This window comes from Megasphaera indica, from assembly GCF_046614755.1.
Taxonomy (GTDB): Bacteria; Bacillota; Negativicutes; order Veillonellales; family Megasphaeraceae; genus Megasphaera; species Megasphaera intestinihominis.
The window spans coordinates 113464-171134 of the sequence record NZ_JBKKJR010000002.1; the positions used below are offsets into that span (position 1 = coordinate 113464).

General features: G+C 55.8%; 49 protein-coding genes, 4 tRNA genes and 1 pseudogene (2 of these 54 only partly in view). 7 read left to right on the forward strand and 47 right to left on the reverse strand.

The features are described from left to right. From ACFCTO_RS02070 to ACFCTO_RS02110, 9 genes are all read right to left on the reverse strand, one after another. Positions 1-76 carry the 5' end (the start) of an S-layer homology domain-containing protein gene (locus ACFCTO_RS02070; RefSeq protein WP_292262474.1) on the reverse strand. The gene continues 461 nt to the left of window position 1, outside the view, so 76 of the gene's 537 nt are visible here — the first part of the coding sequence; it begins with the start codon at positions 74-76; the stop codon falls past the left edge of the window. 92 nt (positions 77-168) lie between these two features. Continuing rightward, positions 169-1146: a hypothetical protein gene (locus ACFCTO_RS02075; RefSeq protein WP_499876303.1), complete on the reverse strand. Its 978-nt coding sequence runs from the start codon at positions 1144-1146 to the stop codon at positions 169-171. 50 nt (positions 1147-1196) lie between these two features. After that, on the reverse strand, positions 1197-2798 hold the full coding sequence (locus ACFCTO_RS02080) for a bifunctional metallophosphatase/5'-nucleotidase (protein WP_499876304.1): 1602 nt from the start codon (positions 2796-2798) through the stop codon (positions 1197-1199). Positions 2799-2878: 80 nt separating this feature from the next. Next, positions 2879-3349, reverse strand: coding sequence for a hypothetical protein (locus tag ACFCTO_RS02085; RefSeq protein WP_499876305.1), 471 nt, complete (start codon positions 3347-3349; stop codon positions 2879-2881). A 24-nt stretch (positions 3350-3373) separates the two neighbouring features. After that, positions 3374-4138, reverse strand: coding sequence for a TPM domain-containing protein (locus ACFCTO_RS02090; protein ID WP_292262606.1), 765 nt, complete (start codon positions 4136-4138; stop codon positions 3374-3376). 12 nt (positions 4139-4150) lie between these two features. Continuing rightward, entirely contained in the window at positions 4151-5251 is a 1101-nt protein-coding gene (locus tag ACFCTO_RS02095; RefSeq protein WP_014016676.1) for a TFIIB-type zinc ribbon-containing protein, read from the reverse strand. Between the two features lie 21 nt (positions 5252-5272). Continuing rightward, positions 5273-6553, reverse strand: coding sequence for an SPFH domain-containing protein (locus tag ACFCTO_RS02100; RefSeq protein ID WP_499876306.1), 1281 nt, complete (start codon positions 6551-6553; stop codon positions 5273-5275). Continuing rightward, entirely contained in the window at positions 6550-6762 is a 213-nt protein-coding gene (locus tag ACFCTO_RS02105) for a hypothetical protein (protein WP_499876307.1), read from the reverse strand. The genes ACFCTO_RS02100 and ACFCTO_RS02105 overlap by 4 nt, the downstream gene beginning before the upstream one ends. Before the next feature lie 157 nt (positions 6763-6919). Further along, positions 6920-8011: a M48 family metallopeptidase gene (locus ACFCTO_RS02110; protein ID WP_499876308.1), complete on the reverse strand. Its 1092-nt coding sequence runs from the start codon at positions 8009-8011 to the stop codon at positions 6920-6922. A 466-nt stretch (positions 8012-8477) separates the two neighbouring features. On the opposite strand from ACFCTO_RS02110, the pseudogene ACFCTO_RS02115 reads away from it, so the two are divergent. Further along, positions 8478-8873, forward strand: a pseudogene (locus ACFCTO_RS02115) (helix-turn-helix domain-containing protein); the annotation flags it as partial. A gap of 101 nt (positions 8874-8974) precedes the next feature. Next, positions 8975-9535, forward strand: coding sequence for an RNA-guided endonuclease TnpB family protein (locus ACFCTO_RS02120; RefSeq protein ID WP_499876309.1), 561 nt, complete (start codon positions 8975-8977; stop codon positions 9533-9535). 136 nt (positions 9536-9671) lie between these two features. On the opposite strand, the gene ACFCTO_RS02125 is transcribed toward ACFCTO_RS02120, so the two are convergent. The 10 genes from ACFCTO_RS02125 to ACFCTO_RS02170 all read right to left on the reverse strand — a co-directional run bounded on the left by ACFCTO_RS02125 (position 9672) and on the right by ACFCTO_RS02170 (position 18682). Further along, positions 9672-10475: a right-handed parallel beta-helix repeat-containing protein gene (locus ACFCTO_RS02125; RefSeq protein WP_302485298.1), complete on the reverse strand. Its 804-nt coding sequence runs from the start codon at positions 10473-10475 to the stop codon at positions 9672-9674. 34 nt (positions 10476-10509) lie between these two features. After that, on the reverse strand, positions 10510-11244 hold the full coding sequence (locus ACFCTO_RS02130; RefSeq protein WP_499876310.1) for a hypothetical protein: 735 nt from the start codon (positions 11242-11244) through the stop codon (positions 10510-10512). A 355-nt stretch (positions 11245-11599) separates the two neighbouring features. Continuing rightward, positions 11600-12880: an amidohydrolase gene (locus tag ACFCTO_RS02135; protein ID WP_499876311.1), complete on the reverse strand. Its 1281-nt coding sequence runs from the start codon at positions 12878-12880 to the stop codon at positions 11600-11602. Positions 12881-12898: 18 nt separating this feature from the next. Beyond that, complete coding sequence (locus tag ACFCTO_RS02140) at positions 12899-14140, reverse strand: adenosylhomocysteinase (RefSeq protein WP_014016682.1); 1242 nt, start codon at positions 14138-14140, stop codon at positions 12899-12901. A gap of 27 nt (positions 14141-14167) precedes the next feature. Continuing rightward, positions 14168-15214 (reverse strand): S-methyl-5-thioribose-1-phosphate isomerase, encoded by a 1047-nt coding sequence (gene mtnA / locus ACFCTO_RS02145; RefSeq protein ID WP_020310938.1) that lies wholly within the window; start codon positions 15212-15214, stop codon positions 14168-14170. Next, positions 15214-16008, reverse strand: coding sequence for an S-methyl-5'-thioadenosine phosphorylase (mtnP, locus tag ACFCTO_RS02150; protein ID WP_292261973.1), 795 nt, complete (start codon positions 16006-16008; stop codon positions 15214-15216). Before mtnP ends, mtnA begins: the two co-directional genes overlap by 1 nt. Positions 16009-16029: 21 nt before the next feature. Further along, positions 16030-16926, reverse strand: a complete 897-nt coding sequence (gene hslO / locus ACFCTO_RS02155; RefSeq protein ID WP_499876312.1) for an Hsp33 family molecular chaperone HslO — start codon at positions 16924-16926, stop codon at positions 16030-16032. Between the two features lie 601 nt (positions 16927-17527). Further along, positions 17528-17872 (reverse strand): hypothetical protein, encoded by a 345-nt coding sequence (locus ACFCTO_RS02160; protein ID WP_370841807.1) that lies wholly within the window; start codon positions 17870-17872, stop codon positions 17528-17530. 197 nt (positions 17873-18069) lie between these two features. Continuing rightward, on the reverse strand, positions 18070-18489 hold the full coding sequence (locus tag ACFCTO_RS02165; RefSeq protein ID WP_020311628.1) for a DUF2335 domain-containing protein: 420 nt from the start codon (positions 18487-18489) through the stop codon (positions 18070-18072). After that, a complete protein-coding gene (locus ACFCTO_RS02170; protein WP_020311629.1) occupies positions 18473-18682 on the reverse strand; it encodes a hypothetical protein in 210 nt (69 codons plus the stop codon). The genes ACFCTO_RS02165 and ACFCTO_RS02170 overlap by 17 nt, the downstream gene beginning before the upstream one ends. Before the next feature lie 1222 nt (positions 18683-19904). On the opposite strand from ACFCTO_RS02170, the gene ACFCTO_RS02175 reads away from it, so the two are divergent. Beyond that, a complete protein-coding gene (locus ACFCTO_RS02175) occupies positions 19905-20540 on the forward strand; it encodes an SIMPL domain-containing protein (RefSeq protein ID WP_499876313.1) in 636 nt (211 codons plus the stop codon). A 1248-nt stretch (positions 20541-21788) separates the two neighbouring features. On the opposite strand, the gene ACFCTO_RS02180 is transcribed toward ACFCTO_RS02175, so the two are convergent. Continuing rightward, entirely contained in the window at positions 21789-23039 is a 1251-nt protein-coding gene (locus ACFCTO_RS02180; RefSeq protein ID WP_499876314.1) for an aromatic amino acid transport family protein, read from the reverse strand. 197 nt (positions 23040-23236) lie between these two features. Here ACFCTO_RS02180 and ACFCTO_RS02185 point away from each other — a divergent pair, with 197 nt between their 5' ends. Continuing rightward, entirely contained in the window at positions 23237-23692 is a 456-nt protein-coding gene (locus ACFCTO_RS02185) for a DUF6173 family protein (RefSeq protein ID WP_292301404.1), read from the forward strand. 244 nt (positions 23693-23936) lie between these two features. Here the strand turns inward: ACFCTO_RS02185 and ACFCTO_RS02190 are convergent, their stop codons facing one another. The 7 genes from ACFCTO_RS02190 to ACFCTO_RS02220 form a co-directional block, all read right to left on the reverse strand. Continuing rightward, on the reverse strand, positions 23937-26981 hold the full coding sequence (locus tag ACFCTO_RS02190; protein ID WP_499876315.1) for an efflux RND transporter permease subunit: 3045 nt from the start codon (positions 26979-26981) through the stop codon (positions 23937-23939). Beyond that, entirely contained in the window at positions 26978-28069 is a 1092-nt protein-coding gene (locus ACFCTO_RS02195; RefSeq protein WP_499876316.1) for an efflux RND transporter periplasmic adaptor subunit, read from the reverse strand. Before ACFCTO_RS02195 ends, ACFCTO_RS02190 begins: the two co-directional genes overlap by 4 nt. Beyond that, positions 28066-28527 (reverse strand): MarR family winged helix-turn-helix transcriptional regulator, encoded by a 462-nt coding sequence (locus tag ACFCTO_RS02200; protein ID WP_499876317.1) that lies wholly within the window; start codon positions 28525-28527, stop codon positions 28066-28068. Before ACFCTO_RS02200 ends, ACFCTO_RS02195 begins: the two co-directional genes overlap by 4 nt. 462 nt (positions 28528-28989) lie before the next feature. Continuing rightward, positions 28990-30564: a putative polysaccharide biosynthesis protein gene (locus tag ACFCTO_RS02205; RefSeq protein ID WP_292301174.1), complete on the reverse strand. Its 1575-nt coding sequence runs from the start codon at positions 30562-30564 to the stop codon at positions 28990-28992. After that, positions 30557-33841, reverse strand: coding sequence for a transcription-repair coupling factor (gene mfd / locus ACFCTO_RS02210; protein WP_499876318.1), 3285 nt, complete (start codon positions 33839-33841; stop codon positions 30557-30559). The genes ACFCTO_RS02205 and mfd overlap by 8 nt, the downstream gene beginning before the upstream one ends. 136 nt (positions 33842-33977) lie before the next feature. Beyond that, on the reverse strand, positions 33978-34931 hold the full coding sequence (locus ACFCTO_RS02215) for a peptidoglycan recognition protein family protein (protein ID WP_020311542.1): 954 nt from the start codon (positions 34929-34931) through the stop codon (positions 33978-33980). After that, positions 34928-35839: a PHP domain-containing protein gene (locus ACFCTO_RS02220; RefSeq protein WP_292302093.1), complete on the reverse strand. Its 912-nt coding sequence runs from the start codon at positions 35837-35839 to the stop codon at positions 34928-34930. The genes ACFCTO_RS02215 and ACFCTO_RS02220 overlap by 4 nt, the downstream gene beginning before the upstream one ends. Positions 35840-36090: 251 nt before the next feature. Here ACFCTO_RS02220 and gdhA point away from each other — a divergent pair, with 251 nt between their 5' ends. Both gdhA and ACFCTO_RS02230 read left to right on the forward strand, forming a co-directional pair. Then, entirely contained in the window at positions 36091-37440 is a 1350-nt protein-coding gene (gdhA, locus tag ACFCTO_RS02225) for an NADP-specific glutamate dehydrogenase (protein WP_298677120.1), read from the forward strand. Positions 37441-37921: 481 nt separating this feature from the next. Then, complete coding sequence (locus tag ACFCTO_RS02230; protein WP_499876319.1) at positions 37922-38362, forward strand: transposase; 441 nt, start codon at positions 37922-37924, stop codon at positions 38360-38362. Between the two features lie 390 nt (positions 38363-38752). Here the strand turns inward: ACFCTO_RS02230 and ACFCTO_RS02235 are convergent, their stop codons facing one another. The 5 genes from ACFCTO_RS02235 to ACFCTO_RS02255 all read right to left on the reverse strand — a co-directional run bounded on the left by ACFCTO_RS02235 (position 38753) and on the right by ACFCTO_RS02255 (position 40833). Next, entirely contained in the window at positions 38753-40060 is a 1308-nt protein-coding gene (locus ACFCTO_RS02235; protein ID WP_499876320.1) for a hypothetical protein, read from the reverse strand. Between the two features lie 443 nt (positions 40061-40503). Continuing rightward, positions 40504-40578: transfer RNA gene (locus ACFCTO_RS02240), tRNA-Arg, on the reverse strand. 7 nt (positions 40579-40585) lie between these two features. Further along, positions 40586-40662 (reverse strand) — tRNA-Arg (locus ACFCTO_RS02245). 8 nt (positions 40663-40670) lie between these two features. After that, positions 40671-40744, reverse strand: a tRNA-Gly gene (locus tag ACFCTO_RS02250). Positions 40745-40756: 12 nt separating this feature from the next. After that, positions 40757-40833: transfer RNA gene (locus tag ACFCTO_RS02255), tRNA-Pro, on the reverse strand. 117 nt (positions 40834-40950) lie between these two features. Between ACFCTO_RS02255 and ACFCTO_RS02260 the strand changes: the two genes are divergently transcribed. Then, positions 40951-41688 carry a type I 3-dehydroquinate dehydratase gene (locus ACFCTO_RS02260; RefSeq protein WP_499876321.1) on the forward strand — a complete coding sequence of 246 codons (738 nt, stop codon included), beginning with the start codon at positions 40951-40953 and terminating at the stop codon, positions 41686-41688. 178 nt (positions 41689-41866) lie between these two features. On the opposite strand, the gene gatB is transcribed toward ACFCTO_RS02260, so the two are convergent. From gatB to ACFCTO_RS02335, 15 genes are all read right to left on the reverse strand, one after another. Next, positions 41867-43306 (reverse strand): Asp-tRNA(Asn)/Glu-tRNA(Gln) amidotransferase subunit GatB, encoded by a 1440-nt coding sequence (gatB, locus tag ACFCTO_RS02265; protein ID WP_020309846.1) that lies wholly within the window; start codon positions 43304-43306, stop codon positions 41867-41869. Continuing rightward, positions 43306-44763: an Asp-tRNA(Asn)/Glu-tRNA(Gln) amidotransferase subunit GatA gene (gatA, locus tag ACFCTO_RS02270; protein WP_292262579.1), complete on the reverse strand. Its 1458-nt coding sequence runs from the start codon at positions 44761-44763 to the stop codon at positions 43306-43308. The genes gatB and gatA overlap by 1 nt, the downstream gene beginning before the upstream one ends. Positions 44764-44778: 15 nt before the next feature. After that, positions 44779-45069, reverse strand: a complete 291-nt coding sequence (gene gatC, locus ACFCTO_RS02275) for an Asp-tRNA(Asn)/Glu-tRNA(Gln) amidotransferase subunit GatC (protein ID WP_014016522.1) — start codon at positions 45067-45069, stop codon at positions 44779-44781. 380 nt (positions 45070-45449) lie between these two features. Beyond that, positions 45450-46079, reverse strand: coding sequence for a precorrin-8X methylmutase (locus ACFCTO_RS02280; RefSeq protein ID WP_292301976.1), 630 nt, complete (start codon positions 46077-46079; stop codon positions 45450-45452). Then, complete coding sequence (locus ACFCTO_RS02285) at positions 46069-47475, reverse strand: cobyrinic acid a,c-diamide synthase CobB (RefSeq protein ID WP_418519119.1); 1407 nt, start codon at positions 47473-47475, stop codon at positions 46069-46071. The genes ACFCTO_RS02280 and ACFCTO_RS02285 overlap by 11 nt, the downstream gene beginning before the upstream one ends. 325 nt (positions 47476-47800) lie before the next feature. After that, positions 47801-49021, reverse strand: a complete 1221-nt coding sequence (gene cbiE / locus ACFCTO_RS02290) for a precorrin-6y C5,15-methyltransferase (decarboxylating) subunit CbiE (protein ID WP_481324888.1) — start codon at positions 49019-49021, stop codon at positions 47801-47803. A 169-nt stretch (positions 49022-49190) separates the two neighbouring features. Continuing rightward, positions 49191-49895: a precorrin-6A reductase gene (cobK, locus tag ACFCTO_RS02295; RefSeq protein WP_499876322.1), complete on the reverse strand. Its 705-nt coding sequence runs from the start codon at positions 49893-49895 to the stop codon at positions 49191-49193. Then, positions 49892-50620 (reverse strand): precorrin-3B C(17)-methyltransferase, encoded by a 729-nt coding sequence (cobJ, locus tag ACFCTO_RS02300; protein WP_020723783.1) that lies wholly within the window; start codon positions 50618-50620, stop codon positions 49892-49894. Before cobJ ends, cobK begins: the two co-directional genes overlap by 4 nt. A gap of 13 nt (positions 50621-50633) precedes the next feature. Further along, entirely contained in the window at positions 50634-51680 is a 1047-nt protein-coding gene (locus ACFCTO_RS02305) for a cobalt-precorrin 5A hydrolase (RefSeq protein ID WP_302485320.1), read from the reverse strand. Then, positions 51677-52477, reverse strand: a complete 801-nt coding sequence (gene cobM / locus ACFCTO_RS02310; RefSeq protein WP_020309854.1) for a precorrin-4 C(11)-methyltransferase — start codon at positions 52475-52477, stop codon at positions 51677-51679. The genes ACFCTO_RS02305 and cobM overlap by 4 nt, the downstream gene beginning before the upstream one ends. Continuing rightward, positions 52474-53610 (reverse strand): cobalt-precorrin-5B (C(1))-methyltransferase CbiD, encoded by a 1137-nt coding sequence (cbiD, locus tag ACFCTO_RS02315; protein WP_303147262.1) that lies wholly within the window; start codon positions 53608-53610, stop codon positions 52474-52476. Before cbiD ends, cobM begins: the two co-directional genes overlap by 4 nt. A gap of 118 nt (positions 53611-53728) precedes the next feature. Then, a complete protein-coding gene (locus tag ACFCTO_RS02320) occupies positions 53729-54505 on the reverse strand; it encodes an ABC transporter ATP-binding protein (protein ID WP_292260240.1) in 777 nt (258 codons plus the stop codon). A 3-nt stretch (positions 54506-54508) separates the two neighbouring features. Next, complete coding sequence (locus ACFCTO_RS02325; RefSeq protein WP_292260243.1) at positions 54509-55504, reverse strand: FecCD family ABC transporter permease; 996 nt, start codon at positions 55502-55504, stop codon at positions 54509-54511. Next, a complete protein-coding gene (locus ACFCTO_RS02330) occupies positions 55497-56453 on the reverse strand; it encodes an ABC transporter substrate-binding protein (RefSeq protein ID WP_499876323.1) in 957 nt (318 codons plus the stop codon). The genes ACFCTO_RS02325 and ACFCTO_RS02330 overlap by 8 nt, the downstream gene beginning before the upstream one ends. A gap of 14 nt (positions 56454-56467) precedes the next feature. Then, on the reverse strand, positions 56468-57671 hold the 3' portion of the coding sequence (locus tag ACFCTO_RS02335) for a TonB-dependent receptor plug domain-containing protein (protein ID WP_499876324.1). The gene runs 1154 nt beyond the window's last position; the window shows 1204 of its 2358 coding nt (coding positions 1155-2358); its start codon lies beyond the right edge, outside the window; it ends in the stop codon at positions 56468-56470.

A 57671-nucleotide genomic window follows, 5' to 3' on the forward strand; every position in this document is an offset into this window, starting at 1 on the left:
TGTTTTCACCGCCGCCGAAACTGCCGCCGATGCTGAACATAGTGTCTTCATTAGGCCGATAGATGACACATGACATAATTCAACAACGCAACTGTCATGACAGATAAAAAGGCAAAAAAAAGACTGCCCCATGATGGGCAGAAGCCTTCATGGGACAGTCCCTTACCGTTAGGGCAGATCCAGGCGATAGAGGTGCTGAACGTTCTGCTGACGATTGTAAATGGTGAAATAGACGTGGTTCGTTCCGTCCGTGGTGATGGCATCGGGCGTGTAGACCTGGTCGTCAATCTGATAGGTGATATCTCCGACAGCGGCACCGGTCTTTTTATTGAAAATGCGGAACAGGCCCCGTCCGGTAAACACGACATAGTCCTGAGTCACTACGATAGGTCCGCTGGCGGAAGCTTTCTGCATTCCTTCAGCCAGGCCTGTATTTACTTCAAAAGAACGCAGTTCCTTGCCATCCGGGTCAAAAGCATAAACCGGTTTCGTCCATCCCGTGCCATTGTTCGAACCATTACGGGCCGTCCACTGCATATAGAAGCCGTCTGTATCAGCTGCAATCAGCTTGGGAGCGACTTCGTCTTTAGCAGCCTTGCGCTGGTCCATATAACCAAAGGTAGCCAGCAGCAGTTTGGGATTCGAAAAGCCGTCTTTCGTGAGCGTGCCCCGCATGATGCCGGCCGTCGCACTGGCCCCTTCGCGATCGAAATAGACCGTATCACTGCCGTGGACAGCCGAACCGTCATAGATGCCCTGGACATGATTGCCCTGGCAAAAATAGACGTTCTGGCCGTTCGTCGTCAGCCAGTACCGTTTCATCAGACCGATTTCCTGTCCGGCCGAGAGCTTGTCGCCTTTCATCGGGAATTTCCAGAGATGAGCATCGTCTTCCCCTTTCTCCTGAGTCGGAGCATAGACCGCATCGACTGTTACGGCCAGAAGGGAATTGACGAAGTGAGGCAGCTCGGTCCCCGTCAATTCATAGAGCGGTACGTCTTTGCCAGCCAGTTTAAGTGTTTGGATGGCTTCCATCTTCACGGCATCCGCTTTCGGTGATTCCGGTGCGTTACTGCCACATCCGGCCAGGAAAGCGGCGAAAACGAGGCCTGCCGCCACTAGTGAAAGAAGCCGTTTGGTCATCATCTGATTTATCGAAAATACCTCCTTTTCTATAGCCGTCACACAGCTGCTGTTTACGGGCCGACGATAATCCGTCCCTGTCCGGCCGGGTTGCCATAGTCAGCAGCCAGGGTGTCTCCCTTATGGGAGAGATACGCTGCCAGAGCCTCGACGTCGGACAGGCCCGTATCTTCCAACAGGATGCCGCCTTGCAGGCTGGTCTGTCCATCGCCGCCATGGCAGAGGACGTAAGCCGTACCGCCGACGCGGTAGTCTTCATCGGCCTCGATGGCCTTGCCGTTGACCTGGACATCTTCGACCCGCCGCGGGCCGGCCACTTTGACAAAACGGCCCTTATCGTCGAGGACGACGGAACTGGGAATCGCCGGATTGATGCGGTAAGTCAGGCCGGACACCTGCAAAAATCCGCCGAATGCCTGAGGATACCGCGAAGCCCCCATTTCCAGGGCATCGAGGAGCTGCTGGCCCGTTACGCTGCAGACGACGAGCTGATTGGAAAAGGGAAAGACCCGGTACAGCGATTCATAGGTCACGACACCGGCTGATAGCGGAGCCCGGAAGGAGCCGCCGTTCAGGAGCGCCACATCGGTATGCAGGCGGTAACGGATGGCATCGACAGCTAAATCGGCCAGATTCGTTTCTCCGTTGCGGACGCGCCGCTGGCCCTCGATGTCGGTCACGAAATCCACCGGTGATGTGGCGACCGGCTGCTGGAGCCGTTCCCGGACGACAGCCATCCCGCGCTGCACGACAGCTTCCGTCGCCGCATCGGACCCATCCAGCCGGGTCACTAATTCGCCCCGCACGTGGCCGTAGTCATCGATGACCAGCTTGCCGACGGACTGGAATTTCGTTCCCGTCTGGGCGATGAGGACAGGCTGGCCTTTGCGGTTCTTGACCAGCCGTTCATAGCGTTCATGGGAATGACCGTCGATGATGGCTGCCACTTTCTGCGTATGTGCAGCCAGGGCCTCGCTGGTCCAGACCGGGAGCGACCCATTCTGGCCCAGGTGAGTGACCAGGATGATGGTCCGGGCTCCTTCGTCCCAGGCCTGGTCGATGGCCTTTTGGACCTGTTCATAGAGTTTCTGTCCTGTCGCATCTTCGGAAAAGCCGTAAATGAACTGCCCCTTATCGTCCTGGAAGTAGCGGGGCGTCGAGGAAATCAGGGTCTGCGGCGTCGTCACGCCGATGAAGGCCGCCTTTTTCCCACCGTCATAAGTCACCATCTTATACGGTGGGAAGACCGGTTTCCCCGTCCGCAGATCAATCAGGTTGCAGCTGTAATAGCCGCCGTTCAGCTGCGGCGCCAGTTCCAGGAAGCGCGCCATGCCGTAGTCGAATTCGTGATTGCCGGGAATGGCGAAATCATAGCCGGCGACATTCATGATGTCGATAATGGCCTGTCCCCGGGTCAGGCTGCCCAGGGGTTCGCCCTGGATGGCATCGCCAGCATCGACGAGCTGCACCGTATCGTCAGGGTTCTTCATCAAGTCCTTCTTATATTGAGCTACCTTGGCATAGCCAAGTTGATTTTCCACACCACAGTGGACGTCGTTGGTATGTAAGACGACGAGGTCGGCGCGGACCTGGCCCGACCCATGCAGAGCCAGGCAGAGAGCCAGGGCCAACCAGTATTTTCTGCCAAAAGCCATCCCATTCCCTCCTTCTCAATAGGCCTTCAATACATAGACAATGATGCCTTTCGTAGAAATTTTCCCCATACCAATCATTCTTAACCAAACGCATTCTTACGTCCCATATAGATGTCATAGCTGTCCTGGAGCATCCATTCGACAGTTTCCGTACGGCCCACCCAGGGACCGGCTGCCGTTTCAGGATGTATGACGAACCAGGCGATGTCATGTTGGAAGACGTGACGATAATACCATTGCTTGCTTTTCAAGGTTATCCCCTGACGCTGTGGGTTCACTTCATAGACAAGGGGAACAGTTCCCTCCTTCTGGGCCCGCGTCAGGATTTCCAGCAGGCCGTTGCCGTCGAGGTCGGTGACGGCAAATTCCTTTAAGGGGTTCCCGTCCATCGGGTAAATGGTATCCCAGCATTGCGTAAAAACGTGAATCTGCTGGGCCTCATCAGACTCCAGGCGCACGGACCGGTAAGGGGCACCTTCACAGGCTGAGGCACTGGTGCCGATCAGGCAGGCTGCCATCAGCATGAGCAGTATTTTCTTCCCATATCTCATAACGAACCCTCCTCATAAGCCGGCTTAGAACTTCCCGCCGCCACCGCCGTGATTCTCGTCGGTACTGTCGTTGCGGCCCGATTTTTTCGCTTTGGCTACGCGGGATACATTCATGAACAGGAACGTATCTTCCTTTTCCGTAAGGTCGAAGCTGTCCTCATCGAGGTAGGCCGACGCCGCCAGGGCCGGTGCGACATTGCTCATGGTGCTGATGAGATAGCGCCGGATGAGGAAGCCGCCGCCGATGCCGAGAGCCAGGGCGATGAGCAGCGCCGTCCAACTGAAGGCGTCATGCGGATCATAGGCCTTGCCATTGGCTTCATAATAGGCCAGCAGTTCACCGGACTCCAAGGCATAGGCTTTGAAAGCCTCGGCATATTTCTTTTCTTTCAGCAAGGGCAGGAATTTCTCTTCCAAGACGGGAAGGCTGCCTTTATCGCTGATGCGCTGGCGCATGGCTTTATCGGTGGCTACGTAATAGTCCCGCGTATCCATCGCCAGGACCAGGACCATATTGCCGTTCTTCCCGTCTGTATAGGTGCTGTCCAGGAGCTGATTGGCATAGTCGCCGATTTTTACTTTATTCGTCGTCTTGACGGTGACGACGGCCAGGCGCACGCCGTATTTCCTTTCAATGTTGCCGAGTTCATTCAGCACGGCAATGCGTTCACTGCCCTTCAGGAGCTGGGCCCCGTCAGCCAGGCTGGACGGATTGGCGGCCAAGACATTCATCGCCAGGAAGAACAGACAGGCCAGGAACAGCAGACTCTTGGTTACATATCCTTTCATGGCTATCCCTCCTTACACGAACCACTTGGCAATGAAGTAGAAAATCGTCGTCAAGATCAAGGCACTGCCGGCCCAGTACAGGTTGGCCCTGGCCTTGTCATAAGGCAGGCTGCCGACCATCTTGCCGGTCTGGCCGTTCATCATGAACGTATACGGCTGGTCCTGGTAACGCGTCGTCAGGATCCACACGGGCGCCATGGCATAGGACACAGCCCCTTCATCTTTGCTGATGACATCTTCTTTGAGTTCTACCCGGTCATAGCCTTCGACGGTATCTTCGAGAACGCCGAGGGCGCTCTGGCGGACCCGTTCGTCCGCCCGGGGCACGGCGGCTTCGGCATCGACGTCGTATTTATCGGCCAGATAACCCGTCAGATAGGCGCTGCTGAAGGGAACCAGGTCGTGATAATCGTAAGGCTCGATGCTTTCCATATAGGTATCGTCCATCTTCTGGCTGCCGTCGACGGGAATACGCTGGAAGCGCATGGTCCCCTGGCGGTCGCAGCGGTAGACGCTGGTCTCGGTCACGGTTTCATCATTCGTTTCATAGACCGTATCGGTCTCAGCCCGGAATTCGGCCGACGCTGTCACATCAGAATCGAAGAGCCAGAAAGGCACGTACATGGCCTGGATGGCTTCGACGCGGTTATTGGCCGTGAAGGCCTTGGGCAGAAGCCGTTTGCCCTTATAAAATTCTTTCAAAGCGGCTACGGCCTCGTCTTTCGTCTTTTTAAAGGGGATGACGAAATCCGGCTTGAGCATCCCCGAAAAACGGCTGGGAATCATGGTCGGGTTGCCGCAGTAGCAACATTCCGTCGCCATCGTATTGCCATCGCTGACCAGCTCAGCGCCACAGGAGGAACAAGTGAAGGTCTGCATCTGGGCTGCTTCGTCTTCGCCCCATTCACTGCCGGCATCGGCCGTATCCCACTTGGCTTCTTTCGCCGCCTGGGCTTCAGCAGCCAATTTTTCCTGTTTGGCAAAGAGTTCTTCGATTTTGGCGACTTCAAATTCCGTATCGCAGTACGGACAGGTCACTTTTTCCGACCCCGGCGCAAAGGCCAGGGGGCCGCCACAGTTCGGGCATTTATAGCCTACGGAAGTATTGGCCATAAGCTCACCTCATTTCTTACGCTATTGTTGATCGTGCTCGTCGAAAGGATCGCCGCACTGCGGGCAGAATTTCGGCGGATGATGCGGATCCGGCGGCTGCCAGCCGCACTTGTCGCACTTGAAGAGCGGGGCGACCGCCGGTTTCTTCGTCCCACATTCCATACAGAACTTGCCCTGGTTGACAGCGCCGCACTGGGGACAGGTCCATCCCGCGTCCGCCTCTGCCCTTTCGGGTCTGGCTTTGCCGCAGTTCATACAGAATTTCCCCGTATTGCCCGTCTGGCCGCAGTCACAGTCCCACGTATCGGCCGGCTTGGGTTCCGGTTTCTTCGTGCCGCAGTTCAGGCAGAATTTGCCCAGGTTTGCCGTGCCGCATTGCGGGCAAGTCCAGCTGCCTGCCTGCGCAGCTACGCCCCGTTCTGCTTCGGCCTTCACTCGGGCCATTTCAGCTTCTAACTGCTGATGGTCCATCAGTCGTTGCCGCCGTTCCATCAGCTCCTGCTGCTGAGCCATCTGCTGATACATGCCGGCACCGGCATTGCCGGCCATATTCATATTCATGAAGCCGAAAGCCGCGCCGCCACCGCCTTCATTCTGGGCCGCCATGCGCAGGGAATCGCTGGTGGCATCGGCCATGGCACCCATGGCCAGCGACGGATCCGACAGGGTCTTGCCCATCTGTACTTTCTGGATCTTCGCTTCATCTTCTTCATTGGCCTTGATGCTGTTGATGCCGAAGGATACGATTTCCAGGCCGCGCAGTTCCCGCCAGCGCTTGGACAGGACTTCATTCAGTGCGTCGGCGATTTCAAAGGTCCGCCCCGGCAGTTCGACGTAGTCGATACGCTGGGCACTGAGCTTGGCGAAGGCCGGCTGCAGGGCGTTGAGCAGTTCCGATTTCAGCTGGCTGTCGATCTGGCTGCGTTCATACCGGTCGGCGACGTTGCTCGCTACGTTGGTATAGAACAGGACCGGGTCGACGATGCGATAGCTATATTCGCCGAAACAGCGCAGGCGGATCAAGAGAATCTGGCCCGTATCGGGGTCTTTCATCTTGAACGGGACTTCCTGCGGCGTGCCGTACTTATTGCCGATGAGCTCTTTCATGTTGAAGTAGTAGACCCGCTGGTCCTTGCCCGTATCGCCGCCAAAGGTAAAGCGTTCCTTCATCTGGCCCCACATATCCCGGAGCCCCTGTTCGAGGTCTCCCGTAAAGATAGATGGTTCTGTCGACATATCGTAGATATCTTCGCCCGGTTCATTGCAGACGTCGACGACCTTGCCCGATTCGACGATCATCATGCACTGGCCATTGTTGACGGCGATTTTCGAGCATTGGAAATGATATTATCTTCGCCGCTCGTATTGGAACTGCGACCGCGCGAACTCGTCTGTTTCTGCCCTTTCATCATGAGGATATCAGGGGACATACTGTCACAATAGAAAAATTCCTTCCACTGGTCAGCCAGGACACCGCCGGCTGCTCCCATTGCCGCTTTGATCAAACCCATAAGACTACCTCCTTTTCGTAACGATTCTTGTAAAATTCTTTTCTTGCTTATAGGATAGCTTATTTCAAAAAAAAATCACCTGTATTTTACTACAGGTGATAGATATAAAATATACATAGCACACGGCCATTTTGCCTTTAGTTATGCTGTTCAATCATTATTTGATTTTATTGAGCTGCGCTGCCAGTTCTTCTGCCGACGGATCGCCGTTGACCGGCGTCATGATGTTCTGCGGCCCTAAGTAGAGCGTACCGCCGGAAGCCGTAGCCGGCTGCTTGCTGTGGCCGTTCTGATACGCGGCAGCCAGATTGCCCAGGACGAAATAGGACCGTTCGGCACTGCTCATGCTGTACGTGGCGGCAGGCTTGATGAATTTCTTGCCATTGACGTAGACCGTGCCGTCTTTGACGCTAGCGTGTTTGCCGCTCATTTCATAGAGCTTGTTGGCATAATTGTCGCGCCGTTCCTGATTCGATGGATGGTCAGAGGGAGAGAAGATTTCACCGACAAAGTTGCTGGCATTATCGCCCTGTTTTTCCATGACCCGCTGCCAGATGGCCGCCGTCGCACCGGGATTATAGCCGGCACGGGTGATATACCCGAAGGACAGGTTGTCCGCTTCCCATTCGGCAGCCCTGTCGATATGGACCGTTTCGATCTGATTGCTGACCGTGTCGAGGATGAGGTTGTTCAGGCCCGAGCCGCCAATCGTATCGGCCAGGACCATCTTGCCGATTTCGACATTGACCTTCTTCTGCGTCGAATTGGCGACGTGGTGTTTCTGGCCGTGGCCCATTTCATGGCCTAAGACGACGGCGATTTCATCATCGTTGCTGACCAGGTCGAACATGCCCTTATTGACGACCATGACATGGCCCATGGTGCAGGCCGCATTGAACGTCGTGTCCGGACTGACGTACCAGCGGTAGGGCAAGGTCTTGATGCTGGGGTCCGTCTGGGCGATGCTGGCGCTGAGACGGTTCATGATAGAAGCCAGCCGTTCATTGTAATAAGAATTATTGAGGACGCCGGTCTGCTTGGTGACGGACTGGTAAATCTCGCTCTGCCCTTCTTTGGTCGTGTCATAGTGCTTGATCTGCTTGCTCAAGGCCGATTTCACCTGGAGGCCGCCGATGACATCGGTAATGAGATCAGCCTGGACCGGCTGGACCGGCACGATGCCCATAGGCAGTGAGAACGCGGCCATGGCTGCCACACAGGCAGCGGCTATTTTTTTCTTCATGTTCATAAAAATCACCCTTCCCCTGTACTGGAAATCTATACTTCCATTATACAAGGAAAGGCTGGACTTGCAAGCCTAATGAGCCGTAATTTCTTCGTAGTCGACTTCTTCGCCCTGTTTTTCGCGGACGACGACTTTTTCTTGGAATTCAAAACATTCTTTGGCAATATCTTTATTCAGCCAAATGAGACAGATGAGGTTAGGAATTGTATCATTTTATATTTAATATGTAAAGTGTCAAACGGTTAATTGATTTAACCTGATTCTGCAAGAAGTCTCCCGCCTCTTTAGGCGGTGAGATGAATTGCAGGTTTTTCTGAGGGCTCGATGCCCTCAGAAAAACAATGGCTTCACATTTTGTTTTGCGGTATAATCAGTAGTAAGAGTGAAAGGATTGCGAAAGTCAAGGCAGGTGATGGTAGTGAATAAGGCATATCGATACAGAATCTATCCGACAACGGAACAGAAAATGATGTTTGCCAAGACCTTCGGCTGTGTCCGATTCATCTACAACAAGATGCTGAGTGACCGCATTGACTATTATAAGGAAACCGGCCAAAAGCTGAATAACACGCCTGCGCAGTACAAGAAAGAATTCCCTTGGCTAAAGGAAGTAGATAGTTTAGCCCTTGCCAATGCCCAAATGAACCTGAATAAGGCCTACAGCCACTTTTTGAATGACAACAAGCATTTCGGCAAGCCGCGCTTCAAGTCCAAGAAGAATAGTCGTGCTTCGTATTCCACGAACAACCAGAAAGGCTCTGTCCGAATCGAGGGCCATAAGGTGAAACTGCCGAAAGTCGGCTGGGTGAAACTATGCCAGCATCGTCCCTTGCCGGAGAACAGTATCATAAAGACCGTTACCATCAGCAAGACGCCATCAGGAAAGTACTATATCAGTATGCTGGTGGAGTATGAAAGCCAATACTCCCGGTCATACCGAAGACCTTCCTTGGCCTGGATTTTGCGATGCACGGTTTGTATGTGGCTTCCGATGAGGAGGATGCTAAGTATCCCAGTTTCCTGCGAACGGCAGAGAAAAGATTGGCTAAGGCACAGCGAAAGCTATCCAACAAGCAAAAAGGAAGTCACAACAGAGAAAAACAAAGGCTGCGCGTAGCTATTCTCCATGAGAAAGTGGCTAATCAACGGCGGGATTTCCTGCATAAGAAGGCTCGCTATCTCGCAGACCGCTATGATGTCATTGGCATTGAGGATATTAGTGTCAAAGCGATGGCCAAGCGGAAAAAGGGTGGCAAGTTCAGCTTTGGCAAATCCATAGCTGACAATGGCTGGAATATGTTCACGAACATGCTGGAATATAAGCTGGCTTGGCAAGGCAAACAGCTTATCAAGATAGACAAGTGGTATCCAAGCAGCCAGCTGTGCCATGTTTGCGGATATCAGAACCACGAAACCAAGGACTTATCTGTAAGGGAATGGGATTGCCCTAAATGTGGCAGTCACCATAACCGCGATAAGAACGCTGCCATAAATATTCGGGAAGAAGCCAGGCGAATATCTGCCTGACGTAATCCATAAAATACCGTGGGTCGCACGGGAATCTACGCCTGTGGAGAGAGTGTAAGCCGCCGCAACTCTTTGGAGTCAGTGGCGCTGTTCTCGTTGAAGCAGGAAGCTCCCGCCTCTATAGGCGGGAGTACGTTCACATCTCGTAAATTTGGATTACCTTTCCCTCTGTCATATCCAGGCTGTTGATCTTTCCCAGTACATTCTGGAAGGTGCAGTCGAGTAGTTCCAACCGGGAATGATTCACTTCAAAAAGTGAGAGATCCGTGCTGGTGTCTTTGAAAGTGGTCCGGACGATCTTTAGATTCTGGCACTCTGCGGCACTGACCAGACCATAGGTACAGCCGCGGATTACGCTGTCCCTAAGGAGGATGTTTTTGCATCTCCGGGCTTCGTACCCATAAGTCCCGCAACCGTACAGATCCAGGTGATCCAGACTAGCATCTTTCACCTGTTCCAGATTCAGCACAGCTCCGGTACAGTGGCCTTCTTGCAGGATATGCCCGAACCGGAGATGAGCCAGCCGGATTTGCTGGCAGTTCAGGAATTTAAACACCGAGGAATAGGGGTCCTCCGTGACGATTTCTGCCGTGATGGCCCCGGTATCCTGTCCCCGGATGGTCAAATCCTGGAATCCGGCCAGTTCCAGTTCATGATAGACCCGGTACAGCCCCGGAGGACTGATGGGATTCCAGGCGAAGTTGTGAATCACCGGGTCCGCAAAGGGTCCCCGCAGCCAGGCAGACAGGTTGTACTGGCCCGGTGCCAGGATGATTTCCGTATGGTCACCCAGAGCCTCCATCATTTCCCTTACATTGTGGACCAGGACAGTTCTCCGGGCCCCCAGCGCCGTTGGGGCCATCATCATGACCAGCAGCAAGGTCAGAAGGGCACATCGCAGCAGCCCCGTCCATTTCGTCTTGCCAAATTGTTTCATCATCTGTCACCTCCGAGAATACCATGCCTATGAATAGCTAACGCTTGACCTTCCCTGCGGCCGTGACCCGTGCCTTCCCTTCTACATCCACACGACCTTTGCCGTAACGGGCCAAGGACTTCCAGGACAGTTTTTTCACCTTGTTCCTCAGCTTCTCTTGGAGTTTACCGAACTGATCCATCGTCATATCTTTTTTCTCCGACAAGGTGATGTCCGGGACTCCAAAGGTATTCCAGTACACTTCCATTTTCTCTACAGCCGGATCCCAATGGGTAAAATAGTAGCTTTCACACACCAGGTTCCCATTCCCGTCCAGATGGTATTCTCCCAGTATGGAAAGGCTGGCACCCCCGGATCCCTGGTTCAGGAACCGTCCGTTTCCCAGATAGTACCAAGCGTTCCGGTAAAAGCCGCTGAACACCTGATGGAGCTGGCCGTCCCGGATGGTGAACAGGTTAGTGAGCCGGTTGTCCTGACCGATCAGCAGTTCCGGCTTCCCATCTCCGTTGCAGTCCAGCAGCTGGTACTTCACCGCTTCCAGCCCCTGTTCCGGGGACAGATCCCGCACGCCTTCCCAGACGGCCATCAGGTCGTCCCGTTCCTCACCGAAGAGAATATAGCTGCTGCCACTTTGGACCATGGTATACAGCGTGTCCAGTTCCCGGTCATAGACCTCTTCTCTGCTGGAAGCTCCAGCCAGTCCGGACAGGCCGATGAGAAAGATCATCAGACACAGACAGGCCCTCTGCGTCCAGCCCTTCTTTCTTTTCATAGCTTCCCTCCTACAAATCCATCCGGTACAGTTTGACTTCCGTGCCGCGGACTTCGCAGCCAGCCAGAAGCACGCACGGGGCCAGTCCTGCCAGAAGTGCCGATTTCCAGTTCTTTTTCACAATGCCCTCCTGCTCATACTCAAAAATACATACGCAGTTTATACTTAATACCATTTTACTAAATCCAAGGAGCAAGCACACTGTAATTTATTACAGGTATAGACAAAAAAAGGCGCTGTCGCATGAAGACAGCGCCTTTTGAGTATTAAGTTGGCAATGAGGAAATTCCAACATAACCTGCGGCGGGCTCGCCACGTGCAAGCCCCTACAGGCATGAGTCACGAACCACTAAAACTAAATCTGTGCAAAGAGTTTCTTCCGGGTCCGTTCGGCTTCGGCTTTGATCTTTTCGATGTCCAGTTTGGTGAATTCTTTATGGCGTAAGAGGACTTCGCCATTGACCAGGACCGTATCGACATCCATGCTGTTGGCACTGTAGGCCATGAGGCTCAGGGTGTCGTTCTTGGGGTACCAGTGCAGGCCTTCGCGGTCGACGAGGGTGATGTCAGCTTTGTAGCCTGTTTCCAATTTGCCGACGTCCGTATAGCCCAGGCACTTGGCGCCGCCTTCGGTCAGCATGTTGATGGCCGTTTCGGCCGGGATGACCAGCGGGTCCAGGGTATTGGCCTTGTGGATGAGCGTAGTCAGGCGCATTTCTTCGACGATGTCCAGGTTGTTGTTGCTCGATGCCCCGTCGGTGCCGAGGCCGACCGTGATGCCTTTGGCCAGCATCTTGGGGACCGGCGCGATGCCGCTGGCCAGCTTGAGGTTGCTGCCTGGATTGTGAGCGACGCGGACGTGCTTTGCCGCCATGATATCCAGGTCATCATCATCGACCCAGACGCAGTGGGCAGCCAGGCAGCCGCAGTCCAATACGCCGATTTCATCCATCAGGGCGATCGGCGATTTGCCGTATTGCTGCTTGATGTTTTCCACTTCCCCTTTGGTTTCGCTGAGGTGGATATGGATTTCGGCGCCCAGTTCCCGTGCCTGGTCGACGAATTTATGGAGATAATCAGGCGGGCACGTATACGGCGCATGCGGCCCCATCATGACCGTGATGCGGCCATCGGCCTTGCCGTGCCAGTCGAGGAAGAGCTGGCGGTTTTCATCGAGGCCGGCCTGGGCATTCGGCCCGATACCGATACTGCCGCGGCACAAGCAGGCGCGGATGCCCGATTCTTCGACGGCGCGGGCTTCCTGGTCCATGTGGTCGTACATATCGGCATAGGCCGTCGTACCGCAGCGGATCATTTCGGCAATGCCCAGCATGGACTGGGCGTAAATGACATCGTCCGTCAATTTGGCTTCAGCCGGCCAGATTTTCTTTTCCAGCCAGTCCATGAGCTGCATGTCGTCGGCATAACTGCGGAAGACCGTCATGGCTACATGGTTATGGGTGTTGACGAAACCCGGCAGGGCCAGCATGCCCTTGCCGTCGATGACTTCATCATAGTCCGATGCCTTCGGCGCTTCGGGAAATCCCGTGATGCGCGAGCCGTCGATGGCGATGTTCTGGCCTTCTAAGACGCCGTGGTCCTGGTAGAGGGCTACGTGCTGAATCAGTTTTTTCATCGTTTCCCCTCCTGGTCCTTAGTCGAGATTCAAATATTTACGCTGTTCTTCGCTGAGCGTGTCGATGGCATAACCCATGGAAGCCAGTTTGATCTTGGCGATTTCCGTGTCGATTTCATGGGGCAGGACATAGACATGATTGCCCAGTTCGGCATGGTGTTCGAGGATGTATTTAGCAGCCAGGGCCTGGACGGCAAAGGACAGGTCCATGATTTCAGCCGGATGACCGTCACCGGCAGCCAGGTTGACCAGGCGGCCTTCAGCCAGGAGGTTGATGACATGGCCGTTCGGGAGTTCATAGCCTTCAATGTTGTGGCGGGCTTCAAAGTGGCGGACTGCCAGGGCTTCCAATTCGGGTTTGTTGATTTCTACGTCGAAGTGACCGGCATTGGCCAGGACGACGCCGTCTTTCATGTTCTTCATGTGTTCGCCGCGGATGACGTCCTTGTCGCCGGTCAGGGTGACGAAGATATCGCCGACTTTAGCGGCTTCAGCCATGGGCATGACTTCAAAACCGTCGAAAACGGCTTCGATGGCTTTGATCGGGTCGACTTCGGTGACGATGACATGAGCGCCCAGGCCTTTGGCACGCATAGCGCAGCCCTTGCCGCACCAGCCATAGCCGGCGACGACGACTTTCTTGCCGACGACGGTCAGGTTCGTCGTGCGCATGATGCCGTCCCACGTGGACTGACCTGTGCCGTAGCGGTTATCAAAGAGGTATTTGCAGTACGAATCGTTGGCTGCGACCATGGGGAACTTCAATTCGCCGGCTTTGTCGAGGCCGTGGAGACGGTTGACGCCTGTCGTCGTTTCTTCCGTGCCGCCCAGGAGATTTTCCATGGCATCGGCCCGCGTCGTGTGCAGGAGATGGACCTGGTCGCCGCCGTCATCGATGATGATGTCCGGATGATGGTCCAGGGATTTATTGAGGAAATCGAAGTATTCTTCGTCCGTTGCGCCATACCAGGCATAGACGGTCAAGCCATCTTCGACGAGGGCTGCAGCGACATCGTCCTGCGTGGACAAGGGGTTGCTGCCGGTGACGATGACGTTGGCGCCGGCGCGATGAAGGACTTCTGCCAAATAGGCCGTCTTGGCTTCGAGATGGACGCTGACGCAAATCGTTTTGCCTTTAAAGGTCTGGTCGGCTTTCAGTTTGTCGCCAATGGCATTGAGGGCCGGCATGTGACGATCGACCCAGCTGATTTTTTCATGACCGCTTTTAGCTAACTTGATATCGCGAATAATAGATTCCATACGAGTAAGACCTCTTTCTGTAATGAATTAGTGTTGGAAAAACGCCGGTACGGATATGGCATCCGGCCGGTGGATGATGCCCTGTTCCGTCACGATGGCGCGGATATTTTCATGAGGCGTCACATCGAAGGCGGGATTGAAGACGGGCGTTTCGGGGAGGGCTGCCGCCGCACCCCGGAAAGAACGGACTTCATCGTGATTCCGTTCTTCAATAGGGATCTGGCTGCCGTCGGCAATGGACAAATCGAAAGTCGAAGCCGGCGCAGCGATGTACAGGGGAATATCCAGTTCCCTTGCCATCAGGGACAGGCCGTAAGTCCCAATCTTATTGGCCGTATCGCCATTGGCGGCGATGCGGTCGGCGCCGACGATGATGGCATCGACGCCTTTCGTCTTAAGCGTCCAGGCCGCCATGTTGTCGGTAATGAGCGTCACCGGGATATGGTCAGCCATGAGCTCGAAAGCCGTCAGGCGGGCGCCCTGCAGGAGGGGCCGCGTTTCATCGGCGTAGACCATGGACACCCGGCCCCGGCGATGGAGCTCGCGGATGACGCCCAGCGCCGTGCCGACGCCAGCCGTAGCCAGGGCCCCGGCATTGCAGTGCGTGAGCAGCGTCAAGGGACGGCCTATCTTTTCCAGCTCGTCGGCCCCGAACCGGGCCATAGCCGTATTGATGGCGATATCGGCTTTATGGATGGCCACGGCCTTTTCTTCCAGGGCTGCCGTCGTGGCTTCAGCACCGTCGGCTTCATGCTGGCGGGCACAAGCCATCATCTGGGTCAGGGCCCAGTGCAGGTTGACCGCCGTCGGCCGGGCCGCATCGAGGTCCCGGCAGATAGCTTCCAGGTCCGTCAAAAAGGGCGTATCTCCCCCTTTCTGGCACAGGGTCCGCGCCGCCAGGACGACGGCATAAGCCGCAGCGACGCCGATAGCCGGCGCCCCACGGACAGCCAGGACGGAAATGGCCTGGCGCACGTCCTGCCAGGAATGGCAGGGCAGATAGATTTCTTCAAAGGGCAGCTTCGTCTGGTCCAGGAGGAACAGCGTGCCCGCTTGCCAGCGCAGTGTATCCATTATACCGTAAACCCTCCATAAGCCTGCAGGGTGTGGCGGCAGGCGCAGTCCTCATTATCATATAATTCGATGCTCTTCAGGATGAGCTGCTGCAGGCGCTGGGAATTCTCGGCCATAGCTTTGACGACTTCCTCATGGGTCAGGGGCGTCGGCGAAATGCCGGCGGCAAAATTGGTGACCATGGAAATCGTGGCATAGCAGATTTCCGCTTCCCTGGCCAGGCAGACTTCGGGGACGTTGGTCATGCCGACCAAATCGCCGCCGAGCTTTTCATACATCCTGATTTCAGCCGGCGTCTCGAAGCGGGGCCCTTCCGTGCAGACATAGGTTCCCTTATCATGGAGCGTATAACCGCCAAGGGCCTGAGCCGCAGCCGCTACGGTCCGGCGCAGGGTCGGGCAGTACGGTTCGGTCATGTCCACGTGGACGACGCCGTTTTCGCCGCCGTCGAAGAACGACGTATGACGGCATTTGGTGAAATCCAGGAACTGGTCGGGCAGGACGAAATCGCCCGGCTTGTCATCGCGGTTCAGCGAGCCGACAGCCGTCGTCGACAAGATGGCCGTGACGCCCAGGCGCTTCAAGCCCAGGATATTGGCCCGGTAATTGATGAGGTGCGGCGGAATGGAATGATTCCGGCCGTGGCGGGGCAAAAAGACGAGTTCCTTATCCTTATACGTCCCCTGCCAATAATGAATGGTCCCGTAAAAGGTATCCATATAGTCTTCATGGACATTGGACAAAATCTTCGGGTCGCAGACACCGGTACCGCCGATGATGGCAATGAGTCCCATCGTAAAACCTCCTTCGGAGAATCAATTCTTCTTATGGCGCTGGGCAGCCGCTTCATACAGCGCTGCCAGTTCATCGTGAGACAATACGTATTTGGCCCCGCAATACTGACAGGTCATTTCCACCTGCGGGTCCTTCAAGAGGGCTTCCTTATCTTCCTGGCGCAGGGACAACAGGGCATTTTCAAAGCGCTGGCGCGAGCACGTGCAGCGCCAGTACAGGTTCTGCCGGTAGAGTTCCTTGAAATGCATACCGCCGAGGATGATGTCGATGAGGCCTTCACCATTGGGATGGTCCTGCAAATACGTCGTCAAAGCACCGACCTGGGTGATATGGGCTTCGACACGGGCCAGGTCTTCATCCTTCGCGCCCGGCAGGGCCTGGACGAGGAAACCGCCGGCTGCAGCAATGGTGTAATCCTGGCTGACCAGGACGCCCAGGCTGATCGTCGACGGCACCTGTTCCGATGTGAACAGATAGTAAGCGATGTCTTCGGCAATTTCACCGGACACCAAATCGGCCTGGCTCGTATAGGTCGTCTTTTCCGGCGTGAAACGCGTCACCGTCAACTGGCCGTGCTGACCGACACCGGCTGCCACATCGAGCTTGCCATTGACCTTCAGCGGCAGGTCGACCTGCGGATTGTCTACATAGCCGCGGAGCTTATTCGTATCGAAGCAGTCTGCATGGACGGCACCTAAGGGCCCGTCACCGGCGACCTTCAGGGAAACGCCTTCGTGGTTCTTATAATCGCCAGCCAACAGGGCTGCGCCGGTCATCGTCCGGCCCAGAGCCGCACTAGCCACAGGCGACAAATTATGGCGCTGCCGTGCCTTCTCGACGATACCCGTCGTCAAGGCAATAGATACCCGGATGAGCTCATCCGATGTATAATGAATGATCTGGTTGCGTGTAATCATGTATGTTCTATCCTTTCTTTACAAATCCAGTCTCTATTATACAACATCGGTGCAGACCTAGCCAGTGCCTTTTGCATGTGTTTGGGGGCCTATCGGCCCCGCCGGCCGCAGGCCGCCTCGGACTCAAACGCCGCTTCGCGGCAACAGACTCAAAAGAACAACATCGCCTCGAGTGACCCTCGTCTCGTAAAAAAATAGTGGCTCGTGGCTCGTAAAAGCCTGCCATTATACTCGAATGGGCTGTGATGAAATCTCTCTGGCGGGCTTCCCCTCTACTGCGGTCCGTTTCAGCAACCGTCTTGCCATTCCTTACAGTCATGACCTGACGGACTGAAAAGGCACGGGAAGCCCCTACAGTTCGGCCATGGCCGTGTATTTTTTGTAGCCTGCGGACCACGCTCTTTTTTCATCGCCTGGCTGCGATTCCGTAGGGGCCGTCCCAACGGGCGGCCCGCGTGAATCCTATGCATATCCGGAATTTATGACGGACGGCGCATGGTCGTAATACAATCATGAATCTGTCGCTGCGGAACGCCGCATCTGAATCCAAAAAGGCCACACATGATAGCCGCTGCTCCATGCATGGTCTCTTTATCATCAACTAAATCCCATATTCCTTAAAAAGTTTTTCACGAAAATCAGCATCGGAAGCCGCTTTGGCTACATCATCATGACGATTCTCTTTCAATAAAAGGCTCATCAACATACCAAGTCTCTCTTCACCTTCTTTGCGGCCTTTGGTGCGTCCTTGAGCTTCGCCTTCTTTACGACCTTTGGCCTCTCCCTCTTTACGCCCCTCAGCTTTGCCTTCTTCAAAGGCATCGCGATGATCCGAGTTATAGTCGAGGATGGCGAGTTCGCGATTGATGTAGGCCAGGCGTTCAGCGTCATTCTGAAGGAAGGTCCGGGCGGCATCTACGGCTTTATGGATGGCTTCATCGCTCATGATCAGTTCCCTCCTTCTAATCCACATGCATGAACAAGACAATCCCTATCATGCTGACGGGTCGCCCACGGGCGACCCCTACGATGGTATGAGCTGGTTAGCAAAGTAAGCCAGCCAGCGTTCCTTTTTTGTCATGTCACGGATTCGCTTCTTCGGCAATGAAAAACAGCACTGTTGGACAGAGTTCTTATCACACTTTATTTTTTCAAAATACCCGTTGCTATAAGAGCTATAAACCCGAGTCCACTTAAGCCTGCAAATGTAATATTGCCCAAATATAGACTATAAAAAACCACCCCTAAGATAGCCATGCAAATAACAAACGCCATCCATTGGCCTCTTCGGTCCCGATTTATGGTGCCTTGAACTTCCAGTAATTCTTTTTGCCGTATATGTTCTGAATTCTCTTTAAACTCTTGTAATATTATTTTAGGAGCATCGGCATAAATATTTTTATATTTTTCCATCATTTCAGGCGGTGGAATAGGGCCTTGATACTGATATGCAGATTGATGTTGAAGCACTACTCCAGTCGCATTACGATTATTAGATTTATTTTTGATTTCGTTCCTTTTGGGTACAGGTTGATTATTCAACTGGTTATTTTTCTTGTTCAATCCGGCTGCCCACCTCCTCAATAGTAGTCCATAGCGTTTTTCCTGTTTTAGCCCAACTTTCGTTAGTTATAGAAGCAGCATCATTGTGCGTATTTTTTGAATAATCAGTCTGTGGAAAAACAGTAAATGTCGAGAGGCCGCACATCAGCATCGCAAATAAAGCTTTCATTTTCATATTTAATTTTCTTGCCATATTGCCACCTCCTATTAGGATAAATAGAATAAATACAATAGCGGATTTCATGGGCAGTCAATTGATTTTTCAACAGATTCACCACTCCTTTCTTTATTATAGCATGAAACAGAACGAGTAGGATATTACCCATACCTCCATGATACAACAGAAAAAGGACGGTTCTGGAAAACTTAATCGTTTTCTAATCATTTTTGAACCAAATCCAAAATATTTAAGGATTCGTTAATGTAGATTGGGGCCTATCGGCCCCGCCGGTCGCCTCGGACTCAAATGCCGCTTCTCGGCAACAGACTCAGAATGACAACATCGCCTCGAGTGACCCTCGGCTTGTGGAAAAAATAGTGGCTCGTTGTTCGTGGTTCGTGGCTCGTAAAAACCTACCATTATACTCGAATGGGCTGTGATGAAATCTCTCTGGCGGGCTTCCCACGGGAAGTTCGGCCATGGGCCGTGTATTTTTTGTGGCCTGCGGACCACGCTCTTTTTTCATCGCCTGGCTGCGATTCCGTAGGGGCCGTCCCAACGGGCGGCCCGCGTGAATCCTATGCATATCCGGAATTTATGACGGACGGCGCATGGTCGTAATACAATCATGAGTCTGTCGCGGCGGAACGCCGCATCTGAGCCAAAGGAAAGGCCGTGGCGTGTTATTCGTAATCAAAAAACATACCATCAAAACCGAATGGGCTGTGGTCAAATCTCGCAGCGGGCCGCCTTACCCAGGCGGCCCCTACGCACATGGCCGTTGGCCGTGTATTTTTATGACCTGTGACTGCGTTCATTCCCATCGCCTGACTGCGATTCCGTAGGGGCCGTCCCAGAGCCTTTCTAGCCCGTCAGGTACAGGACCGGTTATCAGAACGGACAACAGCGTCGGGCGGCCCGCTACGCGCGGAGGGCTTCCCGACGCGTCGTTGTCAGTCCGAGCGTGTCGCGGCGGAACGCCGCATCTGAATCCCATCCCTGGAAACAAAAGATTCACGCCTTTCTAAAACAAAAACAAATCCATTATAAATTTAGATATTTTTTATTATAACACAAATGACAAATACACAGTACGGTGAGTAGGCAGGCCGCCTTTGAGTCTGTCGCGGCAAAGCCGCATCTGAATCCGAGCCAACCGCGGTCTATTTCTCCAAATTTTGAAAAAGCAAGGAATTTTAGTATAATGTAGTTAGATTTTTCTTATGTTGTGGAATTTCACTGAGGAGGTTGTCTTATGGGAAAATTGACGATACGAGGCAAAGCTAGCATGAATTGCACCTATGACATAGTAATCCTCGAAATTGAGTTCTATAAAGATGGTAATACGGCCAATGCGGCGATGGACGCAGTTTTGACACAGTGCGAATCCTTCTTATCCTATCTGGACAGCCAAGGTGTCCCTATAAATCAGATTTCTATGGAACAGGACGAAGTGGAACGGCATTATGACGAAGATAATGAAGAATATTATTACACGGCTTCCAGAAAAATCGTAATCCGCATGAGTTTCGATATGCCCTTTATCAACATGATACTGGATCACGTCCGCCAGCAAAACTATGACATCGCTATCGAAAGTAGTTATAAATTATCAAATGAACGGGAAATCCACGATGAACTCATCAAACAGGCTGTCGCCAATTCCAAACATCAGGCAGAAGCCATCGCAGCTACGGTAGGGAAAAAAATCATTGGCATCAAATCGGTATCTATGAATAACTATAGCGAAGATTCAATCCGTTATTGTGATATGCTGGCGCCTGATTCGCTAAGATATGAAAAGCCCAAATCCTTAGACCTCTCTAACCAGCTGGCCGCCAATTCAACAACAGAAAGCGAATCCGTCGACGTCGAGTGGATTATTGATTGAAGAACATAAAGGATTAAAGGGGCTTGACGCACGATGACAAGCCCCTTTAAAGTTGTTAGTGGCTAGCAGTTAGTTGTTAGCGGATGACTTTAAATTTAAAGCTTTTCTCTGCAAACTACAAACTCCATACTACAAACTATAAAGAGAAGGGGCTCCGCATGATGACATAAGCCTTCATGCGACAGTCCCTTATTTTGTATATAAAAACACCCTGGCTTTACGACTATTCTTGCGTTATCGTTAACTATGCAAAATAAAAAAGCAGCTTAATCATCAACATTCTCCCAACAAGGGGAACTGCGACGATTGAGCTGCTTTTTTCTTACCCGCCCCCTTGCGGGGATTATGGTTCTTATCGCGACGCAAAAACTGCATATAGAGGGCCGTGGCAGGCGCGTTTCCGTCCCCTTGCGGGGATTATGGTTCTTATCCGCACCCTTTATAAATGCCTTTATGAAGCCGTCGAAATGGCATTTTGCGGGGCGGATCATATATTTTCATCATTTTTCATCTTTTGCAAGAAAATGATTTTCAAAAAATCGTTCGGTCCTGAATTTTAAGGCAGCGGGGCGGAATCGTTCTGCTTGTATTTTCAAAAAGCAAGTTAGGCACATAAATAATGTTTGCCTGACTAATTCATATTATAACACAAGTTCATAAAAAATCGTAGTTCGCAAAGGCCTGCCATTAGACAAGAGTAGGTTGTGATCAAATCTCGCAGCGGGCCGTCCAGCCACAGCTGTCCGTTTTGGCGGCCGTAGCGACGTCCCGCATGAATCCTGTATGCAGCCGGAATTTATAACTAATGGCATACGGTCGTAATACAATAATGAATTTGTTACAGCGTAGCCGCATCCGTAGGGTCCGCCCAAATTCTTTTTGACCTTCGAGTACAAGCGATGGACAGAACGGATAGCAACAGCGGGCGGCCCGCTACGCGCTAAGGGCTTCCCGAAGCGTCGTTGTCAGTTTGAGTCTGTCGCGGCGGAACGCCGCTTCTGATTCCGAAAAAAAGCCGCGGCTCCTCTCCCTTCTCTCTTCTTTATAGGTAACGCGTTACAGAGGCACGGGAAGCAAAAAAAAAAGCGGCTGTCGCATTAAGCCAAAAATGCATAATGCAACAGCCGCTTCCGGGATATGTACGATTTCCCGATCTACTTGCCAGAAAAATTGTCCCAATTCCTAACGGGTCGCCCACGTGGCGTCCCCTACTATCCTAAAAATACTCTGCAGATTACAAACGCTATCCTACCACGCCGCAGGCAGCCAGCCGCAGAGGCTGAGGATGGCGTAGACGCCGGCACTGGCAAAGAGGAGGACGACCAGGGTCTGCATGATGGGATGGGCGATCCAGCCGCATTGCCAACATGGTTTCTTGTCGCCGTGTTTCCGGGAACTGCGCAGCATGAAGACGGGCAGGATGGACATGATGATGCCGCCGAAGGTGCCGGCGCTGAAGATGGCGTTGACGAAGCCGACGAGGCCGCTGTAGGCCAGGAGGACCGGCGGGATGACGATGAAGGCCAGGCAGGCCGCCCGCGTGCGGATATCCGTTTCCGACTTGAAGCCCAGGCGGTCGATCATGTTGGTCAGGAAACTTTCGGCAATGGCCCAGAATGACGTCAGCATGGCGCAGAAGGCAAAGGCATTGACGATGACGAAGAAGACCGGCGACCCCAGGGCGCGGCCCCAGGACAAGGATGCGACTTCCGAGATTTCATCGACGGGCAGCATGAGGAAGACGGCCAGCGGGACCAGGGCCAGGACGACGAAGGAAATGCCGGCCCCGGCCAGGATGGACGGGACGAGTTTCCCCGGTTCGTGCGTGAAGCCCCGGGAAATTTCCGGTACGATGTACTGGACGGCGTAACAGAAGACGGCAATGTTGAAGACCGGCACGGCATACATCCAGTGGGTATAGAGGATATCTGCAACAGGTACGCGGGCCGAAAAAAGTGACGCGCCGACGAGGAGAATAAGCATGGCCGTCATACCTGAACTCAAATATTTCTCTGCTACCCCGGTTGCCTTGAGGCCCAGCCAGACGACGCTCGTCGCCCCGAGGGCAAAGAGGCAGCTGGCCATTTCCAGGGAAATGCCGAAGAATTCGCTCAATATCTTGCCGCAGCCGCTGGTATAGGCGATGAGGCTGCAAAACGACGTGGCCCCGACGGAAAAGAAAATCAGCCAGGAACCGATCTTGCCGACGTACTTTTCAGCCAGGCCCGACAGCTGTAAGGGCCTCGTAGTGCGCAGCGTCGCTTCGGCGACATAGAGCATGGAGATGATAGAAAAAAAGCCTGCTACGACAAGCCACGTAAGCAGGACGGGCCAGCCGGCATTGCGACTGGCAAAAGCTAAACCTAAAACACCGGAACCTATGGTAGACCCGACGACCATCATCGTAGCCTCCATAAACGTAAGACGATGTACCTTGAGAGCCGCCTCTTTTTTCGCAGCTCCCGCCGATATAGTGTCCAACTCGTTCACATATTCCATGAAGAAAAAACCTCTTTTCGTGTGAAAATATGTTACCTGACGTCAGCATGTCTTGACCATTATACCATATCAGCATAGGGATTCCAAGAAAAAATATAGGGATTCCAAGAAAAAATCCTGCCACTCGGAAAAAAGCAGCAGGAATCGCCTCGTTCTATGTCGAAATGATATAGTGAGAATGATAAGGAGGGATTTTTATGGCAGATGTAAAGGATAAGAAAAAACAACAAAAGGCCCCCGAAAAAGAGGCAGCTGCAGAAAAGGAACTGACCATCCTCCAGCCCGGCGCCGTCCCGGAAGAAGAAGACGACCCGGAAGCGCCCTATCTGGCTTCTGACATGTATCAGCGCATCGTCGCCCTGATCAACAACTTCGAATCGGGCCTGCCCGACGACATGCAGGCCGGCGGCCGCCTGGTATCGGCTGGCGACATCACCTTCAGCATCCAGGACATCGGCTACTGGGACCCGAACATGATCGTATTCTATGGCGAATTGTCCGACGGCTCGGCGGTCGAACTGGTCCAGCACATTTCCCAGCTCAACCTGCTCCTCGTCGCCGTCCCCCGCCACGACGACATCGAAAAGCCGCGCCGCATCATCGGCTTCAACCGCAAGAACGAACCGGATATCGCTACGGATCCGGAAGACTGACGCCTCAGGCTTTCGGAGCATGGCAAAAAAGTCCTGCCGCATGTGCGACAGGACTTTTTAAGTGGCTAGTGATTAGCGGATGGTCTTAAATTTAAAACTATCTTCTACAAACTACAAACTCCGTACTGCAAACTTTTAATAGCAACCTCTCAGTCAGCTTCGCTGACAGCTCTCCTATAAGGAGAGCCCTTGCGGGCCGCCTTTCAGGACGGCCCCTACGAGCCACGAACCACGAGCCACTAAGCTAACTCGTTCTCTTTACTTTGAACCAGGTAGCGTACATGGTCGGCAAGACCAGCAGGGTCAGGACGGTGGCGACGAAGAGGCCGCTGGCGATAGCGACGGCCAGGGGGCCCCAGAAGACGCTGCGCATGAGGGGTATCATGCCCAGGATAGCCGCAGCGGCCGTGAGCATGATGGGCCGGAAGCGCATGACCGCCGAGTCGATGACGGCATGCCATGGGTCTTCGCCGGCAGCCATATGTTTCTGTATCTGGTCCAGGAGAATGATGGAGTTGCGGATGATCATGCCGCCCAGGGCCAGGATGCCCAAATCGGCGACGAAGCCCAGGGATTTCCCGAAAAGGAGCATCCCCCAGGAGACGCCGATGAGTCCCATAGGCGCCGTAATCAGGGCCAGGAACATGAGCGACGGACTGCGCAGCTGGAACATGAGCAAGGTCATGATAATGATGACCATGACCGGTACCGGTACCAGGAGGTACTTCAGGGACTTCTGGCTGTTTTCCAGGGCCCCGTCGACTTCGACGGTATAGCCAAAGGGCATGCTTTCCCGGATATCGGCAATGGAATCGTAGGCTTTCTGCGTCGCATCGTTGGCCGTACCGGACTTGATACCGCCGTTGATGGTGATGGTCGGTTTCAAATCGCGGCGCCAGATGAGGCCATCTTCGCCTTTATAGGAAATAGTGGCAATCTGTTCCAGCGGCACGTAACCGGCCTGGCCTACGTAGACGGGCAGGCTCTTGATCTTGGCCAGGTCATTGCGGTCGCTGTCCTGGAGGCGCAGCTGGATGCCGATGGTCTTGTCGGCCGCATAGTATTGGGCGACCGTCGCCCCGGACAGTTCCGTATACAAGGTCTGGGCAATGTCTTCACCGGAAATGCCCATGGCCCGCAGCTTATTCTGATCCAGGTCGACGTGCATGATCTTATTTTTCTGGTCCCAGTTGAGGAAGACATTTTCCGTATTCGGGTCCTTGGCAATGCGCGCCGCAATCTGTTGGGCATAAGCTTTGACCTTATCCGTATCGTAGCCGGATACGCGCAGCATGATGGGGTAATCCGACGGCGGCCCTAAGGGCACGTTCTTGACGTTGCAGCGGACGTTGGGGAACTTGTCGGCCATTTCCTGTTTAATGGACTGCGTCAATTCTTCCCTCGTCTGCGTATCCTTGGCGACGACGACGAACTGGGCGTAGTTATTGGCCGGCAGGACCGGTTCGATGGTCAGGACGAAACGCGGTGCCCCTTCGCCGACGTAGTACGAATAATCTTTGAGCTTCGCCTGCTGACTGTCCAGATACTGGGCAAAGCGGGACGCTTCTTTCTGCGTGGCCTGCATGGACGAGCCTTCAGGCAGGGTCATTTCGACGATGAGTTCCGGCCGCAGAGAGGGCGGGAAAAATTCCTGGGGAATGAGTTTCATCATGCCGACGGACAAGATGAACATAGCCGCTGTCCCGCCGATGACTAATACCCGGTGGGTCAGGCACCAGGTCAGGACCTTGCGGAAGAAGACGTAGAACCGGCTCTGATACAAGGGCTCCGGCTCTTCGCCTTTGGCCACTTTCGGCTTGATCAGGTAATAGCCGAAGAGCGGTGCCACCATGACCGATACGATCCACGACAGGACCAGGGCCGCCGTGATGACCGGGAACAAGTCCTTACAGAATTCTGACGCTGCCCCATCGGCAAAGGCGACGGGAATGAAGCCGGAGCAGGTAATGAGGGTCCCCGTCAGCATGGGCTTGGCCGTCGCCTTGAAGGCATAGCAGGCCGCATCGACGCGGTTCATGCCCTTCTCCAGCTGGACCGTCATCATTTCGACGGCAATGATGGCGTCGTCGACGAGGAGGCCCAGGGCGATGATCAGGGAACCTAAGGAAACCTTATGCAAGTCGATGCCGGCTACTTCCATGACACAGAAGACGCCGGTCAGGACCAGTGGGATACAGAAAGCGACGACCAGGCCCGTCCGCAGTCCCAGGCTGAGGAAGCTGACGACGAGGACGATGATGATGGCTTCACGCAGGGTGTTGGTAAAGTCGCTGATGGACTCTTTGACGACCTGCGGCTGGTCCGATACCTGGTGGATTTCCATGCCGGCCGGCAAATCGGATTTGACGCTTTCCTGCAACTTCTTCAAGTTTTCGCCGAGCTGGAGGTTATTGCCGCCGCTCTTCATGGACAAGGCGATACCGACGGCAGGCTTGCCATTATAGAACATCTTCGGGTCCGCCGGTTCTGTATAGCGCCGTTCGACCGTGGCGATATCGCCCAGGCGGAAGACGCGGCCATTGGCATTGATGGGCAGGTTGCGGATGGCTTCGACGTCTTCAAAGACACCGGACAGGCGCAGGTAGACATTGTCAGACTGAGTGTCGACCATACCGGCCGGCGTCATCTGGTTCTGGCCTTTGACGGCATTGGCGATGGTCGTCGGCGCAATGCCCAGTTCGGCCAGTTTGGAATTGGCCACTTCGATGTAGACCTTTTCCGACTGTTCGCCGACGAGTTCGACTTTGCTGACATCGTCGACGGACATCATCATGCGGCGTATCTTTTCCGCTTTCTGACGCAATTCTTCATACGAATAGCCATCGCCGGTGACGGCATAGATAGAACCGTAGACGTCGTCGAAACGGTCGTTGTAATAAGGCCCATAGACGCCTTCGGGCAAATCTTTCTTCATATCTTCCGTCAAATTGCGGACTTCATGCCAGGTGCTGCGGATGCTGTCGCGCGGCGCTTTGTCGTCGAGGTAGACGTAGATGACCGACTGGCCGGGCCGGGAATAACTCTTGATGTAATCCAGGTTCGGCGTATCCTGCAGTTTCTTTTCGATCTTATCCGTCACCTGTTCCTGCATCTGTTCCGCCGTGGCACCGGGCCAGGCGACGGAGACGACCATAGTCCGTACGGTATACGTCGGGTCTTCCATGCGGCCCAGTTTCATGTAGGAAAAGATGCCGGCAATGGCGACGAGGATGATGAAGTACCAGACGAGGACGCGGTTGTGAATAGAGACTTCCGATAAATTTCTCATTCATCTTCCCCCTCTACGCGGACTTTCTGTCCTTCACTGAGCATATGGACGCCGGCCGTGACGACGACATCGCCGCGGCTGAGGCCCGTGACTTTGACCGTATTATCGCCAAAATCCTGGACCGTCACGTCTTTCAGGGATAAGGTCTTATCCTTGCCGACGACCCAGACCTGGGGCGTGTCGCCGGTCTGATAGATGGCGGCCAGCGGCAGGACGAAGGTATCTTCAGCGGCTGCCTGTTCACTTCCGTTGGCAACGGTCGCCGTCATGCCGAGCTGCATGCCGTCCGGCGGATTGGGCAGGGAAATATTGACCTGGTACGTCCGCGACGCCGCATCGGCCATAGGAGCCACTTCGCGGACGACACCGGCGGCCTGCTGGTTCTGGAGGGCCCAGAAGGTGACGGTCACGTTCTTGCCGACCGGGAAATCAGCCAGTTTATTTTCCGGTACATTGACCTGGACTTCCAGGTCCCCTGAATGGACCAGGGTGACTACAGTCTGGCCGGCAGCGACGACCTGGCCGACTTCCGCCGATACGGCTGAGATGACGCCGTCGGCATCGGCCGTGAGCTGCGTATAGGATAACTGGTTTTCCTGCGCCTGCTGGGCTGCCAAGGCCTGGTTATACTGGGCCGAAGCCTGGTCGTAAGCCGTCTGGTACTGGTCCAGGACGGACGCGCTGATGGCATCCATATCGTATAATTGCTGATAACGGGTTAAATTGGACTGGGCCAGCTGGAGCTGAGCAGCAGCGGCGTCGACCTGGGCCTGGGTCTGATTGACAGCCTGGGCCACGTCTTTCGGGTCGACCGTCATCAGGACGTCTCCGGCATGGACCTGGGAGCCGAGCTGCACGTTGCGGGCCGTAATGCGGCCGCCGGCCTGGAATGACAAATTACTCTGGTATCGGCCCTTGACCGTCCCCGAATAGGTACCGGCCGTCGTGCCCGCCGTTTCACTGCCGACCTGGATGCCCTTGACCAGCTGGGGCTGTTCGGCCTGCTGGGTCTGCTGGCCGCAGCCTGTCAGGCCCAAGGCCGTCAGGACGGCTATGACGAGGACTGTATATTTCCAATCGCGTTTCATGGCTTCATCTCCTTTGTGGGATTAAGGGCAGCAATATCGGCTTCAGCGGCATTGTCGGCCACATGATGCATGAGCTGCAACGCCGGCCCCAGCGTCACCTCATCGACGCCCTGGACGAGGACGTCGACCCATTTCCTTAAAATCTCTTCCATCGTATCCTGCAGCTCCCGGGCCTTGGGCGTCAAATAGAGATACTTGTAACGCCGGTCCGTCCCCTGCTGGCGCCGGCTGACGAATCCCTTCGCCTCCAGCGTCTTCAGATTCCGGGCCACCAGGGCCTTATCGGCCTGCATGACCTGACAGAGCTCATTCTGCCGGCAGCCATCGTGGCTGTACAAACTCAGGAGCGTCACATGTTCTGAATAAGACAAATTCCAAGGACGGCACGCTTCGGCCACATAGGCTTGGGAACGCTGGTTGATGACACTGAAATCATGACCAGCCTTCAAATAATCCATGTGCTGCATCCCCTTTTCTTCAGTAATTAGTTGATTTGCTCAACTATCTGTTTCCAGTATAGCAAAAAGAACGGGAAAAAGCAAGGGACGCAGCCTAGAGCCGTTCATCGTAGGTCGTTCATCGTTCATCGAATTTTTGGGATAACGTCCCTGCCGGTCGCAGTTTGCAGATTGCAGGCCGCATCGTAGGGGACGTCCTGTTAAGGCGTCCTGCCTCTGCTGTCCGTTTTGGCAACCGTCTTGCGCCTTCCGCTGGTCGGCACCTGACGGGCCAAAAAGGCCGCGTGAATCCTGTGCATAGCTGGATACACGATAAGTGGCTCGTTGTTCGTGATTCGTGGTTCGTAAAAACCTGCTATTATACCAGAACAGGCTGTGATAAAATATCGCAGCGGGACGCCTTTTAGGCGTCCCCTACGCACAAGGCCGCAGGCCATGTAATTTTTGCGGCCTGCGTCTTTCCTACAAATGTATCCGCCGGCTTACTTTCTTCCCGACGACGGGAATCTTTTCGATATCTTCTGCCGTGAGGGCCCGGAAGACGACGAGGCCGATGAGGTAGACCAGGGCTGCAGCCATGATGGCGGCGATGGTGGCCACGGCGTTGCCGAAGAGGACGAACAGGGCGTGGTGGACGAGCCAGGCCGTACCGGCCATGGCGGCGCCGGCCAGGAAGAGTTTCCCGATGTAGCCCCACTGGACGCGGTAGGCAATGTATTTACGGGCAAAGTAAAGGTTGAGCGCCGTAGCGACGGCCAAATCGGCATTGGTCGCCCAGGCGGCGCCGACTTCGCCCAGCCAGGGAATGGCCGTCAAGTGCCAGCTGAGGATGATTTTGACGACGGCCGCGGCGGCCATGTTGTACAGTGGGACGGCCGCATGGCCCATGCCCTGCAAAAGGCCGCTGGTGATCTGCTGGAGGCCGACGAGGAAGACCGAAATGGACAGGACGCAGATGGCCGGTCCCGCTGCCGGCGTCGCATAGAGGAGCCGGGAAATGGGTACGGCCAGGACGGCCAGGCCCAGGCAGGCCGGCACGGTGATGACGTTGGCAATGCGCATGGCCGTGTCGGTCCGGTCGAGGATGACGTCCCGATTCCGCTGGGAAAAGGCCGCCGATACGGCCGGGACGAGGCTCGTCGCCAGGGCGATGGTCAAGATAGCCGGCAGCTGGACCAGGCCGTTGGCCATGCCCGTCAGATAGCCGTAAAGGGCCGTCGCCTGATGGGTGCTGTAACCAGCCGCTTCCAGGCGCAGGGGCACGATGAACAAGTCGATGCTGGCCACGGCCGGCAGGAGCATGTTGGCCGCCGCTACGGGCACGGCCAGGACGATGAGCCGGCGGATGATGCGCCGCGGCGACTGGATGACGAAAACGCCGTCGTCATCGGGCATGGGATGGCGGCTGTGACGGTAATACAGGAAAGCGATGAGTACCAGCCCTGCCGCCGCCCCCGGGACGGCGCCGAAAGCGGCACCGGCAGCGGCCCATTCCAGGCCTTTGGGCAAGAGAATCCAGGCCAGGACGAGCATGGTGCAGACCCGGACGAACTGGTCTGCCATCTGGGACAGCGCAGTCGGCGTCATGAGCTGCAGGCCCTGGAAATAGCCGCGGAAACAGCAGGCGATGACCGACAGGCTCAGGGCCGGCGCCAGGACGGCCAGGGCCGGAAAGGCCCGGCTATCGCGGACGATGCCCATTTCGACCAGGCCATGGGCGCCAAAAGGCAGGGCCAGGCCGCAGACGACGGCGACGACGGTCATGAAGGCCAGGGTCACATGAAAGATACGGCGAACGCCGCTGTAATGGCCTTTGGCCGCTTCCTCAGCGATCATGATGGACACGGCAATGGGAATCCCGGCGCCGATAATGCTCAGGAGCAGGATATAGACGGGATAAGCCATCTGGTACAGGCCGATGCCTTCGCCCCCCAAGAGGCGCGACAAGAAGATACGGTTCAGCCCGCCCAGGATTTTGACGACGATACCGGCCACGGTGAGGACCATGGCGCCCCGTAAAAAGGAGTTCTTACTCAAGGGAATTCCCCTTTCTCAATGATGAAAAGGCCACCAGCAGCGTCTGGATAAAGGCCAGGACGTCGGAAATCCCAGCCAGGGAGACGCGGACCATGACGGGCATGTTGGGCACCAGGCGGAAACGGCGGCGCAGGGACGGTTCCAGCTTGGAAAGGTCGGGCATATCGGCGACGCGCTGCCACTTCAATTCCAGGACGTCTTTCTTCTGAGCGATGAGGACCAATCCTTGGGCTTTGGCGTCGAGGCGCGTTTCCGTGACCTGCAGCAGTTTCTCTACGGGCTGGCTGGGCTTGCCGTAGCGGTCGGCCAGTTCCCGGCGCAGGTCGGCCAGTTCTTCTTTCGACGATAAGACGGCCAGGCGCTGGTACATTTCGATTTTCTGGCCGCCGTTCTGGATATAGTCGTCGTCGATGAAGGCGTCGACGTGGATTTCCATGACCGTTTCCGGTGGCGGCGGCGCTGCTTCCTTGCCGTTCTGAGCCTTGGCAATGGCATCTTCCAGCATATGGCAGTACATGGCAAAGCCGACGCTGGCGATATTGCCGTGCTGTTCCCGGCCCAGGAGGTTGCCGGCGCCGCGGATTTCCAGGTCACGCATGGCAATCTTGAAGCCCGAGCCGAGTTCGGTGAATTCCTTGATGGCCTGCAAGCGTTTTTCGGCGACTTCCGACAGGACCTTGTCGCGGCGGTAGAGGAAATAGGCATAGGCCATGCGATGGCTCCGACCGACGCGGCCGCGCATCTGATAGAGCTGGGACAGGCCGAAGTGGTCGGCGTCGTAAATGATGATGGTATTGGCATTGGCTACGTCCAGGCCGTTTTCGACCAGGCTCGAACAGAGGAGGACGTCGTATTTGCCTTCATAGAAATCGAACATGACCGATTCCAACAGGCTCCCGGCCATCTGGCCGTGGGCGATGCCGATGGTCACATCCGGCAAGAGGGCCTGGAGTTCGTCTTTCATCTTTTCGATGGTCGCAACGCGGTTGTAGACGAAGAAGACCTGGCCGCCCCGCCGTTTTTCGCGCATAATGGCATCGCTGACGATGCGGGCGTCGTATTCGGTCACATAGGTCTGGACCGGGAAACGGTCTGTCGGCGGCGTTTCGATGACGCACATTTCCCGCAGGTTGACCAGGGACATGTGCAGCGTCCGCGGAATCGGCGTGGCGCTCAGGGACAGGACGTCGATATTGGCCGCCCAGGCCTTCCATTTTTCCTTCTGGGCCACGCCGAAGCGCTGTTCTTCATCGACGACCAGGAGGCCCAGGTCCTTGAACTTGACCTTCTTGTTGAGCAGGCTGTGGGTCCCGATGAGGACGTCGATATCGCCGGTCAGGGTCCGGGCCAGGATATCTTTCTTTTCTTTATACGAGCGGAAGCGGTTGAGGACGTCGACGTGGACGCCGAAGGGACCGAAGCGTTCCATAAAGGTCTGGAAATGCTGCTGCGACAAGACCGTCGTCGGCACCAGGACGGCGACCTGCTTGCCGGCTGTGACGGTTTTGAAGATGGCCCGCATGGCCACTTCGGTCTTGCCGAAGCCGACGTCGCCGCAGACCAGGCAGTCCATGGGCGTCGGCCGTTCCATGCTGGCCTTGATGTCGCGGACGGCTTTCAGCTGATCTTCCGTTTCTTCATAAGGAAAGGCTTCTTCAAATTCCTTCTGGAACGGCGTATCCGGCGGAAAGGCATAGCCCTGGACGACTTCCCGCTTGGCATAGAGGGCGACGAGTTTTTCTGCCAGGTCGGTAATGGACTTCTGGGCCTTGGCCCGCGTCTTCTGCCAGTCGGAACCACCCATTTTCTGTAATTTCGGCGTATCCCCTTCGTTGCCGATATAGCGCTGCAACAAGGACAACTGGTCCGTCGGCACGTAGAGGATATCCTTGCCAGCATAGTGGATTTCCAGATAATCCTTGTGGACACCATCCATTTCAATGGTCTTGATGCCGATGTAGCGGCCGATGCCGTGGACTTCGTGGACGACGTAATCGCCGGGCTTGAGGTCCGTAAAGACGTTGATTTCCTGGCCTTTGGCGGTATGATGGCGCAGGCGCCGCTTCTGGGTGCCGAAGACATCCCGTTCGGCGACGACGACGATTTTGGCATAAGGCAGCTCGAAGCCGTCGTGGATTTCCCCTTCGACGACGTAGACGCCGCCTGGCGTACTCTGGTCATCGTCATAATCCCAGAACGGCAGCTCATGCTGCTTCATCCAGGCCTGGAGCGAAGCCCGCCGGTCGCGGCTGTTGATGACGAAGAGGATCGTATTCCCCAGGTCCCGCCAATGGTCCACTTCTTCTTCCAGGAGGTTGAACTGCTTCTGGAAACTGGCCATCATCTTGGCGGCAAAGCTTGCCGACGTGTCTATCATCATATCCGGCACGGACTGGGCCATGAGCGACAAGATGAGCTGCGGCCCCGGGTGCTGGGCTGTGACCAGATTTTTCCAGGACGCCAGGCGGCCCTTATAGTCGTCGGACTCCTTGAGGACCTTCTTCAGGCCTTCGCGGATGCGGTTCGGTTCATCCCAGATGATGACGCCCTGTTCGGCATAGTCCAGAAGCGTATATGTCTCGTCATCCTGGACAGTCAGGGAAATGGGCAGAATGCGGGCCTTTTCCCGCTGGTCCTGGGATTTCTGGCTGTCTGTATCGAACGTGCGCAGGCTGTCCAGTTCGTCGCCGAAGAACTCCAGGCGCAGGGGCTGCGGTTCATTGACGGCATAAATATCGACGATGTCGCCGCGGACGGAAAAATGACCGCGCCGTTCGACCATGTCGACCCGTTCATAGCCGGCGTCGACGAGGTGCTGCAACAATTCGTCGCGGTCGTAGTCCTGATGGATGGCCACGTCGATAGCGGCGGCATCGATGCGCTGCGGCGCCATGACGTACTGGGCCGCTTCTTCCGGTGCCGCCAGGATCAGGAGCCGGTCACCCTGGCGCAGGCGGCCCAAGGCTTCCATCTGCCGGGCCGTCCGGTCCAGGCTCTTGGCCGTCGTCGTAAAGACGGCCTTGTCGACGACAGGGAAATCCAGGACTGGCAGGTCCGGTACCAAAAAGGCCAGGTCCGCCATCCAGGCCGCAGCCTGTTCCCGCGACGGGACGACGAGGACGGCCTGCCCCGGCTTTTCCGTCAGGGCCTTGGCGACGAGGGCGCTCTTGACGGAACCGCTGAGGCCGTAGATACTATGACAGCCGGGCTGGGAAAAAGCAGCCACGGCAGAGCGGATATTTTCATCTTGATTCATCCATTGAAAGAATTGCTTCATATCGTTTTTACCTCATGACAAATTGGGGCTGTCGCATGAAGCCCTGGAAAACAAGGCGGTCCATGCGCAGCCCTTATCGTGATTCAACTGCAACTATTTAATTATATCATAGTTCACTGGCCCCTGCCAGTAGCGATTAGAAGACCGACGCGCCCTGCATGATGATGGCTTCCCGTTCTTTCCGGCTCATCTTGAGGAAATTCGTCTTCTTCAGCTTATCTTCATAAGACGAATCCATACCGTTCATCTTCTGGGCGACATCCTTGCGGATCTGCGGCAGCAGGCTGTAGAGGTTGCGGCCCGGGCAGTCCGTACTGTTGACGTCGCGATGGCCTACGATGGTAGACGGACCCGGCACGATGCTGTAAATCTTGCAGATCCAGGCGACCAGTCCTTCCAGGGAGTGGATCTGGGCCGGCGTGGGGATTTCCTTTTCAAAATTGCCCGTCACATTGATGCCGACGGTATGGTAGTTCTGCCCTTCGGCATGAGCACCGACCGTAGCCAGCGGGCGGCCCCGTTCAATGGTCCCGTCTTTGCGGATGACGTAATGGTAACCGATACCGGCCCAGCCGTTGGCCAGATGGGCGCGATGGATAGCCGCTGCCGACGTATCGCCATCGGGGATACCGACGTGATGGATGACGACCATGTCCGTCTTCGGCCGCAGGAGCAGCGTTTCGCGGAACTGGAAATGCGTTTCCTTGATGGCCATCGGTTCGGCCGGTGCCGCATCGGTCACAGGATTATAGTTGCGCATGACGCCGCGGGCTCCGGCGGGTTTCGCCGACCGCGGGACATTGCCGATGACTGCGGGCTTGGCGGCTGTGCTGGCTGCAGCGGCTGGCTGGGACGATACAGGCGCCGTCTTGCCGGCCTGGTCTTTTTTCGTCTTCCCTGCCTTCTTGGCAGCCTTAGCGGCTTTGGCCTTGGCCCTGGCTACGGCATCCATGTGCTGGTCGACACTGGCGACGCCCGTCGTATAGGCTGCGCCTTCATTGTCGGCAGCACTCGCCAAAGAACCTGTCGTCATGCCCAGGGCCAGACAAAGGGTCAAGGCCAAGGCAGATATCATTTTTTTCGTTTTCACGATACATACACTTCCCCATGTTGTTGTTTGATTTTCTGGCAGAGCCGGTCCCACAGGGCCTGCGGTTCCGGATGGCCGTACGTCCCGAGCCGGATGTGCGGCTTGGCCCGGCCGTGGTAATCGCTGCCCAAGGTCGCCATCAGGCCATAGTCATCGGCAATGCGACGGTAAAAAGCACTCGTCCCTTCGTCGTGATAGCTGCAATAGGCTTCGATGCCATCGAGTCCCGTAGCGATGAGCTCTTCCGTCAGTGGCCGGTTCTGCTTCATATTGGCACCGGGATGGGCCAGCACGGCGACACCGCCGTAGTCGTGGATGATGGCAACGGCTTTGACAAAATCCATGAAGGTCATGGGCACGAAAGCCGGGCCTCTCTGGCCGCAGATATCCCAGCCAAAGTTGACGTATGGCGCGTCGCTCCGCGCCCCACCCGGCCGGTACGGTGCCAGGACGGGACAATCCGCATTGCGCGGGTCCGCCAGGGCGACGCGGGCGATATGGACGGACGCAACGGCATCGCCGCTGCAGAGCTTCCAGATAGCCGGCCGGTCGAGGACGATGCCCAGGGCTTCGACGGCGTCGAGGACCTTTTCTGAAATCGCCCGGCGCTGGCCGTATACATCCTTTTCAATGGCCGCAAAAACAGGGTCCTCGGCATGGATGCCATAGCCGAGAAGGTGGAAATTCTTCCCTTTATACTGGCAGCTGATTTCGATGCCCGGCACCAGGTTCAAGCCCAGCCGGGCCGCTTCCTGCCGCGCTTCCGGGATAGCCCGGGCCGAATCGTGGTCGGTCACGGCAACGGTCGTCACGCCGGCATCGGCGCATTGGCGCATCAAGTCGGCCGGCTCGAATTGGCCATCCATACTATATTTCGTATGCATATGCAGATCAAGCCATGTTTCCATACATGCACTTCCTTTCCTTAAACATCTTCCCTATTATACTACGCTTCTCCGGCCCCTGCCAGTCATGCCGAATTAATTATTCGATTTTTGAATTTTATCGTTTTGAAATATCTATTACTAATTTTTTAAGTTTTTGTTTACATTTTCTAAAATCTTTTCTATAATAGCTCCAACGGATGCAAAAAAGTCATTACGACGCATCTATCGACTACCTCATTACAATAAAATATCCATTCAAAGGAGAATCCATTATGACAGAAATGCAGCAGTATGTAGAAGACGTGCTGGCCATCATCCAGCGCCGTGACCCTGAACAGACGGAATTCCAGAACGCAGCCCGCGAAGTACTGACGTCCCTCGTGCCCATGCTGGAAAAGGAACCGAAATATAAACAGCACCACATCCTGGAACGCATCATCGAACCGGAACGCGTCATCATTTTCCGCGTCCCCTGGGAAGATGACAACGGCGTCTTCCACGTCAACCGCGGCTACCGCGTCCAGGCCAACAGCGCCATCGGCCCTTACAAAGGCGGCCTGCGCTTCCACAAGAGCGTCAACCTGAGCATCTTGAAGTTCCTGGCTTTTGAACAGATCTTCAAGAACGCCCTGACCGGCCTTCCCATCGGCGGCGGCAAAGGCGGCTCGGACTTCGACCCGAAAGGCAAATCGGACCGGGAAGTCATGCATTTCTGCCAGAGCTTCATGACCGAACTGTGCCGCCACATCGGCCCCAACATCGACGTACCGGCTGGCGACATCGGCGTCGGCGCCCGTGAAATCGGCTTCCTCTATGGCCAGTACAAACGCATCCAGGACGCCTTCGATGCCGGCGTACTCACAGGCAAAGGCATTGATTACGGCGGAAGCTTCGCCCGTACAGAAGCTACCGGCTATGGTCTCCTCTATTTCGTCAAAGATATGCTGGACAACAAGAACATCGACATCAAAGGCAAGACGGTCATCGTTTCCGGTTCGGGCAACGTCGCCATCTATGCCATCGAAAAAGCCCAGGCCCTGGGTGCCAAAGTCGTCACCTGCTCCGACTCCAACGGCTATATCTATGACGCCAATGGCATCGATGTCGCAGCTGTCAAGGACATCAAAGAAGTCCGCCGCGGCCGCATCAAAGAATACATCGAAACCCACCCGGATGCAGAATACCACGAAAACAGCCGTGATATGTGGAAAATCCCGGCCTTCATCGCCCTCCCCTGCGCTACACAGGGCGAAATCGACCTGGAATCGGCTAAAACTCTCGTCCAGAACGGCGTAAAAGCCATCGGCGAAGGCGCCAACATGCCGTCGACCCTCGACGCTATGGCTTACTTCCAGGAACACGGCGTCCTCTTTGCGCCGGCCAAAGCCGCAAATGCCGGCGGCGTCGCCGTATCGGCCCTGGAAATGGCCCAGAACTCGGAACGCCTGTCCTGGCCCTTTGAAAAAGTCGACGCTACCCTCAAAGACATTATGCGCAACATCTTTGAAGAATCCCGTGACAACGCCGCAAAATACGGCGTCCCCGACAACTACGTCGCCGGTGCCAACATCACGGCCTTCATGAAAGTCGCCGACGTCATGATTGAACAAGGTTTAGTGTAAGATATAGAAAAGGGCCTGTCGCACGTAATCGTGCACAGGCTCTTTTTCTGTATGCAAAAATATCATCGCTTTATGGTCATTTTTCGGGGACTGTTTGCTCGGACTCAGGAGCGGCTTTGCCGCAATAAACTCTGGAAATCAGGCGCAGGAGCGCCCAAAGGCGGTCTGAGGGATTCTTCGAAAGAGGTTGGCATCGGCCACCTGACCCCTGGCGGGTTCGCGTGCTCCACTCCTCTTGCCGAGAGTGCCATTTGCTGGCGTGCTGAAACTCGCTGCGCTCAAACAAAGCAGCACGCCAGACGCAAATAGCACGCACGGCATCCGGCACGGCCTACCCGGACCGTGCCGGACCGAGGACGTTCCCGCAATGTCACCCACCAGGGGCCAGGCAGCCGTATCCATTAGGGCTGAACAAAAAATCTGAAAAAAAAAAACAAATCCCGGACTGTAAAAAGCCCGGGATTGCGCGTAAAATAGAGTTATGAAGACACTAAATACGCATGTCAATTATACAATATGGGAAGCGCCTTATCAACTGTCACTTCCCTTAAATATTTCATTCCAGATTCCAGATGACGATCCCGTGCGGTTAGTGAAGCTGCTCATAGAAAGGATGGATTTATCACCACTGTACCATACGTATTCTCGTATCAAGAAAAATCAGGCTTCACCACGCCAGTTACTGGCCATCGTCATTTATGCCGGCATGAACCAGATTTTCAGTTCCAGCCGTATCGAATCAGCCTGCCGGAGAGATTTGAATTTCCAATATCTGCTGGAAGGGAAACCCGCTCCCCAGCATGCAACCAGCATCATACTGGCAATGGCCCACAATGTCTTGACCTTACATCACAAGCTGCAATCCGGCAATTTCGGGACATACCTTTATTCCTTAAAAAAAGTGAAAAGAGTGCTTGAATAACTATATACATAGCCAAGGTACACGTTTTTTTGCCGACTGGATGCCGGTCTGTTTTGTGTACCTTTTTTTATACTAAGATTGCGGTTTTTGTATAAAAAATAATCGCCCGTAGCTCCAACTGTAGGCGATTATTTCAACTTATCTTGGGGCTGACCGATTGGCAGCACCTTCTTCTATGCTCATTAGACGAAAAAAACACCCGGTTCGTCAAGAAAAGCAGGCTCAACAGCAACGCTTTGCTAGGCAGTCCGCTTGACGAAAGGGCTGAAATAACGGTATAGTGAATGTGAAAGAGGTCCTGCCGATAGACGGTCGGCCCCAAATATTAGTTGCAAAAATAGCCACTCAAGATGGGGATCCGGAGCGGCTATTTTTGTGTTTTATTTGACTTTATCGTCCGAACGACTGGCTGGAATCCTTTTTAGGAGACAGAATATGTCGTTTTTGCTGGAACCGCTTTTTCTCTTGTTCTTTTTCCTTATACAAGGCCATGACCCGTTGTGCCCGTTTCCGGACAAAGGCCGTCAGGTACTGCAAGGTTTTAGGCGGCAACGGACAAGTCGGATGGTTTTCGAAAGAAAAAGCGGCTAATTTCCGCAGTCCTTCCCTATGCCGTTTCTCTACAAACAGCTTGGCCTGCGTATCGAACCGAAGGGATGCTCCCTGGCCGCCAGCCCCCTGCATATATTCGTCCAGATGGGCTAAATCGTAGCTGCTGGCGTCATACAAGAGTGATCGGCCATTATCGAAAATCGGAGCGGACCTAAGGAATTGACCGGTGTCATTGTCTACCAGGTAGCCGAAATTTGCAAAATGCCGGTCTTTATTACAGATCAGGCTGTCGAGGACCATCATGTCCGCGTACTCCTTCTGCCCATAAATATCCGCCATTTTGACCTGATTTTCCAAATCGCTGTCGTCTAATTCCTGCATATCCAGCCCCTTACAGGAGAAATAGGTATAGGCGTCTACGTATCCTTCCTTGGCACTGGTGAACAGTTTACACAGACTGACGGTTTCCTGGACGCCATCTGAATGGGTGTATTTTTCCAGCTGGTAGTCTACGTGGGGAATCTTCATGATTTGCGCCACTTGCGCCGCATACCATTCGAGGGAGGCCTGCGTACGGCCATCCGACCGGGGCATGAAGTCATCGCCCTTCATGAGGTAAATATCCCCTTTCCGCCTGGTCCAGCATTTTTTCAGGGCCCCGCTGGAAGTGGTTTCCGGCGTGGTGATAATGCCTGGAACTTTGACGCTGTAGCCAGTGAAAGCTACCATCGCCAGCCGTTCGTTGAACGGATGGTCGTATAAGTTACAATCCGCCCATTTTTGCGGGAAATCCTTGGCGGTGATCCAATAAGCATCATTTACCGACAAAGCCTGCGTTACATCGGCATATCGCAACGGGTTCTGGTCGTCGTTGATGGAGCTTAGGATGTTTTCGACGAACTGCCGGTTCTTCGGAGCCTTTCGTTTCTGGATCCATCGGTACAGCTGTTGTTCTGTGACCGTTTTTTCCATAGAGAAGGATTTCGGCCATAAGGCGGCATTTTCTTCATAAATCTTGTCTATATGGATCCGATAGGTCGTATTCTGCGTATAGTTGATGACTTGTTCTTTCTTGTACAGCGAAAAGTCGATTAAGGGGATATCCTTGGATTGTAAGGTATACTCTCTTACTTTTTCAATAGCCATCGTGCATCCTCCTTTCCTTCCATCCTATACATGTGTATAGTATATCATATTATACAATTATACACATGTGTATGTTTCCCGCTCCTTATTTATCTTTTCCCGGATGCGTCAAAGCCCCGAACAGGGCGTAGGCCTTCTTGATTTTAGTCGTGCTCTCCGTTACTCTGAGAAAGGAAAAGTTAGGTCTTTTTTATTTCGTTAGGACTTTCCTGATTACGAATCGAAAAGAATCGAGGTAATCATTTCAGAAGAATTCATCGAATATTATTTAGAAAAAGTTTACAAGCAAAAAAAAGACGATGGACAAATGTCTGAAATTTTCCAGACTTTCATCCATCGTATCACGGTTTTCACGAACTATATTGCCATACAGTATGCGTTCTGTGAGAACCTTCCTATACCCGAAACCCCAGTCATTATGCGGGGTTCTAACAAGTCAAAGATGGTGCGCCTAGAAGGATTCGAACCTTCGCACCCGGTTCCGGAGACCGGTGCTCTATCCCCTGAGCTATAGGCGCAAGTAAGTGGTGACCCAGTAGGGATTCGAACCCTAGACCCACAGCTTAGAAGGCTGTTGCTCTATCCAGCTGAGCTACTGAGTCTCAAAAAATGGAGCGGGTGATGGGAATCGAACCCACATAACCAGCTTGGAAGGCTGGCGCTCTACCACTGAGCTACACCCGCATCGGTCGGTAATGGTCGGAGCAGCAGGATTTGAACCTGCGACCCCCTGGTCCCAAGCCAGGTGCGCTACCAAACTGCGCTATGCCCCGCCAACAAAAAACATTATACAAGAAACGAGATGATTTGTCAACGTTTTTTTATAACCATTGCCAACAAGTCATATTCCGAGTACAATAAAGATAATACGACTTAGGAGGTAATAATATATGCCTAGTGCAATGAGTATTCATTTTGAATCGGACCATCCCTTCATCGCCGTTCCCTTGGAATGTGAAACTATCGAAGATTTGCAGGACCGAATCGACGAAATCTTAAAGAAACCTTACGATATGATTGCCTTTGATGCCGGCTGTTTCAACGGGACCATCAATTTGTCCCAGCTCTGGAACGCCCTGCTGTTCATTGCCCGTGATGCCGAACAGCCGTCGGTCCTCTTCTCGTGCGATAAGCGCAAGCTGCCGGAAATGTACCAGACCGATAACGACTACGCGACGATCCTGCGCTTTGCCATTCGTTCGGCCCTCATCGACGCCGTCAAAATCGAAGGCAGCCTCGACGAAGATGACATCGACGACATCGCCGGTCAGGCCGTCGACCTGGGCAGTGTCCCCATCATCGTCATCCGCGCTGACCAAGGCGCCAAAGCCGATGAACTCGTCCAGAAGATGGAAAGCCGCTGGGACCTGGAAGCCAAGACCTTTGAACTGGCTGTCCCCGTCCAGACGAAAGAAGATATCCAGGCCCTGGAAGATGCAGCTAAAGCCTTCCACGAAGCCCACCACGACGCAACGGTCATCCCACATCCTATCGGCAAAATCGCCAAAGAAGCCATGCTCCAGGGCCAGACCTTCGGTGCGCCCCTGCTCTATACGACAGACGGCGAAGAAACGGAAACCCTGCCGACCAGCACGGCCATCCATAAACTGCTTCATCCGGAAGAATGATATAAAAAAGAGCTTGTCGCACGACGACAAGCTCTTTTAAGTTGTTAGTGGATGGCTTTAAATTTAAAGTTTTTCTCTGAAAACTACAAAATCTGTACTACAAACTATAAAGAGAAAGGGACATCGCATGATGGCATAGGCCTTCATGCGATGTCCCTTTTTAGCTGCAAACTATCTTTTACTGTAAATTCTTGGTCAACAGCTGGTTGACGACGCCGGGGTTGGCCCGGCCTTTTGTTTCTTTCATGATCTGGCCGACGAGGAAGCCGATGGCTTTCTTCTTGCCGGCTTTGTAGTCGGCGACGGACTGCGGGTTGGCAGCGATGACTTTTTTGACCATGTCTTCCAGGGCACCTGTATCGGTAATCTGGACCAGACCCTGTTCTTTGACGACGACGTCGGCTGCTTTGCCGGACTTCCACATTTCCGGCAGGACTTTCTTGGCGATCTTGCCGGAGATGGTCCCTTTAGCGATGAGTTTCAAGAGGCCAGCCAGGTCAGCCGGTTTGACTGGCGAAGCGGAAATGTCGATGTTTTCTTCGTTCAGTTTCTTGGCGAATTCGCCGAGCATCCAGTTGGCTGCTTCTTTGGCATCGACGCCTTCTTTGACGACGGCTTCAAAGTAATCGGCTGTCTGTTTTTCCAGGGTCAGCAAATTGGCGTCGTATTCGGACAAGCCCAATTCATCCTGGAAGCGCTGGCAGCGGGCATCGGGCATTTCCGGCAGTTCCTGGCGGACCTGTTCGATGTATTCCGGCGACACTTCGATAGGAATGAGGTCCGGTTCCGGGAAGTAACGGTAATCGCTGTCCCCTTCTTTGACGCGCTGGAGGATGGTAATGCCCTTGGCTTCATCCCAGCCGCGCGTAGCCTGCTGGATCGTACCGCCTTCGTCGAGGATCTGAGCCTGGCGGACGGCTTCGTATTCAATCCCCTTCTGGACGGCGCTGAAGGAGTTGATGTTCTTGATTTCCGTCTTGGTCCCCAATTTATCCGAACCGACGGGACGGACGGAGATATTGGCGTCACAGCGCATACTGCCTTCTTCGAGGCGGCAGTCGGAAACGCCGAGGTACTGCATGATGGAGCGCAGTTTTTCCAGATACGCTCTGGCTTCGGCACCGCTGCGCAGTTCCGGTTCGCCGACGATTTCCAGGAGCGGTACGCCCGTACGGTTATAGTCGACGCTGGTCGAATCAGAGTTGGCAATGCTGCCGCCGCTGTGGACGAGCTTGCCTGCGTCTTCTTCCATATGGATACGGGTCAAATGGATACGGCGCTGTTTGCCGTCGACATCGATGTCGATGTAACCGCCTTTGCAAATCGGCAGGTCGAACTGGGACGTCTGGAAGTTCTTCGGCAAATCGGGATAGTAGTAGTTCTTGCGGTCGAATTTGCTGAACGGCAGGATGTCGCAATGCAGGGCCAGGCCGGCTTTGACGGCATAATGCAATACTTCTTTATTGAGTACGGGCAGGACGCCGGGCAGGCCTAAGCAGACCGGGCAGACGTGGGTATTCGGTTCGGCGCCGAATTCCGTGCTGCAGCCGCAGAAAATCTTGGTTTTCGTTTTTAATTCGACATGGACTTCCAAGCCGATAACGGATTCGTATTTCATTAAAGTTCAACCTCCCCCATGGGCGACGGCTTGCGAAGGTCCGTCCGATTCTGTTCAAACGTATAGGCCACGCGAAGCAGCGTTGCTTCGTCCAGGGCCTTGCCGATGAGCTGCATGCCGATGGGCAGGCCGTTCTTATAGCCGCAGGGAATGCTGAGGCCCGGCAGGCCGGCCAGGTTCAACGTGACCGTGCAGACGTCGCCGAGGTACATAGCCAGCGGATTGTCGCTGTTCTGGCCGATTTTGAAGGCCGTATCCGGTGCCGTCGGCGTGAGCAGGACGTCGCATTTCTTCAGGGCTTCGTCGTAGTCCTGTTTGATCAGAGTACGGACTTTCATGGCCCGCAGATAATAAGCGTCGTAATAGCCCGAGCTGAGGACGTAGGTCCCGAGGAGGATACGGCGTTTGACTTCGTCGCCAAAGCCTTCCGTACGGGTCTTGATGTACATGTCGACGATATCCTTGCCGTCGACGCGCATGCCAAAGCCGACGCCGTCATAACGGGCCAGGTTGGAGCTGGCTTCGGCCGGCGCGATGATATAGTAAGCGGCGATGCCGTATTTCATGTGGGGCATGCTGACCGGTACGATTTCGGCACCGAGTTTCTTATACGTTTCGATAGCGTCTTCCAGGGCCTTGCGGCAGTCAGCATCGAGGCCTTCGCCGAAGAATTCTTCCGGGACGCCGATTTTCATGCCCTTGACGTCATTGACCAGGGCCTGTTTGTAATCTTTTTCAGCCTGGGGAATGGACGTCGAGTCCTTGGCATCGTGACCGGCGATGGCATTGAGGACGATGGCGCAGTCAGCCACGTCGTTGGTGAAAGTACCGATCTGGTCCAGGGACGACGCAAAGGCGATGAGGCCATAACGGGAAATGAGGCCGTATGTCGGTTTGAGGCCGACGACACCGCAGTACGAAGCCGGCTGACGGACGGATCCGCCTGTATCCGAGCCGAGGGCCCAGACCGTTTCGCCCGAAGCGACAGCGGCCGCCGAACCGCCGGACGAACCGCCGGGGACGCAATCGAGGTTCCACGGGTTATGAGTCAGCTGAAAAGCCGAGTTTTCTGTCGAACTGCCCATGGCGAATTCGTCCATATTGGTCTTGCCCAGGCTGACATAATCAGCAGCCATCAATTTTTCGATGACCGTCGCATTGTACGGCGATTTGAAATTTTCCAGCATCTTCGATGCACACGTAGCCTTCTGGCCTTTAATGCAGATGTTGTCCTTGATGGCACCGGGAATCCCGGCGAGGTCACTGATGGCTTCACCGGCTGCGATTTTGGCATCGACAGCGGCAGCCGCTTCCAGGGCATAGTCGCGGTTATCCGATAAAAATGCCTGTACTTTCGGTTCTACTGTATCTTTATGTGCAAGAAAAGCCTTGGTCAATTCGACAGCCGATACGTCGCCGTTGACCAGTTTTTCATGCAGTTCATGGATGGTTAACATACATACGCCTCCCTGTTAATCCTGGATGACTTTCGGAACTTTGAAATAGCCATCAGCTTGTTCCGGCGCATTCTGAAGCGCTTTTTCATTGGCCAGCGACGGCTGGGGAACGTCGTCGCGCATGACGTTGGACATGGATACGGCATGGGCCGTCGGCTTGACATCGGTCACATCGACCTGGCTCAAGAGATCCATGTACGATAAAATGTCGTTCAGCTGTTTCCCGACCGTTTCCATCTGGTCTTCCTTGACTTCCAGGCGGGACAACAGTGCGATTTTCTTTATTTCTTCGGCACTGATTTTCATACTGACACTCCTTGCAGATATTTTTAGCGTGACAAATCGGAATCATTTGTCAAAATTCAACACATATATAATTTAATCACCTTTTGCCATATTTTGCAAGCCTCATCGCCTGTATGCGATACCGTAAGGCCGCCCCAGAGCCTTTCTGCCTCATCCGATGATGGGCTATGATGGAATCTCACAACGGTCTGCCCTTTGGAACGCAGCCCTAGGCGGGGCCATTTTTACGAGCTGAGGGTCTTCCGAAGCGATGTTGTCAGTTTGATTCTGTCGCGGCGGAACGCCGCATCTGAGTCCGAGCGACCGGCGGCCTGCGAACTGCGGTCTGCGGTCTGCGGTCTGCGGTCTGCGGTCTGCGGGACGCCCAGAAGGCGTCCCATCTACCCTCTCGTCAGGCGGTAGATGAGGGCGTTGCAGATGGCGGCGGCGATGGTGCTGCCCCCTTTTCGGCCTTTGGCGACGATGTAGGGAACGCCGGCTTCCATGATGACTTCTTTGGCATAGACGACGTTGACGAAACCGACAGGGACGCCGATAATCAGGGCCGGCCGCATCTTCCCGGCATCGATGAGTTCCCGCAGGCGCAGGAGGGCTGTCGGGGCATTGCCGACGGCGACGATGACCGGCCCTTCGAGGGCTGCGGCTTTATCCATGGAAGCCTGGGCCCGCGTCGTCCCCTGCGCTTTGGCAGCGGCAGCTACGTCTTCATCGGCCATGAAGCAGACTTTGCGGCAGCCCAGTTTTTTTAGACCCGGCTGGCTGATACCCATGCAGGCCATGTTGGTATCGGTCACGATGGTGCAGCCGCCTTTCAGGGCCGTCAAGGCCTGATTGACGGCGCCAGGGCTGAAACGCAGGTTGCGGACATAGTCAAAGTCGGCACTGGTGTGGACGACGCGCTTGATGATATCCTTTTCGTCTGGCGGCAGGATGATGTCGCCTAATTCGTCTTCAATGATTTCCATGCTGCGCCGTTCGATATCGGCTGGTAAAATGTGTTCAATTTTCATGAGTTCCTTCCTTTCGATGGATACAGGCTGCGACGAAGCGGGCGGCCCAGTCCCTTTTCCCCAGGAAATGGATGTGGGGATAACCGCCGATGAAGTGGTCGTTCGCCATGATGCAAGGCCAATGGCGCTGGCTCCCGGCCTTATAAGCCGTAAAATCATGGCCGTTGTCCGTGCTGTCTGAATAATGGAATTCGTGGGCCGTCACGGTGTCGCCAGCGCAGCAGAGGAGATTGTCTTTTTCAGCCTTCAGGGTGACGTAACCGAAACGCTTTAGGGACGAGGTCATGAAGGTTTCGCCAGGTACGGCGCCGACCCAGGGCCACAGGCGGTCCTGGCTGTCGCGAAAAGCCTGATGGAGATACATGAATCCCCCACATTCGGCGATGCACGGCAGCCGGGCGTCCAAGGCACGGCGAAGGGATGCGCGCATCGACGCGTTCTGGCTCAAGGCCTGGGCATACAGTTCGGGATAGCCGCCGCCGAGATAGAGACCGTCACAAGGCGGCAGTTCCCCGTCGTGGAGGGGACTGAAAAAGACCAGGTCCGCGCCGGCCTGCTGCAGGACCTGGAGGCTGTCTTCATAATAGAAACAGAAGGCTTCGTCTCGGGCGATGGCCAGGACGGCCCGGCCAGGATCGGGATGAAAGGCCGGACTGCCAGACCCGGTCAAAGGCGCTGCCTGGCGGGCACAGGCCAGGAGTTCATCAATGGCGATGGTCTTTTCGGCCTGGGCGGCCAAGGCGGCCATTTTCCCTTGGAGGTCGGTAATTTCATCGGCTGTGACCAGTCCCAGATGGCGGCTGGAAAAAGTGCAGTCCGGCATATCCGGGAAGCAGCCCAGGGCTTTCAGACCCGATGCCTTTTCCCAGATCCCTTTGAAATGCTCATAGACCATGGGCTTGATGCGGTTGACGATGAAGCCGACGACGTGGCTGTCAGCCCGGAAAGCAGCCATTCCCTGCAAGACGGCTGCCAGCGACAGGCCGGCACCGCGGCCGTCGACGACGAGGACGACCGGTGTCTCTGTCGCTGCGGCCAATTCATAGGCGCTGGCCTCTGAACCCGTACCGACGCCGTCGTAGTAGCCCATGGCCCCTTCTAAAATGGCTACATCAGCCGCAGCACCATGGCGCAGCAGCGTCTCCCGGGCAGCTGCGGCGCCCGGCTCGTGGCGGCCGAAGAGAAAGAGGTCCAGATTATACGACGGCGTATCCAGGACCCGGCGGTGGAACATGGGGTCGATATAATCAGGGCCACTCTTGAAAGCGGCCGACGACAGGCCGCGGTCCTTGAGGGCCTGTAACAAAGCGCAGACCACCGTCGTCTTGCCGCTGCCGCTGCTGGGAGCTGCCAAAAGCAGGCGTGGAACCGGCGTTCCTTGTATAGATGAGGGCATGAGGATCTCCTTTCGTGAATGTAAAGTCGTTCATCGTAAGTCGTTCATCGTTCATCGAAAAAGCAAAGGCCCCGGCAGGCCGCAGGCCGCAGGCCACTTTGTAGGGGGCCGTCCTAAGCCTTTTTGGCCCATCAGGTGCCGACCAGCGAGAGGCGCAAGACGGTTGCCAAAACGGACAGCTGTGGCTAGGCGGCCCGCCTTCGCAGTTCGCAACAAGGCTCCCCTGAGAAGGGGAGCTGGCAGTATAGCTGACTGAGGGGTTCTTCCAGCAAAGGCCCCTTGCAAGGTGGAAGAAACCTTCGTACGACAGTACGACAGTCGGGATCTAAGCTTCCCCTGCGTCCTGACGGACAGCTGTCATGATATACACCGGGTTCTGGGCCATCATGAGATGATGCTGGCCGACTCGTTTGCTGCGGGCCGTGCTGACCTGGGTGATGTCCAGCTGGTATCCGTTACGGGCGGCGTAATAAGCGGTGACGGCGGCCAGGGTTTCCAGGCTGATGGCCGTAATGACCATGCGGCAGGCTTCATTCTTGTCATACAGGTCATCGAGGATGGATGCCAGATTGCCTTTGGTCCCGCCAATGAAGGCGTAATCCGGTGCAATGTCCAAGGTTTTCAAAGTCCGGCTGGCATCGCCGGCGACGACGGTGACGTTAGTCAGGCCGAAATGGCCGATATTCTGCTGCAATACAGTCAGGGCCTCTTCATTGATTTCAAAGGCATAGACGTGGCCAAAAGGAGCCTGCAAGGCCAGTTCGACTGTGCACGAACCGGTCCCGGCCCCGATGTCACAGACGACGGCGTCCGCTTCCGGAGCCAGTTTGGACAAGGCGACGCTGCGGATTTCCTGCTTGGTCATGGGGGCTTTGCCGCGCAAGAAGGCTTCGTCGGGCAGACCGTGGACGGGCCGCACCCAGGGCCGGGCTTTTTCGTTTTCTACCATCATGACAGCCAGAGAATCGGCGGGACGGTCGGTGAAATCGGCAGCCGTCCCGCGGAGGATGGTTTCATTATCATAAGATAAATCGCAACCAATGGCTACGGACACCGTATCCAGGCCGGCCTGGCAGAGTTCCCGGCACAAGGCGGCCGGTGAATCGGACCCGCCTGTCAGGACGAAGACTTTCCGATGCTGGCGGACGGCGGCGACGAGGGATTCCCGGCGGCCATGGCGGCTGACGATAAAGGCGTCGTTCCACGTCGTCTGCAAGGCGGCCGCAAAGTAGACGAGGCTGCTGATGCCGGCGATGCGGGTCACCGTGCAGCCAGGGATGTCCGTGAGCAAGGCGGCCAGGCTGAAAAAGCCGACGTCGCCGGACACGAGGACGGCCATGGGTCCTTCCTCATCGGACAAAGAAGCGGCAAGCTGACAAATATCGTCACGCCGGTACGTCGCGACCAGGCGCTTCCCGAAAGCCGCAAAAGGCGCCAGCATCCGCTTATCGCCGACGAGGATGGGCGAAGCCTCTATGGCCGCTTTGGCCTGACCCGTCAACAAAGCCGGATTGCCGGGCCCTGTGCCGATAATATATACGTGCATGGTATGTCTCCTTTCATGGGTGTAGGGGCTGTCGCACGAAATTTTCTGTCATCATGCAACTTCCTCTCGCCTTATAGTTTGTAGTGCAGAGTTTGTAGTTTGCAGAAGGTAGTTTTAAACTTAAAAACATTTACTAAAAACTACAAACTGCAAACTTAATACTCAAAAGTCAACTCCGTTCGATGACGATGACCGTGGCGCCTGTTTGTCTGGCAGCTTTTAATTTTTCCTGGAAGCCGCCGGTGTGGCCGGAGTTCTTGGTGACGACGTAGTGGGCGCCGGTCTGGCGGAACATGGCCGCATTGAGTTCGGTCGTGAAGGGGCCCTGCATACAGATTACGTGGGCCGGCAGGTAGCCTAGATCCAGGGCCCGGTCCAACGACGGCCGGACGGGCAGGATGCGGGCGTAGATGCGCTGGGCATAATCGGGAATCTGGGCAAAGGAATCCAAGTCCTTACTGCCTGTCGTCAAGAAGATGGGCCCCGTCGTGTGGCTCAGGACTTCGACGGCTTCACCGACGGAATGGACGGCGATGCAGCCACCCTGGTCCTCATAGCGGCCGCGCCGGCGCTGGATGCGGCGGTACGGGATGCCGACGGCAGCACAGGCCTGGCGGATATTGGCCGTCACGGCTGTCGCATAGGGATGGGTCGCATCGATGACCTGAGCGATAGCCTGTTCCCGGAGAAATTTTTCCATCTCCCCTTCGTCCATGCGGCCGGTCACGACGGTCACGAAAGGGCTTTCAGGCACTAACGAAGCGCCGTAATCGGTGGCGACGGACACGTAAGCCCGGATATGACAGCAGTCGGCATAATGGGCTAGTTTCCGCCCTTCTGTCGTGCCGCCGGCGATCCATACGGGGCTCCTCATAAGTGATATCCCCGCGGTGTGACCAGTTTGCCATGGATGTTCCGAGTCTGGCTGTTGCCGATGAAGACCGTACAGAACATATCCAGGCGCATCTTGCGCAGTTCGCCCAGGGTCAGGACCGTCACTTCCTGGCCTTCGCGGCCGATATTGCGGACGATGCCGGCCGGCGTATCGGCTGGCTGATGGCGCAAGATGATGTCACAGGCCTTTTCCAGATAGTCTGCCCGCTTCTTGCTGGCCGGATTGTACAGGCAGATGACGAAGTCGCCGGCAGCGGCACAGTCGAGGCGGTTGGCGATTTTTTCCCACGGTGTCAGCAAATCGCTGAGGGAAATGAGGCACGTATCAGCGACCAGCGGCGCACCGAGCAGGGCCGCACCGGCGCTGGCAGCGGTCACGCCGGGAATGACGACGATATCGACGTCGTCATCGGCAGCCACTTCGTGCATGATGCCGGCCATGCCGTAAATCCCGGCATCGCCGCTGGATACGATGGCCACGGTCTGCCCCTGCTTGGCCCGGTCCCGGACCATGCGGCAGCGTTCGACTTCTTTGGTCATGCCCGTCGTGACGAATTCTTTATCAGGAAAATAATGACGTATCAAATCAATATAGGTGTCGTAACCGACGATGCAGTCGCAACCATCGAGGATTTCCCGGGCCTGCAGGGTCATGCCCTGCAGGGACCCCGGTCCGATGCCGACGACATAAATACGATGTTTCATAACCTTTCTCCTTTCAACATGCAAACCGGACCTGGTAGCGTTCGCAGGCTACGGCTACGGTGATGCCGCGGCGGCTCTGTTTGGTGACGATGAGGGTCCCCTGATGGCTGGCCAGGACGGCAGCCCGTTCGCAGACGTTGTCCGTGCCGACAGTCTGTTTGACGAAATCGGACGCCGTAAAGTCGCCTGGCACGGCATTGAGTTCATCGGCCGTAAAGAAGTGCAGCGGCCACTGCTGGGCCTTGGCAAAGGCCAAGAGACCGGCTTCATCCTGCTTGACGTCGATGGAGCTGACGTCGGCAATGGCGTCGGGCGACAAGTTGGCCCGCTGCAGGACGGCATTGACCCAATAAGCGATGTCTTTGGCCGTCGTACCCTTGCGGCAGCCGATGCCGATGTGGACGATGACCGGTCGGGCGACGACAGTCGTGCGGAACACGGGCACGTGAGCTTTGGTCGTGATCACCAGGCCGGCGTCGCCATGGAAGGCATAGACCAGGCCCGGCGGCAGCGGCCCCTGCAGGGGGAAATCGCTGTACACGCCGGCAGCGCCCTTTTCCAGCATGGCAGCGGCAAAGGCCTTGGCATCGTTCAGGGACGACAGGCGCAGGCCCTGGCGGGCCGCCCATTCATCGACGGCGAACAAGGCGTTGACATCAGTCGCCGTCGTCACGACGGCCTGGCCTTCCAGTTCTGCAGCCAGACGGCGGGCGATGGCATTGGCGCCGCCGATATGACCGGACAGGATGGGGATGACGAACTGGCCCTTCTCGTCGATGACCAGGACGGCCGGGTCCAGGTCTTTATGGCGGATAAAGGGCGCAATAGTGCGGACGGCAATGCCTGCGGCGCCGATGAAGATGACCAGCCGGGCCGCTTCAAAAGCCCGGGCCGCTTCATCGTGGAGATTGGGTGTAAACGGCAGGACCCCTTCCTGGACGACGGCGAATTTCTTCAGCGACGCCTGGCGGACGTCCCAGCCGCCTCCCCGCAAGCAGGCAGCGACGCGGCAGCCCAGGGCCGTCCCAGCCTGGGTAAAGGACAGGACGACGGCTTTCATGGTTCCGTCTCCTGACCGATGTGGTCGCCGTACTGCTGGTCCTCCGGCGCCGCCTGGCGGCAGCCGTGGGTAAAGGCCGGATGATACAAAAGGCTGCGGTCATAAGCCGGCCCCAGCACCTTGCCGACGACGATGAGAGCCGTCTTGGAAATGGCATGGCGCCGGGCCGTTTCAGCCAGGGTGCCGACGGTACAGGTATAAGTCTGTTCTTCTGGCCATGATGCTTTGTAGACGATGGCTGCCGGCGTATCGGCCGCATAGCCGCCGCGCAGGAGTTCGGCCTGGAGGCCGTCCAAGAGGGATGCGCTGAGGAAAATGACCATCGTCGCCTGATGAGCGGCGTAATCGGCGATTTTCTGCTTATCCGGCACGGGCGTCCGCCCTTCCATGCGGGTGATAATGACCGACTGGCTGATGCCCGGCAGAGTATATTCGGCCTGGAGAGACGCGGCAGCGGCACAGAAGGAGCTGACACCGGGTACGACGTCATAGGCGATGCCCTTCTGGGCGAGGATGTCCATCTGCTCGCGGATGGCGCCATAGACCGACGGATCGCCTGTATGCAGGCGGACGGTCATCCAGCCCTGGCCCTCCCCTTCTTCCATGGCCGCCACGACGGCTTCCAACGTCATGCCGGCGCTGTCGAGGATGCGGCAGCCTTCTTTGGCACAGGCCAGCAGCTGCGGGTTGACCAGGGAGCCGGCGTAAATAATCTGGTCCGCTGTTTCCAGTAATTTTTGGCCGCGGACGGTAATGAGGTCGACAGCACCGGGACCGGCGCCGACAAAGTGTATCATCGTAGTTCCCCCTTCGTATGCAATGCAAGAAATTCTTTGGCCCGCGACGTCAGGCCCAGGACGCCGTAGGCATTGGAAAAGACGACGGCCGCCGTCGGGATTTCACCATGAGTCCGCTGGTCCATATAGGCCTCGATTTTCTCACAGACTGCGGCCATGACCGGTTCCAGCAGATTCTGTTCCTTCAGCAGGCGCACGGCTTCATCCGTCGTCAGGCTGTCGTAAATCTGACGAGCCAGCTGCCGTGAGGCACCGGCAAAGACGGCTTCCAGGGCCAGGAGGGTCGTGCGGCCATCGGCATAATGGGAATGGGTATTCATGATGCCTTGGGCGACTTTGACCAATTTGCCGATATGGCCGATAACCAGGACGTCGGAAAAGCCTTTGTAGGCGGCATAATCGAGAGTTTCGCCGACATAGTTGCTGATAGTCACGCGCTGGCTGACGTCGACTCCCAGATGGTCGCGGCTGAAATCGACGCCGTAATTGCCGAAAAAGGCCAATAAATGGGTCTGGCCGGCAGCGCGGCGGGAATCCATTTCCGTATGGATCGTATCGACCAGGGCCTGCTCGCTCATCGGGTCGACAATGCCCGACGTTCCCAGGATGGACAGGCCGCCGACGATGCCCAGGCGCGGGTTGAAGGTCTTCCGGGCCAGGCGCTGGCCCTCGGGGATGGATAAGGTCAGGCGCAGGCCGCCCGTATAGCCGCACTGCCGGCAAGCCGCTTGCAGGGCTTCGGTAATCATGCGGCGCGGCACGGGGTTGATGGCCCAATCGCCGACGGCACAGGCCAGGCCGGGCCGGGTCACGCGGCCGACGCCGATGCCGCCGACAATGGACAGGCCGGACGGCGTCTTTTCGACGGTTCCGTAGACGAGCATGCCGTCAGTGATATCCGGGTCATCGCCGCTGTCCTTGCGGATGGCGCATGTCGCCGACTGGGGACCGAAAGAGACGTCTTCCGGGATGAGCTGGAGGACCGTCCCCTGCGGCGTCTGCAAGGATATGGCTTCGATGCGGCGCCCGGTCAGGACCATGATGGCCGCCGCCTTCGCCGCCGCGGCCGCACAGGACCCGGTCGTATAGCCGCAGCGCATTTTCTTCCCTTCTTTGACCGTGAATAAGGACATGGTACGTTTCTCCTTTTATCGTTTTTCGTTCATCGTTCATCGTGATGGATGGTTATTTTTTAAGCCTTACGTCAAATGATGAACGTATTTAACAAAACTTCACTGATAATCTGACGTGTCATTGCAACACAACGATGGCCGAACGGCCGTCACTGGTGGTGACGATGTCGGTCCGGACGGAAAAGACGTCCCAAAGCCGTTCCGGTGTGAGGACGGCCTGGGGTGGTCCCGTACAGACCAGGGCTCCGTCTTTCATGATGACGACTTCGTCGGCATATTGCCAGGCCTGATTCATGTCGTGCAGGACGACGACGATGGTCTTCTGCCAGCCCTCATTGATGCGGCGCAGGAGGTCGAGGATGCGCAGCTGGTGGTGCACATCGAGATACGTCGTCGGTTCGTCCAGCAAGAGGATGGGCGCATCCTGGGCCAGCAAGACGGCCAGCCAGGCCCGCTGCTGTTCGCCGCCAGAGAGGTGCTGCATGACCTCGCCGGCATAGGCTTCGAGGCCGACGGCCTGGATGGCCCGGTCGACGGCGTCCCGGTCTTCCCGGCTCCGGCCGCTCCAGAGACGGCGGTAAGGAAAGCGCCCCATGCCGACTAAGTCGCGGACGGTCACATCAGGCGGCACGTCATGGGTCTGGGTCAGGAAGGCCATTTCCCGCGACAAGGCCTTACGGGAAAAATCATGGACCTCGCGCTGACCCAGGCGGATAGAGCCGCTGGCTGCGGGAATCATGCAGTTCACGGCCTTGAGGAAGGTGCTCTTGCCGCAGCCGTTGGGGCCGATGATGGCTGTCACCTTCCCTTTGGGCAGGGCTACGCTGAAATCATGGAGGATGGTCCGCCGGCCGCGCCGGACGACGAGGTGCTGGACGGTAATGGCATCAGCCATGGCTCACACTTCCTTCCGCAGGAGAAATAAGAAAAAGGGCGCCCCTATAAAGGCCATGATGATGCCTACGGGCAATTCGGCCGGTGCCAGGATGAGCCGGGCCGCCGTATCGCTCAAGGTCACGGTCGCCACGCCGAAGATGGCCGAACCAGGGATGATGTAGCGGTAATCGGACCCGACCAGGAGGCGCACGATATGCGGCACGATAAGGCCGACGAAGCCCAGCAGACCGGCAACGCTGACGGCGCTGGCAGCCAGCAGGGCGGCGACGGCCGTCAGGCCCAGGCGGGCGCCTTCGACAGACAGGCCCAGGCTGCGGGCCATATCATCTCCGAGCTGGAGCAGGTTGAGATAATAGGCGCCGACAGCTGATAAAGCCAGGCCGATGACCGTATACGGTGCGATGGCCGTCACGTCTTTCCAGCTGCTGGCCGCCAGGCCGCCGACCATCCACAGCAGGGCTCCGTGGACGCGGTCGCTGTAAAAGATGAGGATGCCCGAAATGATGGCCCCCAGAAAGGCCGACACGGCGACGCCGGCCAGGATGATGCGGACAGGCACGATGCCGTCTTTCCAGGCCAGGAGGTAAATGACGGCGGCTGCGGCCATGGCGCCGATGAAGGCTACAGGCGTCATCCAGAAGAGATAGGCCGGCCAGACGATGAGGACGACGATACCGGCCAGGCCGGCGCCGGCTGAAATGCCGATGATATGTGGGTCGGCCAGGGGATTGCGCATGACGGCCTGGAGGATGGCACCGGACAAGGCCAGGTTAGCCCCGACCAGGGCCCCTGTCAGCGTCCGGGGCAGGCGGATATTCCAGATGATCTGGTCCGCCGTCCGGGCCGACGGCTGCCAGAGGATCTGCAGGACATCGGCCGGCGTAATGGCGGCAACGCCCTGCATGACTGACAGCAGGCAGCCTCCCAGGGCCAGGAGGACAAAGACAGCCAGCATGAGCCAGCGCCAGCGGGTCCGATAGCAGCCTTCCCTATTCATGAGCCGACTCCGGATAGACGAGCCGGGCCATATAAGCTACGGCCTTGGGGTAGTCCAGGCCCGGATTGAGGAGAAAGTATTTTTCCGGCAGGACATAGACCTGGCCCGCCTTGACGGCCGTCAGGGCGGTCCAGGCCGGATTGCCCTGGATATCTTCGCGGATGCGTTTTTCAATCTTATCGGACGACCCCATGGAGGTCAGGAAAATGACATCCGGGTCGGCCTGAACCAGGCTTTCCATACTGTAGGGGATGCGCGTCGTCTGGCCGTCGCCAGCGGCATCGGCGGCGATATTCTTCAAGTGCAGGAGATCCGCCATGTCGCCGGCAATACTCGACGGCAATTCGGCCGATACGGAACTGGGTGTCACGTGGAGGATGGCGACCCGTTTCCCCTGGGCCGGTACGGCATCGGTGACAGCATGGACGGCCTGGTCCAGTTCGTCTTCCTTGGCCTTGGCTGCCTCTTCTTTGCCATAGACCTTGCCGATGACCTCAAGGTTGCGCTTGACGTCGTCATAGGTCTTGGTCTTGAGGACCAGGACCGGGATGTGGCTCTCTTCCAACTGGGCCGCCAATTTTTCGTGGTGGTCAGCGCTGGCAATGACTAAATCGGGCTGGCAGGCCAGGACCTTTTCCAGGCTCACGTTGTAGACAGGTCCGACGTCCGGCACATGCTGATATTTTTCCGGCAGCGATGCATCTTCGGCTTTGACCGTCGCCCGGCCGGCCAGGTCGCCGTCGACGGCAGCGGCGAAGTTGAGGAGCGATGTCGACAAGACGACGACGCGCTGCGGTTTCCGGGCCAGAGTGACGACCGTTCCCCGGTCATCGGTCACGACGGCATAGGCCCCGGACGAGACGCTGCTTTGAGTAGCGTCGTTCTGGGGCGCACAGCCCGTAAGCAGGACCAGACAAAAAGCGACGATGAGCAGACAATTTTTTTTCACCGTAAAGGCACCTCCTAAAACTTTCTCTTTACGCCGACCTGCCAGTTGCGCCCGGCAGACGGATAATTATGGTACAAATCATAAGCCTCGTCGTTGAGATTGTTGACTTTAGCATACACGGTCGTCGCCGCATTGGGCGAATACGACGCGCTGACATTCCAGACGACGTAGGAATTATTGCGGTAATACGTATCGTTGCGCCCGGTCCCGGCGGTCATATCGGCATTGGCCTGCCATTTGCCGCTGTGATAATGGACGCCGGCATGATAGCCGTTGGGCTGATTATAGGTCGTATCGAAGGCCAGGCCCTCCCCTTTGTCCACTTTCGTGCGGATGTAGGAATAACCTGCTTCATAGTCCCATTTATCGTTGACTTTCTGCTTCCACGTCAGCTCGAAGCCGCGCTTGTCTTCTTCATCGAGGTTCTCTACTTCGTGGTATGTCGGATTTGATCGGTCCCAGCGGATGACGTGCTGTAAGTTGCTGTGGAAGATGCTGCCTTCGATGTTCGTCTTGGGACCGGCCTGATACTGGAAGCCCAAAGTCTGGGTATAGCCTTCTTCGGGCTGGAGATTTTCGTTGCCCTGCGACGTAATCCCGCGGGACGTCGTCACATAGAACTGGTCGTTCAGGCGGGGCGGCGAAAAGACGCGGCTCCACGAGGCGTAGACGTTGAAGGCGTCATTGGCCTTGTAATTCATGGCCAGGCGCGGCGTCTGGTGCGTCCCAAAAGTGCTATTCCGGTCCCAGCGCAGGCCCGGCGTGACCGTGAATTTGCCGAACGTCAGGGCATCTTCGGCGTAGAAAGCCTGATTATGACGTTTTTTGTCGATATAATGGGCTTCATAATTGGTCCCCATATCTTCCGTCCACTCGGCACCGGCCGTCAGATGCTGGTGCGGGCCGAGCTGCCAGTTATCCTGCCACTCCAGGCCCTGGGTGCGGGTGAAATAATGATTGGACCAGTACGTCCGCTGGTAATCGTTGAAATAGCGCCAAAAGCCTGGCTGAGCCGTTTCTTTCTTGAAATGATAGGTCACACTGTAGTCGTTGATCAGGCGGTCGATAGGCTTATTGGCCGTCAGGTACCAGCCCGCCGGGTCGGCTTTATACGTCGAACCGTGGCCGTGATAATCTTGATGATAAGCCTTCACGGTCAGGGACGTATGGTCCGTCAGGTCCTGGTCCAGCCGCAAGGATAAGGACTTCCTGGCAATA

Excerpts from the sequence above, each read along its gene's own strand:
- ACFCTO_RS02170 (WP_020311629.1), bottom strand. The coding sequence starts at position 18,682 with ATGGCAAGAAAATTAAATATGAAAATGAAAGCTTTATTTGCGATGCTG.
- ACFCTO_RS02105 (WP_499876307.1), bottom strand. The coding sequence starts at position 6,762 with ATGGGTTTGATCAAAGCGGCAATGGGAGCAGCCGGCGGTGTCCTGGCT.
- ACFCTO_RS02135 (WP_499876311.1), bottom strand. The coding sequence starts at position 12,880 with ATGAAAAAACTGATTCAGCACGTAGCCCTCTACCAGGACCACGGCGTC.
- mfd (WP_499876318.1), bottom strand. The coding sequence starts at position 33,841 with ATGAAGCAATTCTTTCAATGGATGAATCAAGATGAAAATATCCGCTCT.
- ACFCTO_RS02220 (WP_292302093.1), bottom strand. The coding sequence starts at position 35,839 with ATGGAAACATGGCTTGATCTGCATATGCATACGAAATATAGTATGGAT.
- ACFCTO_RS02200 (WP_499876317.1), bottom strand. The coding sequence starts at position 28,527 with ATGGATTATTTGAAGGCTGGTCATGATTTCAGTGTCATCAACCAGCGT.
- ACFCTO_RS02320 (WP_292260240.1), bottom strand. The coding sequence starts at position 54,505 with ATGGCTGATGCCATTACCGTCCAGCACCTCGTCGTCCGGCGCGGCCGG.
- ACFCTO_RS02090 (WP_292262606.1), bottom strand. The coding sequence starts at position 4,138 with ATGAAAGGATATGTAACCAAGAGTCTGCTGTTCCTGGCCTGTCTGTTC.
- ACFCTO_RS02160 (WP_370841807.1), bottom strand. The coding sequence starts at position 17,872 with ATGAGCGATGAAGCCATCCATAAAGCCGTAGATGCCGCCCGGACCTTC.
- ACFCTO_RS02235 (WP_499876320.1), bottom strand. The coding sequence starts at position 40,060 with ATGGCTATTGAAAAAGTAAGAGAGTATACCTTACAATCCAAGGATATC.
- ACFCTO_RS02080 (WP_499876304.1), bottom strand. The coding sequence starts at position 2,798 with ATGGCTTTTGGCAGAAAATACTGGTTGGCCCTGGCTCTCTGCCTGGCT.
- gatA (WP_292262579.1), bottom strand. The coding sequence starts at position 44,763 with ATGTTAACCATCCATGAACTGCATGAAAAACTGGTCAACGGCGACGTA.
- ACFCTO_RS02130 (WP_499876310.1), bottom strand. The coding sequence starts at position 11,244 with ATGAAAAGAAAGAAGGGCTGGACGCAGAGGGCCTGTCTGTGTCTGATG.
- ACFCTO_RS02095 (WP_014016676.1), bottom strand. The coding sequence starts at position 5,251 with ATGGCCAATACTTCCGTAGGCTATAAATGCCCGAACTGTGGCGGCCCC.
- gdhA (WP_298677120.1), top strand. The coding sequence starts at position 36,091 with ATGACAGAAATGCAGCAGTATGTAGAAGACGTGCTGGCCATCATCCAG.
- gatB (WP_020309846.1), bottom strand. The coding sequence starts at position 43,306 with ATGAAATACGAATCCGTTATCGGCTTGGAAGTCCATGTCGAATTAAAA.
- ACFCTO_RS02185 (WP_292301404.1), top strand. The coding sequence starts at position 23,237 with ATGGCAGATGTAAAGGATAAGAAAAAACAACAAAAGGCCCCCGAAAAA.
- cbiE (WP_481324888.1), bottom strand. The coding sequence starts at position 49,021 with ATGCACGTATATATTATCGGCACAGGGCCCGGCAATCCGGCTTTGTTG.
- ACFCTO_RS02325 (WP_292260243.1), bottom strand. The coding sequence starts at position 55,504 with ATGAATAGGGAAGGCTGCTATCGGACCCGCTGGCGCTGGCTCATGCTG.
- cbiD (WP_303147262.1), bottom strand. The coding sequence starts at position 53,610 with ATGTCCTTATTCACGGTCAAAGAAGGGAAGAAAATGCGCTGCGGCTAT.
- ACFCTO_RS02280 (WP_292301976.1), bottom strand. The coding sequence starts at position 46,079 with ATGAAAATTGAACACATTTTACCAGCCGATATCGAACGGCGCAGCATG.
- hslO (WP_499876312.1), bottom strand. The coding sequence starts at position 16,926 with ATGATTACACGCAACCAGATCATTCATTATACATCGGATGAGCTCATC.
- mtnA (WP_020310938.1), bottom strand. The coding sequence starts at position 15,214 with ATGGATACACTGCGCTGGCAAGCGGGCACGCTGTTCCTCCTGGACCAG.
- cobJ (WP_020723783.1), bottom strand. The coding sequence starts at position 50,620 with ATGAAACATCGTATTTATGTCGTCGGCATCGGACCGGGGTCCCTGCAG.
- ACFCTO_RS02180 (WP_499876314.1), bottom strand. The coding sequence starts at position 23,039 with ATGGAATATGTGAACGAGTTGGACACTATATCGGCGGGAGCTGCGAAA.
- ACFCTO_RS02120 (WP_499876309.1), top strand. The coding sequence starts at position 8,975 with ATGCACGGTTTGTATGTGGCTTCCGATGAGGAGGATGCTAAGTATCCC.
- ACFCTO_RS02125 (WP_302485298.1), bottom strand. The coding sequence starts at position 10,475 with ATGATGAAACAATTTGGCAAGACGAAATGGACGGGGCTGCTGCGATGT.
- ACFCTO_RS02260 (WP_499876321.1), top strand. The coding sequence starts at position 40,951 with ATGCCTAGTGCAATGAGTATTCATTTTGAATCGGACCATCCCTTCATC.
- mtnP (WP_292261973.1), bottom strand. The coding sequence starts at position 16,008 with ATGGGACTCATTGCCATCATCGGCGGTACCGGTGTCTGCGACCCGAAG.
- ACFCTO_RS02085 (WP_499876305.1), bottom strand. The coding sequence starts at position 3,349 with ATGAGATATGGGAAGAAAATACTGCTCATGCTGATGGCAGCCTGCCTG.
- ACFCTO_RS02075 (WP_499876303.1), bottom strand. The coding sequence starts at position 1,146 with ATGATGACCAAACGGCTTCTTTCACTAGTGGCGGCAGGCCTCGTTTTC.
- ACFCTO_RS02175 (WP_499876313.1), top strand. The coding sequence starts at position 19,905 with ATGGGAAAATTGACGATACGAGGCAAAGCTAGCATGAATTGCACCTAT.
- ACFCTO_RS02100 (WP_499876306.1), bottom strand. The coding sequence starts at position 6,553 with ATGATGATCGTCGAATCGGGCAAGGTCGTCGACGTCTGCAATGAACCG.
- ACFCTO_RS02190 (WP_499876315.1), bottom strand. The coding sequence starts at position 26,981 with ATGAGAAATTTATCGGAAGTCTCTATTCACAACCGCGTCCTCGTCTGG.
- ACFCTO_RS02110 (WP_499876308.1), bottom strand. The coding sequence starts at position 8,011 with ATGAACATGAAGAAAAAAATAGCCGCTGCCTGTGTGGCAGCCATGGCC.
- ACFCTO_RS02195 (WP_499876316.1), bottom strand. The coding sequence starts at position 28,069 with ATGAAACGCGATTGGAAATATACAGTCCTCGTCATAGCCGTCCTGACG.
- ACFCTO_RS02285 (WP_418519119.1), bottom strand. The coding sequence starts at position 47,475 with ATGCCCTCATCTATACAAGGAACGCCGGTTCCACGCCTGCTTTTGGCA.
- cobM (WP_020309854.1), bottom strand. The coding sequence starts at position 52,477 with ATGATACACTTTGTCGGCGCCGGTCCCGGTGCTGTCGACCTCATTACC.
- ACFCTO_RS02305 (WP_302485320.1), bottom strand. The coding sequence starts at position 51,680 with ATGAAAGCCGTCGTCCTGTCCTTTACCCAGGCTGGGACGGCCCTGGGC.
- cobK (WP_499876322.1), bottom strand. The coding sequence starts at position 49,895 with ATGAGGAGCCCCGTATGGATCGCCGGCGGCACGACAGAAGGGCGGAAA.
- ACFCTO_RS02140 (WP_014016682.1), bottom strand. The coding sequence starts at position 14,140 with ATGGAATCTATTATTCGCGATATCAAGTTAGCTAAAAGCGGTCATGAA.
- ACFCTO_RS02230 (WP_499876319.1), top strand. The coding sequence starts at position 37,922 with ATGAAGACACTAAATACGCATGTCAATTATACAATATGGGAAGCGCCT.
- gatC (WP_014016522.1), bottom strand. The coding sequence starts at position 45,069 with ATGAAAATCAGTGCCGAAGAAATAAAGAAAATCGCACTGTTGTCCCGC.